The following is a 54,122-nucleotide window of genomic DNA, read 5'->3' on the forward strand; positions in this document are numbered from 1 at the left end:
GGGTGTCCGTCCTCGGTCCGGCGGCTCGGTCGTTTCGACAGTGCTCGGTTCCGGACGCCGGCCGCTGCGGGCGGACACCCCCCACCCCGTCCCCTACACGCCGTCGGCGGCTTGCGGTCCGTCGTGGCGCGGGTGACTGCACCCTCCCAGGGGCGCGGGGAACTGCGCGGGCGCCCTCACTCCCTGTGCGTCCAAAGGTGCGTCCATCGTCCCCACTCAGGGGCGCGGGGAACTGCGCGGCCAACCCCCACCGGGCCGCAGGTGAACGACGGCCGACCCCGCCCGCCCGCCGCAGGCAACCCGTGTCCGGTCTTCGACAGCCGCTTGCACTCGACCATGCCGAGTGCTAATCATTGGCGTTAGCACTCTGAAGGTGAGAGTGACAACGAAGGACCGGGTCGGTGAGGCCCGCAGGCCGGGTGGGGAAGGACCCACGAGGCAGGCGAGCCGTCCGTCGCGGGCGCGGGCGCGGTCCGAAGGAATCACCCCCAGTCCTGGAGGGACCACTTCACATGGCCAAGATCATCGCGTTCGACGAGGAGGCGCGGCGCGGCCTCGAGCGCGGCATGAACCAGCTCGCGGACGCCGTCAAGGTGACGCTCGGCCCCAAGGGCCGCAACGTCGTCCTCGAGAAGAAGTGGGGCGCCCCCACGATCACCAACGATGGTGTCTCCATCGCCAAGGAGATCGAGCTCGAGGACCCGTACGAGAAGATCGGCGCCGAGCTGGTCAAGGAAGTCGCCAAGAAGACGGACGACGTCGCCGGTGACGGTACGACCACCGCGACCGTGCTCGCCCAGGCCCTCGTCAAGGAAGGCCTGCGCAACGTAGCCGCCGGCGCCAACCCGATGGCCCTCAAGCGCGGTATCGAGAAGGCCGTCGAGGCCGTCTCCGCCGCTCTGCTCGAGCAGGCCAAGGATGTCGAGACCAAGGAGCAGATCGCTTCCACGGCCTCCATCTCCGCCGCCGACACCCAGATCGGCGAGCTCATCGCCGAGGCGATGGACAAGGTCGGCAAGGAAGGCGTCATCACCGTCGAGGAGTCCCAGACCTTCGGTCTCGAGCTTGAGCTCACCGAGGGTATGCGCTTCGACAAGGGCTACATCTCGGCGTACTTCGCCACCGACACGGAGCGGATGGAGGCGTCGCTCGACGACCCCTACATCCTGATCGCCAACTCCAAGATCGGCTCCGTCAAGGACCTGCTCCCGCTCCTGGAGAAGGTCATGCAGTCGGGCAAGCCGCTGCTGATCATCGCCGAGGACGTCGAGGGCGAGGCCCTGTCGACCCTGGTCGTCAACAAGATCCGCGGCACCTTCAAGTCCGTCGCCGTCAAGGCCCCGGGCTTCGGCGACCGCCGCAAGGCGATGCTGAACGACATCGCCATCCTCACCGGTGGCGAGGTCATCTCCGAGGAGGTCGGTCTCAAGCTCGAGAACACCTCCATCGACCTCCTTGGCCGCGCCCGCAAGGTCGTCATCACCAAGGACGAGACCACCATCGTCGACGGTGCCGGCTCCTCCGAGCAGGTTCAGGGCCGGGTCAACCAGATCCGCGCCGAGATCGAGAACAGCGACTCGGACTACGACCGCGAGAAGCTCCAGGAGCGCCTGGCGAAGCTCGCCGGTGGCGTCGCCGTCATCAAGGCCGGTGCCGCGACCGAGGTCGAGCTCAAGGAGCGCAAGCACCGCATCGAGGACGCCGTGCGCAACGCCAAGGCGGCCGTCGAGGAGGGCATCGTCGCCGGTGGCGGCGTGGCGCTCATCCAGGCTTCCAGCGTCTTCGAGAAGCTGGACCTGTCCGGTGACGAGGCGACCGGCGCCAACGCCGTGCGGCTCGCCCTGGAGGCCCCGCTCAAGCAGATCGCCGTCAACGGTGGTCTCGAGGGTGGCGTCATCGTCGAGAAGGTCCGCAACCTCCCGATCGGGCACGGCCTGAACGCCGCGACCGGTGAGTACGTCGACATGATCGCCGAGGGCATCATCGACCCGGCGAAGGTCACGCGCTCCGCCCTGCAGAACGCGGCCTCCATCGCCGCGCTCTTCCTCACCACCGAGGCCGTCATCGCCGACAAGCCGGAGAAGTCCGCCGCGCCTGCCGGTGGCGGTATGCCCGGCGGTGACATGGACTTCTGATCCACCCCGGCCGCAAGGCCTGACGGTTGATCAACGTCCTTGACGGGGGCGGCCCTTCCTGGGAACAGGGGGTGGCCGCCCCCGGTCTTTTCCTGCGGTATGCTTGATCCAGAGCCGGTCGACGTGAACTCCCGTCGCCCGACTACGCGTTGGTGGTCCAAGGAAAGACGCCCCGCTTCCTGCGGGGAGATGCAGGTGCAAGGCCTGCCCGGCGCTCGACAAGAAGCCCGTCCCACGATCTGTGGGGCGGGCTTCTGCCATGTCGGTGGCCAGGATCACAGGGCATTGTGCGGCTGGGCGGGATGCGTGCGCTGTACGAGGCGGTTGTCGCGTATGTACTTTGCACATACCGATGGGTATCCCACTCGTCGACCGTCCCAGTCCCCCAGGAGTGCCTCGCGTGACCGCCCCCGCCACATCCCCGGCCGCCTCCCCCGCCGCCTCCCGTGCCGCCGAGATCCTCTCCCGGCCGGTCTCGATCAACGGCCTGACCGTCCCGAACCGCATCGCCATGGCGCCCATGACCCGGATGTTCTCCCCGGGCGGAGTCCCCGGCGACGACGTGGCGTCGTACTACTCCCGCCGCGCGGCCGCCGGAGTCGGCCTGGTCGTCACCGAGGGCACCTACGTCGGCCACGAGTCGGCCGGAAACAGTGACAGCGTCCCCCGGTTCCACGGCGACGAGCAGCTGGCCGGCTGGGCCAAGGTCGCCGAGCAGGTGCACGCGGCGGGCGGCACCATCGTCCCGCAGCTGTGGCACATCGGCATGGTCCGCAACCAGGGCGAGCAGCCCTACGCCGACGCCCCCGCCGTCGGCCCCTCCGGCCTGCGGCTCGGCGCCGAGGAGCCCACCGGCAAGGCGATGACCCAGCGCGACCTGGACGACGTCATCGGCGCGTTCGCCGAGGCCGCGGCCGCCGCCGAGCGCATCGGGTTCGACGGCGTGGAGCTGCACGGCGCCCACGGCTACCTCCTCGACCAGTTCCTGTGGGCGGGCACCAACCGCCGCGGCGACGCGTACGGCGGTGACCCGGTCGCCCGTACGAAGTTCGCGGCGGAGATCGTGGCGGCCGTACGGGAGACGGTGTCGGCCCAGTTCCCGATCATCTTCCGGTACTCGCAGTGGAAGCAGGAGGCCTACCGCGCGCGGCTCGCCGAGACGCCGGAGGAGCTGGAGGCGATCCTCGCGCCGCTCGCCGCGGCCGGTGTGGACGCGTTCCACGCCTCCACGCGTCGTTACTGGGTGCCGGAGTTCGAGGGTTCCGACCTCAACCTCGCGGGCTGGACGAAGAAGCTGACGGGCCGGACCACCATCACCGTCGGCTCGGTCGGCCTCGACGGGGACTTCCTCCGTGGCTTCGCCGGCGAGGGCGCCCCGCTCAAGGGCATCGACGACCTTCTCGACGCCCTGGAGCGCGAGGAGTTCGACATGGTGGCCGTCGGACGCGCCCTGCTCCAGGACCCGCAGTGGGCGGCGAAGGTCCTCGCGGGGCGGGTCGACGAGCTTCAGCCGTACGACGCGTCGGCGCTGAAGTCGCTGAGCTGACCGGCCTGCCGGATGTCCGTCCGGGCGGAGGCGGTGGGGCTGCCCCCGCCTCCCCCCGGACGTGAAAGTGCCCTGGTCGTGGCGATCAACTCCGGCTAGCGTGGCGGAACATGCGGATTCTTCATCTCTCGGACACCCACGTGGAGCGCGTCGACGGGCCGAACAGCAACGGCGTCGACGCCACCGACTCGCTGCGGCTGATGCTCGCCGAGTTGCGGCATGTGCGGGACGTCGACGCGGTCGTCGTCACCGGGGACATCGCCGACGACGGGGCGGCGGAGGCGTATGCGAGGGTGCGGGAGCTCGTCGGTGACTTCGCCCGGCCGCTGCACGCGCCCGTCTTCTACACGACCGGCAACCACGACGAGCGCGAGGCCTTCGGCAAGGTGCTGGGCAGCGGGCACACGGAGCCGCAGACGGTTCTGGAGACCGATGCCTCGGAGCGGGCCGCGGTGAGCACGGTCGGCGGTTACCGCTTCGTCACGCTGGACTCGCTTGTGCCGGGGAAGGTGTACGGGCGCATCAGCGAGGACCAACTCGACTGGCTGCGCGGGGTGTTGAGGACACCGGCCGAGCGCGGCACGGTGCTCGCCTTCCACCACCCGCCCCTCAGTCTCGGCCTGTCCGTGACCCAGCCGGTCTTCGGGCTGCTCAACCCCGGGGAGCTGGCGGCGGCGATCCGGGGGAGTGACGTACGGGTCGTGCTGACCGGGCACTTCCATCTCCAGCTCTTCGGGATACTGGAGTCGGTGCCGGTGTGGGTCACGCCGGGGGTCGTCAACCGCACCGACCTGACGACGCCGTACGGCACCGAGCGGGCGGTGCGCGGGGCATCGGCCTCGCTGGTGGAGCTGGGCGGGCCGACGAGCCCGATGTTCCACACCCTGCACGCGCGGGACCCGCGGGCGCACGAGACCGTGTACGAGCTGGACGAGGAGCAGACCCGGGCCGTGGTGAAGAAGCACGGTCCGCCTCGGTCCGAGTTCTCTGTCTGAGCCGACCAGGAGGAGTTCGACGATGACGTCAGCCGGGAACCTCGACGTACGGACCGCGGCCGGTGCCGTGCGCGGACGCGCCGAGGACGGGCTCGTGGTCTTCCGTGGCATCCCGTTCGCCGAACCGCCGGTGGGCGAGGCGCGGTTCCAGGCACCCCGGCCCGTGCGGAGCTGGGAGGGGACCCGGGAGGCGTACGAGTTCGGGCCGCCGCCCCCGCACGAGTCGGGGATCCAGGGACGCGCCGGTGTGCTGGACGCGCCCATCGGCGACGACTGGCTGACGGTCAACGTCTGGACTCCCGAGACGGATCCCTCGGCCCGCCGACCGGTCATGGTGTGGATCTACGGCGGCGCCTACAAGCTGGGTCACACGGGCAGCCCCGGCTACGACGCCCAGCACCTCGCCCGCGCCGGTGACCTGGTCGTCGTCACCCTCAACTACCGCGTGGGCATCGAGGGGTTCACCCTGCTGGAGGGCGCGCCCGCGAACCGGGGACTGCTGGACCAGGTGGCCGCGCTGGAGTGGGTGCGGGACAACATCACGGCGTTCGGCGGCGACCCCGGGCAGGTCACGGTGTTCGGGGAGTCGGCGGGCGCGGGGTCCGTCGCCTCCCTGCTGGCGATGCCGGGCGCGCGCGGACTGTTCGGGCGGGCCATCGCGCAGAGCGTGCCCGGCACGTACTTCTCCGCCGAACTCGCCCGGGACATCGCGGTGGAGATCGGCAAGGAGGCCGGCCTGGCGCCGACGGCCGCCGCGCTGTCCGCCGTGGACCCGCGTCAACTCCCTGCGGTGGGCGAGCGGTTGAGCCTGCGGATGCGCGAGTACGACGACCGGTGGGGCCAGGTGGCGCCCACCGTCACCCCCTTCTCTCCCGTCGTCGACGGCGAGGTGCTGCCCTGCACGCCCTGGGAGGCGCTGGCGGCGGGCACGGCCCGGGACGTGGAACTGCTCGTCGGACACAACCGGGACGAGTACCGGCTCTTCCTCTTCCTCGCCGACCGGTTCGGCAAGATCACCGAGGAGCAGGCCGCCTCGGCGCTGCGGATGTTCGCGCCGGGCCCTGACGGCGAACGCTCCTACCGCGAGGCCTTCCCGGACGCCACATCGACCGAACTCTACGAACGCGTGCAGACGGACTGGCTGTTCAGCATGCCGTCCCTGCGGCTGGCCGAGGCGCACGTCGCCGGCGGCGGCCGCGCCCACCTCTACGAACTGACCTGGCCCGCACCGGGGTTCCGCGGTGCGCTCGGCGCCTGCCACGGCCTGGACATCCCGCTGCTGTTCGGCACGTACGACGCCGATCTCGGCCAGCTGCTGTTCGCGGGGAGCGGGGTCCCGGAAGAGGCCAAGGAGCTGACCGTGCTCTTCCAGTCGGCGTGGGCGGCGTTCGCGCGGACCGGGGACCCGGGATGGCCCGCGTACGACGCCGAGGACCGCCTGACCCAGGTCCTGGACGCGGAGCCGCAGGTACGGCCGTATCCGGAGGAGGCGTCACGGCGACTGTGGGAGGGGCACGACTTCCTGGCGCTGCCGCTGCTGAAGTAGGCCCCGGTGTCGTGACTGCGACTCAGTGTGTCCAGTAGCCGCCAGAGGGGCGGGAGCCGTCATCGCCGAAGGCAAGTTCGCCTGAGGCGGCCGGACTTCTGCTTTCGCGGGTGGGACGTAACCCGGCGTCCACAGCGTCTTCAGAGTGTGGACGACGAACAGGATCTCGGATGAAGCGCCGGTACGAAGAGGAATTCATGGCGTTCGCCGCTGCGCGATCCGCACCTCTGTTCCGCTCCGCGTGTGTGCTCACCAGCGGTGACATGCACCTCGCGGAGGACCTGGTGCAGGACACGCTGGGCCGGATGTATGCCAACTGGCGCAGGATCGAGCAGGTGGACGACCCAGCGGCCTACACCCACACGGTGCTCGTACGGACCTACCTGTCCTACCGGCGCCGACGCAGCAGCTCGGAGCAGCCCACCGACACCCTGCCGGACTCCGGTGCCGCCACCGAGCACGACACCACGCTGCGGCTCACGTTGCTCGACGCGCTCGGCCGGCTCTCCGCCCGGGACCGGGCCGTGCTGCTCCTGCGCTACTGGGAGGACCGCAGCGTCGAGCAGACCGCAGCGATCCTCCAGGTCCGACCGGGCGCGGTACGCAACCAGAGCATGCGCGCGCTCGCACGGATCCGGGACCTTCTGGGCCACGAGCTGTCCGAGCTCGTCAGCCCCTGACCCCGGTGCCACCGCACCTGCCCCTCCCTCTTCACCGACCCCGAAACGCGGTGACCCGCCATGCCCATCGAAGAAGACTTCACCGAAGCCCTCCGCACCAGCGTCCTGACCTTCGAGCCACCCAGCACCCCGTCACTTGTGCAGGCCGGAATCCGCAACGGCCGACGCAGGCGCCGCCGCCGCGCCACGGCCTTCGGCGTGAGCGGGGCAGTCGCACTCGCGCTGGTCGGGTTCGGCGTGACAACCGTTCCGGGACTGCTGTCCGACGGGCGAACCGCCGACCACCCGCTCTCCAGCCCGGCGGCCTCAGCCCCGAGCGGCTCCGCCACGGCATCCGCCACCCCGAAGCCGACCTTCACCGGCGCACTGCCCGGCGACCGCGCCCTCACCACCCTGACCGCGCTGCTGCCGGACGGCCTGACGCATTCGAGCCCGCCCGGCGGCAGGAAGTCCGGGCAGCTGTGGGTGGACGACGGCCACGGCACCTCGCTGCTCGAGGTGCACGTCTCCCGGCTGACCTCCACCACTGCGATCCGCGACCATGTCTTCGCCGGCGCGACACCTCTGCCCGACGGCAGCCTGGTCCAGTCCCGGCAGGCACCACCCGGCACGGACCCCGGGCACGAGACGGTGAACGTCCTGCGTCCCGACGGGCTCTACGTCACCCTCATGCAGTGGGAGGCACCGAGTCAGAAGCCTCCCTCGACCCGAACCACACCGATCCTGACCCTCGCTCAACTGCGGGCCATCGCAACCAGCTCGCAGTGGCGGTAACGGCGGTATCGGCAGGCGACGCCCTGACTAGAGGTTCCCCAGCGGTTCGATGTCCATCCTCACCGGGGTGCCCCACACGCGCAGGACCTCGTAGTCGGTGAACTCGTGGACGAGGCGGTACGCCATCGCCGCGTGCGGGCCGCGGCGCTGGGCGGTGATGAACAGCTCGGCCTCGTGCCGGTCCCGCCTCGGCGTTCCGCACAGCTGCCACTCCTGGCCCGTCCACTGCTCCGGCAGCCAGCGCTGCTGCGGCTGCGGGCGGTCCTCACGGACGCCGTAACGGGAGGGCGCCGGGGCGGTGGACCGGGACTGGGCTCCGGGGCCGTTGATCTCCGTCCGCCGGGCCGCCCTGCGGCGCGTCTCGCACAGCAGGCACAGGTCGTGGGCGTTCTCGTCGACCGGGCCGTTGGGATGCTCGGCGCAGCGGGTGGTGGGGGCGGCGGCGGTGACACTGTCCTCCAGCAGCTCCACGGCCCGCTTGAGGTCGGCCTTCACCTCGTACAGCTTGGCGTCGGAGGTGTCGCCGGCGAGGGCCTCTCCATGTTCGCCGAGGAGACGGAGGGCGCGGCCTAGGGCGGTGAGCTGGGCGTGGTTCATGGTGTCAGTCCGCGTAGTCCTTGAGTTCTTCGGTGTCGAGGGTGATGTCGACGGGCGAAGGGAGCTGGATGGTGGCACCCCAAGGGTACGAGGGCGACTGCTGGTACCGGCCTTCCTTGGGCTCGTTGTGGACCACGACGGTGTGGTTGTCGCGGTCGATGAGCAGGTAGACGGGGATGTCGGCCTCGGCGTAGCCCACGGGTTTGTCGATGCGGTCGCGCTGGTTGGTGTCGCGGTCGTGGGAGGTGATCTCCAGGGCCAAGAGGATGCCGTTGGCCTGGGACCATTCACCGTGCCCCCTGAAGTGGTCCACGGGCACGAGCGCCGCGTCAGTGCGGGCGCGTCCCTTGCGATAGGCCTCGGCCTTGACGCCGGACTCCGGAGTGAGATCGAGGTCGGGGCGTTGGGCGAGGAACTGGCGCAGCAGCCACATGTAAATGGAGCGGTGGTTGCCGTCCGGCATTGCCTTGACCTCTAGTTTTCCGTGGACGTACTCAAGCCGGACGGTCTCCGGTGCCCGGCGCTCCAGCTCTTCGAAGTCCTCGACGCTGAGCGGATCCCGAGTGCGGAGCCGTCCGTCCACGATTTCGAGGTGCACGTGCGCCGGGGCGGCTGCCGCGAGTTCCTCGAAGTCCTCGATGGGCATCTGCGGGCGTTCGGCGGTGCTGGGTGTCATGGCTTCGCCTCCTCCCTTCCATCGTGCCCCGGGGTGGTGACGTCGGACCGTAGGAGCGGTCATACGGGTGTCCTGTCTTCTCGTTCTCGTTCCAGGGACATCGCAGCCCGGATCCCGTCCGACAGGGTGTGGATCACGGAGGCGGACGGGAGTGTGGTGGGGCGCGAGGGAGTGCGTTCGCCTTGGCAGCCCTTGCACACGCCCCCTGGCAGGGCCTCCGGGCGGCCCGGTACTCGACACTCGGCGCACTCCAGGAGCCGGCGGGGTGGGCGGGGTGGGCGGGGTGCGGGCTCCGGTTCCGGTTCTGGTGGGAGTTTGCTGGTCAGGCGGGCGCGGACGAAGGACGCCGCGTGGTGGACGGGCGAGGGCAGGCCGTCGCTCAGGGCGCGGATCACGGCCTCGTCGGAGGCACCGCGCGCGAACCAGTCCGTCAGCATCGGGGCGAGGGCGTCGCACTCGGCCTCGGAGAGGGAGAGTGCGGGGGCCGTGCGGCCCAGGGCTGCCAGGAGGATGTGGGCGCGCGAGCGGGTGGGGCGGGGGCGGACCGAGGGTTCCTCGGGAACGTCACCCCTCGTGAAGTCGGCCCACCAGTCGTCACCTTGTGCGGTACGCGAGAACCACGACCGAGTGATCCAGCGAGAACTGCCGGACTCGGAGTCCACGCGCTCGCGCCCCCGCCGCAAGTGGCCCGCCTGCTGAAGGCGGTTGAGGGCGGTGCCGAGAGCGCACTGCCCATACGGCAGCTGCTTGGCCAGCGTCTTTACGGAGATGTCGGCGCCCTCGGCGAGGCGGTCGAGGTACGCGGCGATGGCGGCTTCGCGGGGTGGCAGGTGAGCGAAGTCGTGCGCGGTGCGGGGGCGTTGGCCGGGAGCACTGCGTTTGCCGTACCCAGGGTTCGCCATGGGATGCGGGGTCGCGTGCGCGGGCGGGAGGGCAGGACTAAGCTTGGCGGCAGCCATCGGGATCCCCTTGAGATCTCGTAGGTCAAGCCCCCGCAGGGTGTTGGTAGCACCGGGCGGGGGCTGTTCGTTGTGTGCGCACGCTAGACGATCGTGACGCTGCGTGGCAAGCCGGACGCGTTGGGTCAACTCGCAGGGTGGGTGGGTGGGTTGAGGCCCTCCAACCAATCCTTGAAAACAGATCTCGGAGCTCGGGACTTGAGCTTCGGGGACTTCTAGAGGGCCTTCACCGCATCGACGAACGCCGACCATGCCTGCGGTCCGAGCATGAGCTTCGGGCCTCGAGGGTACTAGTCACGGACGGGGACGGCGGTGGGGTGGCGGAGGGCTGCTTCCAGGCAGTCACCGCCCTGGCCGCTCGGTGGCGGCCGGGAGTGGGACTGTCCGGCGCAGTCCCTCGGGGTCGCGCCGCAGGCCGAGGTGCTGCGGGCGAGGGTGCGCAAGGTCAACAGGGAGGGGTGCGTGCCCTGTTGAAATGAGCCCATGAGCCCCGTGCGCCTCCTCACGCCCCGCGTTCTCGCCGCTCTTCAGGCCTTCAACGACGCCCACCCCTGGTCGCACAACGCCCACTTCCATCCGTGGCTGCTACGGCAGTTGCCCGCGCGCTTCGACCGGGCTCTGGACGTGGGATGCGGCTCCGGGGACCTGGCCCGGCTGCTGACGGCCCGCGCGGCACACGTGCACGGCATCGACAGTGACGGGCGGATCATCGGTGAGGCACGGGAGTTGACCGACCCCGGCCTTCCCGTCGTCTTCTCCGTCGCGGACGTGATGTCGTACGGCGAGGGGCCCTATGACGTCATCACCTGCGTCGCCGTGCTCCATCACCTCCCCCTGGCCGGGGCCCTCGCCCGCTTCCGGAGTCAACTGGCGCCCGGGGGAACCCTGGTGGTCGTGGGCGTGGCCCAGGAGGACACCCGTGTGCAGCGGTTGCTCGGTCTGGTCTCCGTTCCGCTCAACGCGGTCACCGGGTGGATCAAGCACCGGGGCCGGAAGGCGCCGCTTCCCGTCGCGATGACCGCCGTGACCCGGCAGCCCGAAGTGCCGTACACGCAGGTGGTCCGGGAGGTCGGCCGGGTGCTGCCCGGTGCCCGGCTGCGGCGTCGCCTCTTCTGGCGCTACACCCTGGTCTGGTCAGCCCCCCGGTGAGGGCCGTGATCACCGTTCGGCTCGCCCGAAATGCGAAAGTTCGTGGCATTTGGTGAAGATGCGTCCATGACCATCCGCATACGCACGTTCGCGCCGCCGACCGCACTCGCGGCCGCGGCGCCGGTGCCCCTGCTGCCCACCGCGGCACAGGCACAGCCCCGGCCGCAGACGGCCGCGCCCGTATTGGCCAGGCTCCCGGCCGGGTACTGCTGCCAGGACCTGACCCTCGCGGGCGACCCCCGCGTCCTGCCCGCGCTCGACCACGCGGGGCTCAGCGTCCCTGCGGACGTCGGCGTCGGCTGCCACCCGCTCGACTTCACACCCGAGCAGCGCTCCGAGGCGGGCCGCTGGGGACTGCTCGGACCGGGCTGCGTGCCCGCCGGCTCCTCGCAGGAGTCGGAACGTCACCGGGCACGTCCCGAGGCGGTGACGGCGGCATGATCCGGATCCGTCCGCTGCGCGCCGCGGGTATCGCCCTGGCGGCCGCCGTACTGAGCACCACACCCCTGACCACGGGCGCGTCCGCGGCCCCGGCCTCGACCACCGTGTCGTCGACGACCACGGTGTCGTCGCACTCCGCGCAAGCGCGACCGGCCGCCGTCTGGCCCACCGCCAAGCGCGTCGAGAAGGTCTCCGCGACCAAGTCGGTCACCGCCAGCAAGAACTTCGACTTCACCCGCTTCGTCGGCACCGGCGCCCTCGGCGGCGGCGGTCAGGGCGAGGGCCAGGACCCGATCCTGGAGCTGGCCGACGGCGTCACCGTCTCCAACGTGATCATCGGGTCCCCGGCCGCCGACGGCATCCACTGCCGCGGCACCTGCACGCTCAAGAACGTGTGGTGGGAGGACGTCGGCGAGGACGCGGCCACCTTCAAGGGCACCCGCGCCAACCAGACGATGACGGTCGACGGAGGCGGCGCCCGCAAGGCCGCGGACAAGGTGTTCCAGCACAACGGACCGGGCACGTTCGTCATCCGCAACTTCGAGGTGTCCGACTTCGGCAAGCTCTACCGCTCCTGCGGCGTCTGCCGGACGCAGTACACCCGCCACGTCGTCGTGGACAACGTCACCGTCAAGGCCCCCGGCGTCGACGTCGTCGGCATCAACGCCACGCCGTACGGGGACACCGCGCGGCTGTCACGGATCACTGTCACCGGCGACTCCGCCCGCAAGATCGTGATCTGCCAGAAGTTCCGTGGCACGACCTCCGGCGAGCCCGCGAAGACCGGGTCGGGACCGGACGGCAGGAACTGCGTCTACAAGTCCACGGACGTCACCTACAGGTAGGGAACCACCACCATGAACCATCGCCGGAACCTCCTGGTGACCGCTCTCGCGGCGGCGCCTCTGCTGCTGGCCGCCCAGACCGCGACGGCCACCCCGGCCCCCGCCCCCGTCACCGCGCCCGCGCCTGCCGTGGCCAAGGACAGCTGCACGGCGTTCAGCACCGTCAGCATTCCGCCGTACTACCTCAACAACAACGTCTGGGGCGGCAAGAACGCCTCCGGCAAGCAGTGCACCTGGCTCAACTCCTACCGCAGCGGCAAGGCCAACTGGGAGACGTCCTTCGACTGGACGGGCGACAAGACCAGTGTGAAGGCCTACGGCAGCATCGTGCTGGGCTGGCACTGGGGCTGGAAGCAGAGCAACACCAAGCTGCCGATCCGTCTGAACAGCGGCCGCAAGGTGAACAGTTCCTGGGCGTTCAACATCACCCAGAACACGCCCACGGTGATGAACGTCGCCTACGACGTGTGGTTCCACACCAAGGCCAACCCGGACTGGCAGGACCAGCCCCACGACGAAATGATGGTCTGGCTCAACCGCCAGAACGGCGCGGGCCCGCTCGGCACGAAGCGTGAGAGGGTCACCGCCGCCGGTTCCACCTGGGACCTCTACGTCGGCAAGATCGTCAACAAGGACAGCAGCGGCAAGGTCGTCAGCAGCTGGAACGTCTACTCGTTCGTCCGCGTCGCCAACACCAACAGCGCGACGACCGACCTGACCGCGCTGGCCAACACCCTGGTGTCGAAGCGGCTGTTGGCGAACACCTCGTATCTGACCAGCGTCGAGGCGGGCACCGAGGTCTTCACCGGCAAGGGCAAGCTGAGCACCAGCTCGTACTCGGTGAGCGTCGGCTAGCGTCCTCGTCACCGGGTCGTGGCCGCGAGCGCGGCCCGCAGATGGCCGTTCGTCTCCTCCAGGAGGCGGGCGGCCATCGGGCCGTCGACATCGGCCAGGATGGTCAGGATCGCGTTCTTCACCTCGCCGCCGGTGGCGGCCAGGGCGCGCTCGATCTCCTCGTCGTCGGCGCCGGTGGCGAGGGCGACGATCCGGCGGGACCGGGCGCGCAGCTTCTCGTTGGAGGCGCGTACGTCGACCATCAGGTTCCCGTAGGTCTTGCCCAGGCGGATCATCGTGATCGTCGACAGCATGTTGAGGACGAGCTTCTGGGCGGTACCGGCCTTGAGCCGGGTCGAGCCGGTGAGCAGCTCGGGGCCCACGACCACCTCGATGCCGTGCTCGGCGGCCGCGGCCAGCGCGCTGCCGGCGTTGCAGGACATGCCGACGGTCAACGCCCCCAGTGCGCGGGCGTGTTCGACCGCTCCCACGGCGTAGGGAGTACGACCGGACGCGGACACCCCGACCACGCTGTCCACGGCGGTCACCGCGAGCCCGTCCAGGTCGGCCCGTGCCAGCTCCGCGGAGTCCTCGGCCCCTTCGACCGAGGTGACCAGGGCCTCGGGGCCGCCCGCGATCACCCCCACGACCTGCGCGGGGTCGGTGTTGAAGGTGGGCGGGCACTCGGAGGCGTCCAGTACCCCGAGCCGCCCGGCGGTACCGGCCCCGGCGTAGATCAGCCGTCCGCCGCGGGCCATGCGTTCGGCGATCGCGTCGACGGCGGCGGCGATCTCGGGCAGCCGCCGCGCCACGGCCGCGGGGACGGTGGCGTCCTCGCCGTTCATCAGCCTGGCGATGTCGAGGGTCGGCAACCGGTCGACATCGGCGAGCTCGGGCCGGAAGGCCTCGGTGGTCAGGGTCTCCAACTGGGCTTGCAGATCACGGGGGTCGGAGGTGGAGGTCATGGTGGAGCGGCTCTTTCTTCGTGACTGACGTCGTGACTGACTTCGTGACTGACGGCTGCCGGGAAACTCGTGTCTACCTGCGGTGCCTGTGCGCCAGCGCCTCGTACGACGCGGCCAGCGCAGGCGCCGCCGTCTCGTACGTCCGCTGCGCCACGCCCACGAACAGGCAGTCCACCACCAGCAGTTGACTGGTCCGGGACGACATCGCCGCAGGCCGCAGTTCGCTCTCCCGGGCCGTGGACGTGGTCAGCACATGATCGGCGTACTGGGCCACGGCACCGCCGGGACGGCCGGTGATCGCCACCGTCGTGGCACCGTGTTCGAAGGCGACCCGCAGGGGCTCGATGACGTCCCCCGTGGACCCCGAGTGCGTGATCGCGATCGCCACGTCCCCCGTGCGCAGTTGCACGGCGTTCGTGACGGCCAGGTGCGGATCGCTGTGCGCCTGCGCTATCCGCCCTATCCGCAGCAGCTTCTGCGTGAGGTCCTGCGCGACGAGACCGGAGGCCCCGACCCCGTACACGTCGATACGCCGGGCCACGGCCGTCGCGGCGACCGCCGCGCCCAGCTGCGCGGTGTCCAGCCCGGCCGCCGTGTCGGCGAGGGTCTGCTGCTCGTCGTACGCGAGTTTCGCCACCACGTCGGCGATCGGGTCGTCCACCGCGATGTCGGTGGTGATCGCGGGCGCCCGCCCGGACTGCTGCTGCGCGGCGAGTCCGGCGAGGGCGAGCCGCAGGTCGCGGTACCCGGGATAGCCCAGCAGCCGGGCCGTCCGTACGACGGTCGCCTCGCTCGTCCCCGTCAGTTCCGCGAGGCCGGTGACGGTGAGCGCGGCACACCCCGCGGGGTCCTTCGCCACGGCCTCCGCGACCCGCTGCATGGACCGGGTCATGGTCGGACCCAGCGTGCGCACCTTCGCGGCGAGGGCGCTGCCGAAAATTTCTTTCACTTCCTGGGGCACGTATGAAAGATATTTTCGGTCGGTGCCGGGGTCAAGACTGCGCACAATGGGTGCATGGACCACTCCGACACCCCCGGCGCCCCCGACCCGTCCGACACTCCGGTCAGCCCTCTGGAACGGGCGTTGCACGCGGCACGCGCCCTCGTGCTCGCCGACCTGGCCGCGGGCGAGGTCGCCGCGGCGGACGTGGTGTCGATGGTCGAGGACTCCGTCGTACAGCGGCGGTGGTGGGTGGAGCAGTGGCCCGAGGGCGCCGGGTACGTGGCGGGACTGGTCGCGCAGGACGTCCAGGACGCGCTTCTGGAGCGGTACGGCCGCTGGCCCCTGTGCCCGGTGTGCGGCTCCGGCGACCCGCACGCCCTGGAGGTGGAACCGGAGCTCGGTCCCGACCCGCACTGGGTGTGCCACAAGGCGGGCGTGAAGGTCGCGGCGGTCGGCTCGCTGGGGACCGCGACGGGCGGGACACCCTCCTCGTGACCGTGTACATAGACCCGCCGACCTGGCCGGGCCACGGCCGCATGTGGTCCCACCTCATCAGCGACGAGTCGTTCGACGAACTGCACGTGTTCGCCGACGGGCTGGGCGTCCCGAGGCGTGCCTTCGAACGCGACCACTACGACATCCCCTCCCACCGCTACGCCGACGTGGTGGCCGCGGGCGCGGTGGAGGTCAGCAGCCGTGAGGTGGTACGGCTGCTGACGGGGGCGGGGCTGCGGCGGCCGAAGGGGCGCCGGTGGTCAGCCGGTCCGGGCGAGGCGGACGTACAGCCGTAGGCCCGGTTCCGAATCCTCGTACGCCTGCTCCTCCTCCACGGACGCCCGGCTGAAACCGGCGCGGGCGATCACGCGCTGGGAGGCCGCGTTGTCGGGCTCGATGGTGGCGCAGAGACTGCGGACGTCGTCGCGGGCCAGGGCCCAGTCGCTCAGGGCGTGCAGGGCCTCGGTGGCGTAGCCGTTGCCCCGGGCGCTCTCGGCGAGGTCGTAGCCGACCTCCGCGCGGCCGTCCTCGTCGGGGACTCCGTGGAAGCCCATGCCGCCGATCGCGCGGCCGTCCTTTCGCCGTACGAGGACGAACAGGCCGAACTCCGGGCGGTGGACGCCGGCTTCGTAGGCCTTGACGGTCATGCCGGCGGCCTCGCGGGTGCCCTCGAAGGGGCCGTCCTCGACCCACTCGAAGTCACCGTCGCCACCCGCGGCCAGGTCGGCGGCGGACGCCGGGTTCACGCCCTGGAGGGTGAGGCGTTCGGTGGGCAGGACGAGGGTGTTGCTCCACTTCCACTCGGTGCGCGGGGCGCGGCCGGGCAGGTCGCCGCGGCCGGTGGCCCACAGGAGGGTGCGCCAGGCGTCGGGACCGGGCTGGACCTCGGGGAAGATCCGGGTCAGCACGTACTCGGGGAGGTGGGCGGGGGGTTCGTACGTCAGGCCCAGGCCCTCCGTGATGTCGTGCGTGTGCAGGACCACCTCGGCGACGCCCATCGCGGCGAAGCCCTCGCGGTTCGCGCTGCGGAAGGGGTACGGGTGGAAGGCGCGGACCTCGCGCGGTGTGGTGCGGAGCGTCGCGGCGAACAGTGTGGCGGCCGTCTCGATCACCTGGAGGGCGCCCTCGGCGTCGGTGCCGTCCTCCAGGTAGGTCTCGAAGGGGACCCACCTGTCCTGGACGCGGCTCACCAACTGGCCCGCGTACGCGAAGAGATCGTTCGCGATGTGCTCGGCCGTCTGGAGGCAGTTCCAGTCCATCCGGCCGGCCGGCCCCTTTGTCCAGTCCCGGTTCACCGCCGTCCGCAGCACCGTCACCGCGTCCGCGACGGCCTCCGTCACCCGTTCCGCGCCCAAGTCCCCGCCCTTGTCTGTCATGCGGGCAGGCTAAAGCGCCGGGCGCCTCAGAGCGACAGCATTTCCAGCTCCGAGGCGAGGTTGTAGCGGGCCGTCGCCTCCCACTCCCGCTCCCCGTGCGGCGTCCTGAACAGCCGTGGCAGTTCGAGCAGTTGGCGCAGGATCGCGGACCGTCCCTCGCGGAAGGCGTCGGTCGGGACGAAGCCGTACTCCTCGCGCACGGAGGCCGTGTAGGCGGCGTAGGCGGCGGGCGGGGCGGCGAGGATCGCGAGGTCGGCGTCGCACAGGACCTGGCCGTCGCGGTCGTCGGCGGCGGGGGTGTGGGTGGTGGTGAGGCGGACCAGGCGGGCCACCTCGGCCGTCCTGTCGTCCGGGACCCCGGCTTCGGACAGGGCGCGTTCGGCGAGGCGGGCCGAGCGCTCCTCGTTCTCGGAGCGGTCCGGGAGGTAGACGGCGTCGTGGAACCACGCGGCGAGGCGCACCACGTCCGGATCGCCGGCGTACGCCTCCAGCACGTCGACGTGGTCCAGGACCGCCGTGAGGTGGGTGAGTGTGTGGTACCGCCGCTGCGGTTCCTGCCAGCGGGCGAGCAGGTTGTCGGCGTACGGCGCCGGGTCGGGGCCGTCGGACCCGGGCCGGGCGTTGTCCAGGGCGCGGGCGAAACGGACGCGGAGGTCGTCGAGGTCGGCCATGGCCTCATTGTCCCGCGCGTTGCCTCTCGGCGTACTCTTGAATTGGACTAGACCTGTATGGGCCTCTATAGGCCTGTAGCCGCCCGAGACCGTCGACGAATGGGGTCCCATGAGCAAGCGTGCAGTCCTGGAGGTGATCGCCCTCGGCGTCGAGGACGCGGCCGCCGCCCAGGCCGGAGGCGCGGACCGGCTGGAACTGGTCACCGACATGGCGGCGGACGGCCTGACGCCGACGGTTGCCACGGTCACCGCGATCCGGGCCGCCGTGGACATCCCGGTGCGGGTGATGCTGCGGTTGTCGGACGGGTTCGGGGCGGGGGACGTGTCTCGGGTGGTCCGGGCGGCACGGGAGCTGCGGGGCGCAGGGGCGGAGGAGTTCGTGCTCGGCTTCCTGGACGCCTCCGGTGAGGTGGATCTGGCGGCCGTGGAACGGGTCGTCGAGGTGCTGGACGGGTGCCGCTGGACCTTCCACCGCGCCATCGACCACGCGGCGGACCGGGACGCACTGCGCAAGCAGATCGACGGCCTGCCGGGACTGGACACATATCTGACGGCCGGGTCCGCCACCGGAGTGGAGGAAGGGCTGCCCACGCTGCTCGCCGAGGCGGCGCGGCGCGGGGAACCCGGGTACGAGCAGCGGCTGTTGGTGGGCGGGGGGCTGCGGCTGGAGCACGTGCCGCAGCTCCTGGCCGCCGGGGTCGACGGCTTCCACATCGGCGGTGCGGCCCGGCCGCAGGGCTGGGGACAGCCGGTCTCGGCGGCGGCGGTCGCACGGTGGAGGACGGCCCTGGACGGCGGCTGAGCGATCCGCTGGATGTGCTGCGCCGGGTCCGTGGCTGCTGCGGCCGTGCGGCGCGGCCGCAGCCGCAGCCGCAGCCGTGACGTCGGGTGCGCTGCATCGACACGGCTGCTGAGCGGCTGCGCGGGTATCGGGCCCTCCCTGGTGGACGCCGGACGCGGTCCTCGTGGAGCAGGCGGTTCGGGGGCGGCGGCCGGTTGCGTCGCGCGGAAGCGGTGGGTGGCGGCCGCAGCCGTGACGTCGGGTGCCCTGCGTCGATACGGCTGCTGAGCGGCTGCGCGGGTGCCGGGCCTCCACGGGGCGGCGGCCGGTCGTCGTCGCGCGGCCGCGGCCTGTTCAGCCGTTCAGGGGGCGCAGGCACAGAGGCTTGTCGTGGTCCTTGCTGTACATCGGGCCGACGGAGTGATCCCCGGCCGCGCACGATCTCATCCAGAGGTGGACGCGGTACTGCGCGGCCGACGAGTCACAGGGCTCGGGCTTGAGGTCCTCGTAGGGCCAGTTCGCCTCGTTGCGGGCACACGAGCCGACCGTCAGGGTCGGGTATTCGTCGTTCGGGTAGTGGGAAAGACCACTGCTCTCGGTGCTCTCACCGCTCGCACTGTTCCCACCGCTGTCCCCGCTCGGTCCGAACACCGCACCGACGATCAAGAGCACCGTGAACGCGAACACCATCAGGCCCACCAGGCCCATCGGGATCAGCGCCAGGATGCCGGCCGGTCGCTTGAACACCGGCTTGCCAGGGTCGAGCGGCGGCCGGAACCCCGCCGTGACCGGCTCGGGGATGCGCCGGATGCCGGACAGTGCGCTGAGGTTGGACAGCAGGACGAAGGGGGTGATGACCAGCGACAGCGGCCCCCACCAGCCCAGCACCATGGTGTCCGCCTGCATGTCCCGGAAGCTGGCCAGCGAACACGTACGGCAGAACAGCCCCTCGCGTTTCAGGAACCGCATCACCACCAGCATTCCCTGATGGCCCCGGACCGTCATCGGCGCCGCGGGCGTCGCCCCGCACATCTGGCAGGCGGCCACCGGCGGATACGGTCCGGGGGCGGCCATCTGCTGATACGGCGGCCCCGGGACCTGCGCCTGCTGGTACGGGTACGGGTACGGCCCGGGAGCCTGCTGGTACGGTCCCGGCCCCGGTGCCTGCTGGTACGGGTTCGCCCCCGAAGTCGGCTGGTAGGCGGGGTGCGAGGGCGGCGGCGTGCTCAACGGGGGCCTCTCCGGGGGGACTTGACGGAACGGATCAGCACCCTACCCGGCGAGCTGCGCGGGCAACGCCGCCGCATGCGTCACGACCAGCCCCGACACCGCCCGGGTCAGTGCCACGTACAGCCGCCGCAGCCCCGTCCGTTCGTCCGGTTCGCCGTCCACCACGGCCTGCGGCTCGTCCAGTACGACGTAGTCGTACTCGAGACCCTTGGCGAGCGAGGCCGGCACCAGGGTCAGCCGGGTCTCGGCCGTGGTCTCCTCACCGGGGGCCAGGAAGCCGATCCCCGCCGCCGTCAGCGCCGCCGCCAGCTCCGGGACGCGGGCGTCCGCGGCGATGAGACCGGTCGAACCCTCATTGCGCAGCAACTCCTCGCACGCGGCGACCACTTCACCCACGCCGCCGATCTCGCGGAGGTCGAACAGCCCGGGGTTCTCACGGACCGACGCGACCGGTGTCAGGCCCGGTGCGATGTGCGGCAGGAGGCGGGAGGCGTACGTGATGACGTCCGTCGGCACGCGGAAACCCGCCGTCAGCTCCTCGATCACGCCGTCGGACTTGCCGAGATGGGACAGCGCCTCGCCCCAACTCCGGGTCGCCCACGGCGTGGTGCCCTGCGCGAGGTCGCCGAGGACGGTCGCTGAACCGGTCGAGCAGCGGCGGCCGACCGCGCGGTACTGCATGGGGGAGAGGTCCTGCGCCTCGTCGAGGACCACATGACCCAGGGAGTGCGTGCGCTCCACGATGTCCGTCGTCTCGTCGATCAACACCGCGTCCGCGGCGGACCACTTGGCCGCCTTCACGCTCCTCACCGGCTTCGCCCAGCGGATCGTCGCCTGCTCGTCCTCGTCCAGGATCCCGTCCGCGTGCTCGGCGAGGAAGTCCGCGTCCGTCAGCAGACGCAGGACGAGTTTCGCCGGGTCGACGGGCGGCCAGATCTGCTTGACGGCCGCCTTCACCGCCGTGTTGCGGGCCACCGCGTCCTGCACCCGGTCGTCCGGAGCCTCCCCGGACCGCTCCATCTGCACCAGCACGGTGTGCGCGATGCGCTGCGGGAGGGCCTCGCGGGCGGCGCCGTACCGGATGTCCCGGTCGAGCAACTCCCGGACGATGCCCTCGATCTCGTACGCCGGGACCCGCCACCTGCGCGACCCGCGCACGACCATCACCGGTTCGGTGGGCATGGTCACATGCGAGTACACGGCCCGCTTGAGCACCTCCGCCATCCTCGCGTCGCCCTTGAGGACGGCCGCGGCCGCGTCGTCGGTGCCGCGTACCTCGACGTGTGCCACCAGGTCGTCCACGGTCGCCTGCTTCACCGCCAACTCGCCCAGCGCGGGCAGCACTTGCTCGATGTAGTGCAGGAAGGACCGGTTCGGTCCGATGACGAGGGTGCCGGTGCGGGCGAGCCGCTCGCGGTGGGCGTAGAGGAGATACGCGACCCGGTGCAGGCCGACAGCGGTCTTCCCGGTGCCGGGACCGCCCTGCACACAGACCGTGCCACCGAGCCCGGACCGTACGATCTCGTCCTGCTCGGGCTGGATGGTCGCCACGATGTCGCGCATCGGGCCGACGCGCGGGCGCTCGATCTCCTGCTGGAGCAGCTTGCTGGTGGCCGCGGCCTCCTCGGGGTCGGACAGGTGCTCGTCCTCGTACGCCGTGATCTCGCCGCGCGTGTAGCCGAAGCGGCGGCGCAGCGCGATGTCCTGCGGGTCTTTCTTGGACGCCCGGTAGAACGGCTGCGAGACCGGCGCGCGCCAGTCGATCACCATCGGGTCGCCGTCGTGGTCGTGGACGTGCCGGCGACCGATGTAGAAGCGTTCGCCGTCCGCGCCCTCGGCCCGGTCGACGCCGGGGGAGTGCAGGTAGTCGAGGCGGCCGAAGAACAGCGGGGTGTCGCTCAGGTCGGCCAGGGCCTTGATCCGCTCGCCGATCTGGCGGGCCAGCACCTCGGCGTTGACCCAGTTCGCGGTGACGTCCTTGATGTTCAGCGACTCGGCGTCCTCCCGCATGGCACGCAGGGCGGCACGGGAACCGGCGAGGTGGGAGCGTTCGCGGGCGAGGGGGTCGTCGGCTACGGGCGCGGGCGTGGACGGCCTGGACAAGGGGGTGCCTCCGAAGGTGCTGCGGGGTGGGCGGCTGCCGGGTGGACGGCAGCGCTGTACCGGCCGGTTTCCGTCCGGTCGGCGGCACTCCGGGAGGGAGGCGGGCAAGAGCGGAGATCTTAGAGGAGACACCCGGCCGCCCGCCAACCGTTTTTCCGTCCCCTAGGGGATCGACCCTCCGTTCGCTGGGGGAGGCTCCACCCACGGGTTGTACTCAGGTAGCACACGGAAGCGGGACCTGGGACCGATGCCCTCTTTATGCCTGGTCAGCCACTATGGATGCATGAGCGCAGCGACCTTCACCCCAGCCCCCGGTCGCCCGTCCGGGGCGACCCCCCTCTCCGGCGTCCACGGCACCCACCGCCTGGGCACCGCCCTCCGAGCGATCCGCGTCTTCGCCGGCGCCGCCTTCGACGTCGTCATACTCGGTGAGTACGGCGAGGAGGCGGGCGTCCGCCGCCGCCGCTGATCAGGCCCCGTCCGCCAGCAGCTCGTCCGCGTCCACGATCCGGTAGGCGTACCCCTGCTCCGCCAGGAACCGCTGGCGGTGCGCGGCGAAGTCCTGGTCGATCGTGTCCCTCGCCACCACCGAGTAGAAGTGCGCCTGGTGCCCGTCGGCCTTGGGCCGCAGCACCCGCCCCAGCCGCTGCGCCTCCTCCTGCCGTGACCCGAAGGTCCCCGAGACCTGGATGGCGACGGTCGCCTCCGGCAGGTCGATGGAGAAGTTCGCGACCTTGGACACCACCAGCACGCTGATCTCACCCTCCCGGAAGGCGCCGAACAGCTTCTCGCGCTGGGCGTTGGACGTCTCGCCCTTGATGACAGGAGCGCCCAGATGCTCGCCGAGTTCGTCGAGCTGGTCGATGTACTGACCGATCACGAGGATCTGCTGTCCGGCGAAGCGCCGCACGATCGCCTCGGTGACCTTCCGCTTCGTCGCGGTCGTGGCACAGAAGCGGTACTTCTCCTCCTGCTCCGCGGTGGCGTAGGCGAGCCGCTCGGAGTCCGTCAGGTTCACCCGGACCTCGACACAGTCGGCGGGCGCGATGTACCCCTGCGCCTCGATCTCCTTCCACGGCGCGTCGAACCGCTTGGGTCCGATGAGCGAGAAGACGTCCGACTCCCGCCCGTCCTCACGCACGAGGGTCGCGGTCAGTCCCAGCCGCCGTCGCGCCTGGAGATCGGCGGTGAACTTGAAGACGGGCGCGGGCAGCAGGTGCACCTCGTCGTAGAGGATCAGCCCCCAGTCCCGGGAGTCGAAGAGCTCCAGGTGCGGGTAGACGCCCTTCCGCCTGGTCGTCAGCACCTGGTAGGTGGCGATGGTGACGGGCCGGATCTCCTTCCTGGTCCCGCTGTACTCGCCGATCTCCTCCTCGGTGAGACTCGTCCGCTTGATGAGCTCGTGCTTCCACTGGCGGGCCGAGACGGTGTTGGTGACGAGGATGAGGGTGGTCGACTTGGCCTGCGCCATGGCCCCGGCGCCGACGAGGGTCTTGCCGGCACCACAGGGCAGCACGACGACCCCGCTTCCGCCGTGCCAGAAGTTCTCCACGGCCTGCTTCTGGTAGGGCCTGAGCGCCCACCCGTCCTCGTCCAGCTCGATCGGGTGCGCCTCACCGTCGACGTATCCCGCGAGGTCCTCGGCGGGCCAGCCCAGCTTCAGCAGCGTCTGCTTGATCTGCCCGCGCTCGGAGGGGTGCACGGCCACGGTGTCCGGGTCGAGCCGCGCCCCGACCAGCGGTGCGATCCGCTTCGAGCGCAGGATCTCCTCCAGCACCGGGCGGTCGGTGGTGGTGAGGACGAGTCCGTGCGCGGGGTGCTTGCTCAGCGTCAGCCGCCCGTACCGGTCCATCGTCTCGGCGATGTCGACGAGCAGGGCGTGCGGCACCGGATACCGGCTGTACTTCACCAGCGCGTCCACCACCTGCTCGGCGTCGTGCCCGGCGGCCCGCGCGTTCCACAGCCCCAGCGGTGTCACCCGGTAGGTGTGGATGTGCTCCGGCGCCCGCTCCAGCTCGGCGAACGGAGCGATGACCCGACGGCACTCGTCGGCCTGCTCGTGATCGACCTCGAGGAGCAGGGTCTTGTCGGACTGGACGATGAGAGGACCGTTCACCTACGTACACATCCCTTCGGCACGGCCAAACGTCCAGTGTGCCCCATCAGGCGTGCCCGTTCCCCCCTCAGTCCTCCGCCAGCTCCGCCACCCCCGTCACCCGGTGCAGCGGGTACGTCCTGACCTCGTCCGCGGTGTGGTCGTACGCCGTCACGAAGCCGCCCTCGACGCGGAGGGGTGCGATGACGCGCTGGCTGGCGGCGCCCTCGGCGTTGACGTAGCCGATCCACACGGCCTCGCCGGTGAGGACGGCGGCCTGCATGGTGGCGAGGGTCTCGGCGGAATCGGTGCGGGGGAGTTCGCCGGTGGCCGGCGCGGGCCGGTCGGTCTGTCTGCGGGGGGCCGTGGAGGCCAGGTCGCCCGCGCGGATGGCCCGGATCGCGGCCGAGAGGAGGGTCGCGTCGGGGATCGGGGGACCGTCGGGGACGGGTTCGGGGGCCGCGCGCGGCGGGGTGCGGTGGGCGAGGGCGCGGGTGATGAGGACGTCGCCCTCCGCGGACTCGGCGGCCGGGGCGAAGCCCATCGCGCGCAGGCCGTCCAGGAGTGACGCCGGGTCGGCCTGCGCGGCCAGCACCGTCGGGGCCAGGCGGCGCAGACGCAGGCCCGCGGCGCGCTTGTCGGCGAGGATCTCGTTGAGCAGGGCGTCGTCGTCGCAGCGGACGTACGCCGAAGCGGCGCCGACGCGCAGGTGGCCGTGCTTTCGGGCCACGTCGTCGATCAGATACGTCAGCGGCTGCGGGATCGGGGTCCGTGAGTGCGCGGCGAGGAAGGCGTGCAGGTCGGAGGCCGACTGCCCGGCGTCCAGGGCCCGCCGCACCGACCCGGGCGTGAACCGGTACACCGTCGCCCCGCCCTTGGACTCCACGTCCGCGAGCACGCCGAGCACATCGGCGAGCGGTCGTTGCAGCGGGCCGGGGGCGACCGCTGTCAGGTCGGCCTGGAGCAGCACGTGATCGAGGGGTTCAGGCAGCAGCGGCGCGAGCAGCCTGGCGGCAGCGGCGGACGCGGTGGCCTGTTCTGCGGGGGAGAGCGGTTCCGGAACGGCGGCGGGGCGATGGTGATGGTGCACGGGGAGCTTGTCCCCGGGGCCCGGGCCGGCCGGCACCGCGTCCGGTGTCTTCGGCGCGCTCGCTCCCAGCAGTGCGCGCCCGTGCGCCGACAACGCCCCCCGCCCCGTCACCCCCAGCAGTTCCGCCTCCTTCAGCGTCCACTCGGCGAGCCGGGACCGCAGGTCGTCCTCACGCTGCGGGCCCCGCAGCGGACGCTCCCAGCGCAGCCGGGCGAGCACCGACGCGGGCGCCGGTGCCGTCCCCTGCGGCAGTCCCGCCAGCAGCGTCAGCACCCGGTGCCGTACCTCGGGCGCCGCACTGCGGTCGAGCCCCGGGCCGAGCGTGGACAGCGTGCGGTCCTTGGCGTCCCGGCCGCCGACAAGACCCGACGTCCGGGTCGCCGTCAGCCAGGCCTCCGCCAGCCGTGTCCAGCGCTGTGCCGAGGGCTGTTCCAGCCACTCGTCGTGGGCCGGGGTCGCCGCGTACCGTTCGTCGGCCTCGCCGTCGGAGGCCAACAGGCCCGCCGCATAGGCCAGTTCGACCCAGAACGCGGCCACCGGTTCCGCCAGGTCCAGGGCGACGGCCGTGCGCTTGAGGTCGCGGACGCTGAGGCCGCCCGCCCGCAGCACCGCGGGTCCGCCCTCGTCCCAGTCCTTCAGCAGCTCCTCGACGGTCGCCAGCGCGGTGTACGCCTGCCCGGCCGCCGTCGCGTCCACAACCTGTGGGCGGTGGGTCGCGGCGGCCTCCACGGCCGGCGGCACCGGCGCCACCTCGCGGTGCGCCCGGCCGCCGCGCAGGTGCAGGGCCACCTCCCGGGGCAGTACGACCGTCCCGGGCGCCGTCGGCACCAGCAGCCCCAGGTCCAGCAGGCGCCGCAGATGCGCCGCCGGGTCGGCGGTGACCTGGCCGTACGGCGGCCCCCAGACCAGCCGGGACAGCACCTGCCGGGACTCCTCCGCGAGCCCGGCGAGCAGCGCCGACATCCGCTTCCGGTCGGTGAACAGGGCCGCCAGTGACGCCACCGCCGACACCGCGTCGTGGGTCGAGCCGAGCCCCGCCGCCGTGACGATCTCCTGGATGCGGCCCGGTGACATCCCCGCCGTCGCCTCCTGCACGCTCGGACCGAGCCCCGTCGGCGACGGATGCTGCGGCGAGGGCGCGAGCAGCTCACGGGCCGTGCGGACCAGCCGCAGCCGGTCGTCGTCGCCCCACACCAGGGCCTGCTCCCGCAGGGCCGCCAGCGCGTGCGGCAACGCCGCCGAGACCGCCGGGGAGCCCTCGTCGCCGGTCAGCAGCGCCAGCAGTTCCGCGTACGGCGCCGGATCCGCCGCCACGGCCAGCGCCTCCGCGGTCTGCAGCGTGAAACGGTCCAGCCGCTCCAGCGCCCGCACCACCGACGCCCGCGTCCCGGCCCGGGTCGCGAGCTGCGTCAGGTCCGTGGGCACGGGGGTGATCAGGTCGGGGCGGGCACGCAGAAGCGCGGCCAGGGAGACGTCGTCCCTGGCCCGGAGCGCTTCCGCGAGGGAGCGCGGCGGTACGGCCGGGTTGCTCATCCGGCCAACGGTAGCGGGTGCGGGGCCGGGGCAGGGGTGACGTACCCGCGCCCGTCGGCGCAGCCCACGCCGTCCCCGGGGGCTGCCGGGGCGCCGCGGACCGGGATGCGGGCCGAACCGGCGGCCGGGCCCGTCCGCCCGACACCTGCCTGCGCTAACGTCGTCCCACGGGGTATCCAACGCACCCGCCCCGGAGGGGACTTCGTGGGTATCGAGAGCGACCAGGTCGTCTACGAGTATCTGAGCCGCGTCGGTGACGTCGCTCACCAGCGGCAGCTGCCGTCGTCCACCCGTATGAGACTCGTCTCGGAGTTGCGGGGCGAGATCGACAAACGGCGCGCCAAGGTCACCGTGGACTCGCCCGCCGCCGTCCGCCGGATCATCGCCCGGCTGGGCAGCCCCGACGAGGTGGTCGCCGCCGCCGGAGGCACCGCGGGCGGTGCTCCGCAGGCGCCGGTCGTCTCCATGCCCGTACAGCGGGACCGGGAGACGGAGGAGACCGGGCGGCCGAAGGGTCTGCGCAAGGCCGTCCCCCGGCCGCGCTCCGACTCCCCGCCGCAGACTGCCCCGGCCGCCGACCGCGACCGGTCCCAGGGCCCTCACCAGGCCGGTCTGGACGAGCTCGGCGACAGCGCCTCGCAGCCCGACTGGTGGCGGGTGGACAGCAGCCCCTTCGGTGTCGGCGACAGTGTGCCGGGCTTCGTGGGCGGCGTGGAGATCCCGGAACTGCTGAAGCCCCCGCCGCCGAAGGAGAAGCCGGCGGAGAAGACGGCACCGATCGTCGAGCAGGCGGTGGAGGTTCCGGCGTCGAGCACGCGTAGGGCCTGGTGGAAGCGCAAGCCGGTCGCGAAGGCCGCGGAACCGGTCGTCGTGGCCGCCCCGGTCCGCCGTCGCCCCTTCTCCCGCGCCAAAGGCCCGGTCGGAGGCGGCTGGAGCAACCCCCTCCTCCTGCTCGCCGCCGCCCTCCTCGTCGCCGGTGCCGTGCTCGGCAACCTGATCGTGCTCGTCGTGGGCTGGCTGATCGCCTGGGCCTCGCGCCGCCTGAGCGACGCGGAGACGAAGTGGGCGGTCGTGTTCCTGCCCGGCCTCTCCCTCACCGCCGGTCTCCTGTGGCTGTGGGGCAGGAACGAGGGCCGCTGGGGCGAGCCCATCGCCGAGGGCCACATGAACGACGCGGTCGCCGAGACCTGGCCGTGGGTGGTGCGCGGCGCGGCCGTGGCCTCGGCACTGTTCCTCGTGTGGCGCTCGCAGCGGCGCCGGTAGGCCACGGAGAACCCGGCCCCGGGTGTCGGACCACTGCGCCGGCGCTGCCTGAGGCGGCTGCGGGCGCGACTCGAATCCCGGGGCGGTATGAGCGACATGGACGACGGCCTCGGCGACGACGGCGCCCTCGACTTCGGTGAGGTGGCGCTGCCGGTCGAGGAGTTCGCCCTCGGTCTGCTGGAGGAGGAGCTGCGGCAGGGCGGGCGATCCCGGACCCCGTACCGCCCGCCCTGCGGCACGTCCCCGGCGGCCCGCAAAACCCGGTGTCGGCCCGCCAGGCCTGCCGGGCACAATGGCCCATATGGCCTCTACAAGCATCCCCGCGCAGCCCCCCGCGGCCGCCCCGACCGTCGGCTTCGACCTCGACATGACGCTCATCGACTCCCGGCCCGGCATCCGCGCCTGCTGGGTGGAGCTGTCCGAGCGGACGGGCACGTACGTCGACGCCGACCTGGTGGTCTCCCGGCTCGGCCCGCCGCTGGCGGAGGAGATGGCGCACTGGTACCCGGCGGACGAGATCGCGGCCATGTCGGACCTCTACCGCGAGCTCTACCCGGTGTACGCCATCACCGGGACCCTCGCGATGCCCGGCGCCCGCGAGGCCATCGAGGCCGTACAGGCGGCGGGCGGGCGAGCGATCGTCGTCACGGCCAAGTGGGAGCCCAACGCCAAGCTGCACATGGAGCACCTGGGCATGGAGCCCGACGCGGTGATCGGCGACCTGTGGGCCGAGCAGAAGGCGCTCGCGCTGCGCGAGCACGGCGCGAGTGTCTACGTCGGCGACCACACCGGCGACGTGCGCGGGGCGCGGGTCGCCGAGGCGTTCTCGGTCGCCGTGTCCACGGGCCCGTGCAGCGCCGAGGAACTCAGCGAGGCCGGGGCGGACGTCGTGCTGGGCGATCTCACCGAGTTCCCCGGATGGTTTTCGGACTACCGTCCGGGTTACCTTCCGGCCCGCGCCTGACGCCTTCCCGCCGCGACGGATTGCAGCACTCCCGCACCGGCCACGACGAAGCCGACGGCCATCAGCATGCTCAATCCGAACATGTATGTCGGAAATGGCGTCGTTCCGAGCAGAAACGGGGCCACGGTGACGAGTGTGGCCACCGCGCCGACGAAGAAGACGATGGCTCCGGTACGGATCAGTCGGTCACCGGGAGCGGCGGAATTCGATTGGGTTTTGTCACGCACCGGACCAGGGTAGTTCCCTGCCCGAAGGAACAACCGGGCGACGTCTTGTCACCGGCCCGTTCACCATTAGCCTTGGAACCGGCGGGTCCCGACGACCCGCCCCAGTGCTATCAAGAGCCGTTTCAGATGCAGTTTTCCGACGAGTACGAGGACGAGGACAGACGTGCCTACCGGCAAAGTCAAGTGGTTCAACAGTGAGAAGGGCTTCGGCTTTCTCTCCCGCGACGACGGCGGTGACGTCTTCGTCCATTCCTCGGTCCTCCCCGCCGGAGTCGAGACGCTGAAGCCCGGCCAGAAGGTGGAGTTCGGAGTGGTCGCCGGTCAGCGCGGTGACCAGGCTCTTTCGGTGACCCTCCTGGAACCCGCGCCCTCGGTCGCGGCGGCCCAGCGCAAGAAGCCGGACGAACTGGCGTCCATTGTCCAGGATTTGACGACTCTTCTCGAGAACATCACGCCGATGCTGGAGCGCGGCCGCTACCCCGACAAGGTCGCCGGCGGGAAGATCGCCGGTCTGCTGCGGGCCGTCGCCGACCAGCTCGACGTCTAGTGAGCGACATACGGACCGAGGCGCCGTCGCCCCAACTCCTGGAGCACATCCGACGGCAGCGGCGCCACACCCTTGAACTGCTGACCGTGTGCGCGGTGGGCCTCGTCCCGTGGACGGTCCTGCTGGCCTTCACGCTGCCCAGCGGCTACACGGTCCGCCAGTGGCGCACCACCTGGGTCGGCTTCGACGTCCTGCTCCTGCTCGCGATGGCCGCCACGGCCGTACTCGGCTGGCGCCGCCACCGGGCGGTGGTCGTGGCGGCCGTCGCGACGGGAGCGCTGCTGGTGTGCGACGCGTGGTTCGACGTGGCCCTGGCCCTGGGCACCCCGGACGTGTGGTGGTCGGCGGCACTGGCGGTGTGTGTGGAACTCCCGTTGGCGGGCTTCCTGATCCACCGGGTGCTGGGAATGTTGAAACTGGCTCAATGGCCGAACGCCCCAAAGGGGTTCACGGAACTGCGCGGCGGGCCGCAATGACGCGTCAGGCGAATGCCAGGGCGTCGGGTCGCAATGCCGGCACGAGACCTTCCGCGGCCGCCCGGGTCAACAGCCCCCGAATCGCCGCATATCCGTCCTCTCCGAGGTCCGCGGTGAACTCGTTGACGTACAGACCGATGTGCTGATCGGCGACAGCGGGGTCCATCTCCTGCGCATGCGCCATCACATACGGCCGGGAAACCTCGGGCTCGTCCCAGGCGGCCCGCACCGAGGTGCGGATGGAGTCGGCGAGCGATGACAACCTCTCCGCTCCCAGTGACCGTTTGGCGATGATCGCGCCCAGCGGAATCGGCAGTCCCGTCGTCGACTCCCAGTGCTCGCCCATGTCCGCGAGCTTGTGGAGCCCGTAGTTCTGGTACGTGAACCGGGCCTCGTGGATGACGAGCCCCGCGTCGACCTTCCCGTCCCGCACCGCGGGCATGATCTCGTGGAACGGCATCACGACGATCTCCCCGACCCCGCCCTCAAGGACGTCCGCCGCCCAGAGCCGGAACAGCAGATACGCCGTCGACCTCTCGGAGGGCACGGCGACCCTGCTACCGGTCAGGTCCGCCCCGGCGTCCCGGGTGAGCACCAGTGGCCCGCAGCCCCGCCCCAGCGCGCCCCCGCAGGGCAGCAGCGCGTACTCGTCCAGGACGTACGGCAGCACGGCGTACGACACCTTCAGCACGTCGAACTCGCCGCGCTCCGCCATCCCGTTGGTGATGTCGATGTCGGCGAAGGTCACGTCCAGCGCGGGCGCCCCCGGGACGCGGCCGTGCGCGAGGGCGTCGAAGACGAACGTGTCGTTGGGGCAGGGCGAGTACGCGATCTGCAAGGGCCGGTGCTGCGCGGGCTCAGTCGTCATGCTGTTTCCAACTCTCCAGTACGGGTGCCAGCTTCCCGAATCCCGCCGTCAGTGCCGCGAGAGCGTCGCCGATGCGCCAGGCGGCCCGGTCGCGCGGGCCGACCGGGTTGGAGACGGCGCGGATCTCCAGCACGGGCACCCCGTGCGCCCCGGCCGCCTCGGCGACCCCGAAGCCCTCCATGGCCTCGGCGAGGGCGGTGGGGTGGCGTTCGCGCAGCGCGGCGGCACGGGCGGCCGTACCGGTCACGGTGGAGACGGTGAGCACGGCTCCGGCCGGCGCCCCGGTCGCGGTCACGGCGTCCCGTACGAGTGCCGCGGGCGGTCGGTGGGTGACGGTCCCGAACCCCAGCTCGGTCACCGGCACGAACCCGTCGGCGGTCTCGGCCCCGAGGTCGGCCGCGGTGATCTCGTCGGCGACGACGAGCGACCCGACCGGCGCGTGCGGCAGGAACCCGCCGGCGATCCCGGCGGAGACGACGAGGCCGTAGGGAGCGCCTTCCGTGGCGGCCCTGGTGAGCGCGGTGGCGGTGGAGGCGGCGGCGAGGGCGGGCCCCACACCGGCGGCGAGGACGTCGACCGTGAGGTGCGTGTCCGTGAACGCGCGGGCCACCGCGTCCCGTTCGACCGGGACGGCGGTGGCCACGAGGATGCGCATCACTGACGGCTGCGGATCAGTAGTCCGAGTTCTCCAGCTTGAAGTTCCACACGCCCTTGTGCGCCTTGCTCTGGCCCGAGGTCGTCTTGTCCTGCTCGACGATGCTGATGTACAGCGTCTTCTGCGGGGCCTGGCCCTGCTGCTGGGCGAAGAGGTCGACGCCCTCGAAGGCGTAGTACGACTTCTTGTACACGTACGTCATCTGCTGGCCGTTGATCCACAGGGCCCAGCCGGTGTCCGCGATCTTCTGGTCGACGCCGACGCGCAGGGTCTCGCTCTGCTTGACCTTGATCGTCTTGACGTCGCCCTTCTCGAGGGCGCACTTGGCGGCCTTCGCCTGGCCGATGTCGTTGCCGTCGTCGTAGCAGGTGGCCTCGGAGCTCACCGAGGCCGAACCGGCCGTGACGGTGACGCGCGGCGTCGGCTTGTCGCAGGCCGACAGGACGAGCAGTCCGGCGGAGACGAGGCCGGCGGCGGCGACGGCGCGGTGGCGTCGCACAGCGCGGTGAACAGGGGCGGCTTCGCCGCGGGGCAGCGTGGTCATGGCGGAAGGTTATCGGGCGGGTACAGCGGTTCCCCTACGCGGGGTCCGGCGTGCCCCGTTCGTTACGCCACACGCGGCGCGCGCCGCCCCTCACGCCACCCGCGCCTTGGGTGAGCCGCCGTGCCGGGACGAGCTGAGCAGCCCCTTTGCGGTGGCCAGCCAGCCCACGGCGACGACGACGGAGGCCACGGAGAGGCCGAGGTAGCCGTTGAGCGGCATGACGATGCCGACGGCGCCGCCGAACACCCAGGACACCTGGAGCAGGGTCTCGGAGCGGGCGAAGGCGGAGGTGCGGACCAGTTCGGGCACGTCCCGCTGGATCAGCGCGTCCAGGGACAGCTTGGACAGGGCCTGTGCGAAGCCGGCGACGGCCGCGAGACAGGCCACCAGGAACGCCCCGAAGAAGATCGCGGCCGTGATCGCCGCGCCCAGCACGAACGCCACCACCGTCAGGATGATGATCTCCGGCCCCTTCGATCTGAGCCAGGCTCCGACCGCCGTTCCGAGCGCGTTGCCGACGCCCGCCGAGACCGCCACCAGGCCCAGGGACACCGCCGCGCTCTCCCCGGTCAGGGGGTGCTCGCGCAGCAGGAAGGCGAGGAAGAAGGTGAGGAAGCCGGAGAGCCAGCGCAGGGCGGCGTTCGCGCCGAGAGCGTGGGTGACGGCGGTGCCGACCGTGCGCAGTCCGGGCCGCTTGACCTCTTTTCGGTGCGGGCCGTGCAGGTGTTCCTCGTCGGCGGCGAGCAGCGCCCTGTCCTCGCCCTTGGCCGAGTCGACCTTCGGCGGCAGGGAGAAGGACAGGAACGTACCCGCGATGAAGATCACGAAGGCGCCGTAGAGCGGCCAGCTCGGTCCGATGGCCTGCAGCCCCGCGCCGACGGGCGCCGCGATCCCGGTCGCGAGGAGCCCGCCCAGGGTGACCCGGGAGTTGGCTTTCACGAGGGAGAAGCGGGGCGGGAGCAGACGTGGCACGACCGCGCTTCTGACGACGCCGTACCCCTTGGAGGCGACCAGCACGCCCAGGGCCGCCGGATACAGCTCCAGGCTGCCGGTGGCGACCGCCCCGGAGATGATCAGGGCGAGCATCGCCCGGGCGAGCATGGCGCCGGCCATGGCGGCGCGGCGGCCGTGCGGGAGGCGGTCCAGGAGCGGGCCGATCACCGGTGCGAGGACCGTGAAGGGGGCCATGGTGATCGCGAGGTAGAGGGCGACGCGCCCTCGGGCCTCGTCGGTGGGGACGGAGAAGAACACCGTGGACGCGAGGGCCACGGTGATCATCACGTCACCCGCGCCGTTGACCGCGTGCAGTTCGATCAGTTTGCCGAGGCCGGACTCGCCCGCCCCGTGCGCGTGGGTCGCCTTGCGGATCCCGCGGGCCGTCCCGGTGAACGGGAAGTGCAGGGCACGCCCGACAGCACGGACGGGCCCTGTCATCCGGCCCGAACCGCCACCGATCCCGGTGGCTCCCTGGGGTGTCCTTGAGGCTGCCACCCCGCAATAGTGCCCCGAGAAAGCTGTGAGTAGTGCGGTTACCGCGCGTATGAACGCATATGAAGTGCCGCCGGAGGCAACGAACCATCACGTCGGTGTAGGCCGAGCGGCGGCGAACAGGTAGCGTGCGTAGCGCGCCGTGGCGAACGTTCTCGGCCGCGCGCCTCTCAAACATCCCGCAGAATGGATGGGAGCAGGTGCGCCCGAGCGCGATCGGGCGCGGACGTCGACGCGGCCCTTCGGTCCGCTCCGTCCGCATCCGCCGCCTTCAGGCCGGCGCACCCGAGTGACGGCGTAGGAGAGAAGCGATACCTGTGAGCGCAGCGACAACGCGAAGCCGCACCCCCGACCGCCTGTGTGCCGAGGCCGTCGACCTCGCCCGTACCGCAGCCGAGGAGGCCGCCGCGCCCGGTGTGGTGGGTGAGCACGCGGGCCTGGTCTCCGAGGGCGATCGTGTCGTCACCCACTACTTCGAGTGCAAGGAACTCGGGTACCGGGGCTGGCGCTGGGCGGTGACCGTCGCCCGGGCCTCCCGGGCGAAGGCGGTCACCCTGGACGAGGTCGTGCTGCTGCCGGGCTCGGACGCGCTGCTGGCCCCCGAGTGGGTGCCGTGGAGCGAACGCCTGCGCCCGGGCGACATGGGCCCCGGCGATCTGCTCCCCACCGACGCCGAGGACCTCCGTCTGGAGCCCGGCTACTCCGGCGAGGACGAGCCGCTGCCGAGCGCGCCCGTCTCCGAGGAGATGGCCGAGCTGGCCGAGGCGGAGGACGCGGACCTCACCGCGGGCAGCCCGTCGCACCTCCCGGTGGTCCCGTCCCGGGGTTCGATCGCCGCGGTCGCCGAGGAGCTGGGCATGCGCCGGGCCCGGGTCCTGTCCCGCTACGGCCTTCATGTCGCCGCCGACCGCTGGGAGGACTCCTTCGGTGCGACGACCCCGATGGCCCAGGCGGCCCCCGCGCCCTGCGTCAGCTGCGGCTTCCTGGTCCCGCTGGGCGGCTCGCTGGGCCAGGCCTTCGGTCTGTGCGCCAACGAGTTCGCCCCCGCGGACGGCCGGGTGGTCTCCCTGTCCTACGGCTGCGGCGGCCACTCGGAGGCGGCGGTCATGCCGAAGCCCCCGCAGCCGGCCGAGCCGGTGATCGACGAGACCAGAGTGGACCCGTTCCCGCTGCGCCCCGCCCGGGACTCCGGCTCGGTGCCGGAGACCGCGGACGAGGAGTCGGCGGAACTGGGCCACTCGTAGGACGGGCCCCGCTCAGGGGCGCTGCAGCACTCGGTCCACCACGCCCTGGGCGGTCACGTGCTGATACTGGTCGTACGGCTTCCCTCCGGCCGTGACCCGCTCACGCAGCCCGAGGTACCGGTACGACTTCGCGTCGAAGAGCAGCACCCGTCCCCCCGATGTCCATGGGCCACCGGCCGGGCCCCCCACGTATCGCACACCGATGGCTGCGCGCCCGTCGACGTCCGTCCGGCCCGGCAGCACCTCGACTCCGGGGACGGCGGCGAGCGCCTCGAACGCCGCGGAACGCAGTCCCTTGGGCAGGAGGGGAGCGCGGAGCAGGCCGGAGAGGAAGACCTGGACCATCGGCCACTCGTCGGCCTTCGTCGGCCTGCCGTACTCCGGATCCCCGCCCATGTCGCGCAGGGTGATCGTCAGTTTGCCCGGCTGGAGGGGCAGTTGCTCCAGCTGCGACCACCTGCGCGGCGGCCAGGTGCCCTCGCCGGGCCGGTCCGCCCGGACCCACTGGGTGTGGCCCAGCTCGCTGACGTAGGACTTCTTGGACCCGTCGACCGAGCTCCAGCTCTCGTCGACGTACGTCTTGCCCGGACCGCCCGAGACCGGCGTCCGCTCGATGACCTCCTTGGTGTAGATGAACTGGTCGTCGCGCGGGGCGACGGGCTTCTCGGTCCGCAGGGCCTCGGCCGCCGCCCCTCGCAGCACGGTGGTCGCGCTCACCGTGCGGGTGCGGGGTGTGTTCTCCCCGGTGTTCTGGGCGACCACCACGGTTGCGGTGACGGCCGCCGCGGCGACTCCGGCCACGGCGACCCGCAGCAGCGGGCGGCGGCCCACGACGGCGGGTGCGGCGGCAGGGGCCTGCATCGCCTGGTACAGGCGGAAGCGGGCGCGGGCACGGGCGGTGTCCGAGAGAGGGGGCGCGTCCGCGTCCCACTCCCTCAGGAGCTCGATCTCATTCATTGCCGGATTCCTCTCGAAGAGCGGTCGGATCGGATCCGCCCAATGCCTCACGAAGTTTTCTGCGAGCCCTGTGCAGCCGCGACCGGACCGTCCCCACCGGCACGCCGAGGGCGGCCGCGACCTCCTCGTAGCCGAGGTCGGCCCAGGCGACCAGCAGCAGCACGTCCCGGTGCCGGGCGGGCAACCGGGCCAGGGCGCCCGCGAGTTCGCTGCGTACGGCCTCCGCGCTGACCCGTGCCGCCACCCGGTCCGCGACCGTCTCCTCGCCCTGGGCGCCGGGGGCGGTCGCGGGCAGCCGCGCGAACGCCTTCAGCCGCCGGGCCTCGGCACGCCGGTGGCGGCCGATGAGGTTGGTCGCGATGCCGAACAGCCACGGGCGGGCGTCGGCCGAGTCCGTGTTGTACCGGAAGCGCTGCTGGAACGCGGTGGTGAAGGTCTCCGCCATCACGTCCTCGGCCGCCTCCGCGCCGAGCCGGCGCGCCGCGTAACGGTGCACCGAGTCGGCATGACGGTCGAAGAGCACGGCGAACGCCTCGGGCTCGTCCCACGACCGTTCGATCACCGAGGCGTCCCTGTCCTGCCCCGTTCTGACGCCCGGTTTGACGGTCATCGGGTTCCTTTCGTCGCTGTGACGCTCTGAAGCTCGGGCTTTCACCTGTACTTCGCCGCTCGCGGGAATCCGGTTCCCCACGGTGACCGGGCGCGGGGCCGCAGGGGCGGAGTCTGCCTCTCCGGTCCTCGCGGTACCTTCGTCGTCACGCCGATGAGGAGAGTCAACGTGAGCAAGTTCGTGCGGCCCGCCGCCGAGGGTGCCGACCCGTTCGGGACCGCCCGGCTCAGGCGAGGTGTGCTGGACGCCTGGGCCACCAGTCCGGCCCGTTTCCGCGAGGACGCCAACGCCGAGGAGGACCTCGTTCTCGGCGGTTACCGGGACCGGCTGGTCGTCGAGCTCGCACAGAACGCCGCCGACGCGGCAGCCAGAGCGGGGGTGCCGGGCCGGCTCAGGCTCACCCTCCGCGAGGGCGTCCTCTTCGCCGCCAACACTGGCGCCCCGCTGGACGCGACCGGTGTCGAGTCCCTCTCCACCCTCCGCGCCTCCGCCAAGCGCGAGCCCCGGGCCGGCGCGGCGGACGAGGCCGGCGCGGTGAGTGCGGTCGGCCGCTTCGGCGTCGGCTTCGCCGCCGTGCTCGCCGTCACCGACGAGCCCGCCGTCGTCGGCCGGCACGGCGGGGTCCGCTGGTCCCTCGCCGAGGCCCGCGACCACGCCGCCGAGACCGCCCGGCACAGCCCCGGGCTCGGCGACGAGGTCCGCCGCCGCGACGGCCATGTCCCGCTCCTGCGGCTCCCGTTCGCCGCCGAGGGCACCGCCCCGGACCCGTACGACACCGTCGTCATCCTCCCCCTGCGCGACCCGGCCGCCACCGACCTCGCCGAGCGTCTCCTGAACGCCGTCGACGACGCCCTCCTCCTGGCCCTTCCCGGGCTGGAGGAGGTCGTCATCGAGACGGACACGACCCGCACGATCAGCCGCCGCACCGACGGCCTCTTCACCGTCGTGGACGACTCGCGCGACGGTACGACCCGGTGGCGTACCGCGTCCGCGCACGGGCCGCTCACCCCGGAGCTGCTCGCCGACCGGCCCGTCGAGGAGCGGCTGCGGCCGCACTGGTCCCTCACCTGGGCGGTGCCCGCCGACGCCGACGGCACCCCGGCGCACCCCCGCACCAGCCCCGTCGTGCACGCCCCGACCCCCAGCGACGAAGCCCTCGGCGTGCCCGCGCTGCTCATCGCGTCGTTCCCGCTGGACACCACCCGCCGGCACGCGGCGCCAGGCCCGCTCACCGACTTCCTCGTGCAGCGCGCGGCGGACGCCTACGCCGAACTCCTCGCCGGCTGGCGGCCGGTGGGCGAGGGCATCATCGCGCTCGTGCCCGGTCCGCTGGGCAAGGGGGAGCTGGACGGTGCCCTGCGGCAGGCGATTCTCGAGCGCCTCCCGCGCACCTCCTTCCTCCCGCCCGCACTCGAGCCCGACGGCGACGCGGAACTGCCCGAGTCGCTACGGCCCCGCGAGGCCGAGGTCGTCGAGGGTGCGGGCGCCGACACCGTGCGGGTGCTCGCCGAGGTGCTGCCGACCCTCCTGCCCGCCGGTCTCGAACGGCGTGTGGAGCTGCGGACGTTGGGCGTCGCCCGGGTCCCGCTGACCGACGCCGTGGACCGGCTCGCGGGCCTGGAGAAGGAACCGGAGTGGTGGCAGCGGCTCTACGACAGCCTCGCGGGAGTCGACCCCGACCGGCTCTCCGGACTGCCGGTCCCGCTCGCCGACGGTCGGACGACCATCGGGCCCCGGCAGGTGCTGCTGCCCACGTCGGACGGGTCCCTGACCGACCCGGAGGTCCTCGCCCGGCTCGGCCTCAAGGTCGCCCACCCGGACGCCGTCCACCCGCTCCTGGAGAAGCTGGGCGCGCTGCCCGCGACTCCGCGCGCGGTGCTCACCACGCCCCAGGTCCGGGCCGCCGTGGCCGCCTCCCTGGACGACGACGGGGCACTGGACTGGGAGCAGGACACCCCGGACGCCGAGGAGCTGGCCGACACCGTCCTCGCACTCGTCCGGGACGCGGGCCTGGAGCCCGGCGAGGAGCCGTGGCTGGGCGCGCTCGCCCTGCCCGACGAGGAGGGCGAGCTGGTCCCCGCGGGCGAACTCGTGCTCCCGGGCAGCCCGTTCGCGCAGGTGATGCGGGAGGACGAACTCGCTCTCGTGGACGCCGAACTGGCCGGGAAGTGGGGTGAACAGCCCCTGGCGGCCTGCGGTGTGCTCGCGAACTTCGCCCTGGTCCGCGCCGCCGACGTCGTCCTCGACCCGGACGAACTGGAGCCGCGCGAGGGCGACTTCGCCCAACCGGACGACGCGGGGCTGCTGGACGCCGTGGACGTGTGGTGCGAGGACATCCTCGACCGGTTCCCGGACACACCGGTACCGCCGGTCGCCACCGAACTGGTCGCCGTACGCGATCTCGACCTGGTCGACGACGACAAGTGGCCCCAGGCCCTGGCCATGCTCGCCCGGCCGCCGCTGCGTGACGCGATCACCCAGCAGGTCCGCATCCTGCTGCCCGACGGCACCCACGAGGTCGTACGGCCCTACACCGCCTGGTGGCTGCGCGGAAACCCGGTGCTCGACGGCCGCCGCCCCGCCGGTCTGCTGGCGGCCGGGGGAGACCCCCTCCTGCGCGGCCTGTACGACGAGGCGGACGCGACCGGGTTCGACGACGAGCAGGTGCTGCGGGCGCTGGGCGTACGGACGTCGGTGGCGGCGCTCCTGGAGGAGCCGGGCGGCGCGGCGGAGCTCCTCGACCGCCTCGCCGACCCCGACCGCCCGGTGACCGGCGCACAACTGCACGCCCTCTACGGCGCGTTGGCTGACCTGGACCCCGAACAGGTCACCCTCCCCGACGAGTTGCGAGCCGTGACGGACGGCCGGGTCGAGGTCGTGGACGCGGCCGACGCGGTGGTCGTCGACTCACCCGACCTGCTCCCCTTCACGCAGGGCGTCCCGCTTCTCCCCGTACGCCCGTCGCGGGCGGGGGAGTTGGCCGAGCTCTTCCAGGTCCGACGCCTCAGCGAGTCCGTCACGGGGTCCGTCGACTCCGAGGGCACCGAGCACGACGTACCGGAGCCGGTACGGGTACTGCTGGGCGCCCGGACCCCGTCGACGTACGTCGAGCACGAGGAACTCGTCGTCGACGGCGTGGAGATCGACTGGCGTCTGACGAACGACGGCATCGTGCACGCCTCCACCCTGGAAGGCGTGGCCGCGGGTCTCACCTGGGCGGCCGGTCAGTGGCGCCGCCGCTTCGAGGTGGCGGCCCTCCTGGAGGACCCGACCCGCACGGCGGAACTGGCCCGGGACCGCTGGTTCGACTGAGCGAAAGGGGGCCGTCCCGACGGACGGCCCCTGCTGGTTCTGTCAGTCCGCGCCGGGGTCGAGGAAGTACGCGTACTTCTCCAGATCGAGCGTGATACCGGTCAACTGCCGGACCCGCTCGGCATGCTCCTCCGTCAGAGGCACATCACCGACGAGGTCGGCCGGTGCGATCCCCACGAGGTCTGCGAGGACATCCACGCCGACCGAGGTGACATCGACGGACGAGTCGAGGAACTCGTCGTCCTTCGGGAAACGGGAGATGGCGAGTCTCATGGGGTCATCTTCCGAGAGAGGTCCTGCTCCGGCTCCAGGAAGTAGTCGTAGGTCTCCGGTTTCAGCGTGATGCCGGTGAACTGCCGGACGCGCTCGGCGTGTTCCTGCGTCAGCGGATACACGTCGGTCAGCTGCTCCGGTGTCGTCCCCAGGAGTTCCGCCCAGGCTTCCCCGCCGACCGCGGTGACGTCGGTGGACGAGTCCGGACTGTCGTCGCCCTTCGGATAGCGGACGAGGATGTAGAAGATGCTCACACGAAACTCTTACCAGTCGTGCAACCTTTCGCCCCACTCGGCTATCTGATCAGTGAGAGTCACACAGACTCACTCATCTCACGTGGGGAACACATGCGTATACGAGCCACCGTGGCCGCCGTCACCGGTGCCCTGGCCCTTTCTGCCCTTGCCGTGCCGGCCGTGCAGGCCGCTGACGGAGGCATCGGCAGGCCCACCGCCGCGGAGCGCTTCGGGGTCTCCCGGTCGGCGATGAGCACGTCTGCCGCCGCCGAGGAGCTGCCGGTCGTCTCCAAGGTGACCGTCAACGGTGCCAAGGACATCGTCCTGGGCACGACGGCCGCCAAGAAGTTCACCGTCTCCGTGACGGCCAGCCACTCCGCCGGCATCCAGGACGCCTACATCGACCTGTGGCACGGTAAGGACGTCGACAACATCGACGGCTGGTTCCCGCCGAACGAGGAGACCGCCTCCTGCACCGCGGTCAACGCCACCACCTCGACCTGCAAGCTCACCGTCACGGTCGTCCCGGGCAGTGACCTCTACATGAACTCGCTGGCCGGCACCTGGCACGTGGCGGCCGCCGTGTTCGCCGCCGACGAGACCGGCAGCACCTACTGGAACGACTTCTACGGCACCCACCGCGTCCAGCGCCTGTCGAAGCTCACCGTCAACGCCGCCCCCGAGCCGGTGAAGAAGGGCAAGACCATCACGGTCACCGGCAAGCTGACGCGCGCCAACTGGGAGACCCGCAAGTACGCGGGTTACTCGACCCAGCCGGTGAAGCTGCAGTTCCGCAAGAAGAACTCCAGCACCTACACCACCGTGAAGACCGTCAAGACCAACACCAAGGGCGACCTGAAGACCACGCTCAAGGCCACGGTCGACGGGTACTTCCGCTGGAGCTACGCGGGCACCTCCACCACCCCGGCGGTCAACGCCGCGGGTGACTTCGTCGACGTCAAGTAGGGCGTCCAGCAGGACGTCCAGCAGGACCTCAGAAGGTCGACGGGAAGTAAAGCGTTGCGCATGTGCGGTCAAAATCACGCCTCACGCGTACAACCAGTCCCATGAGTCACGAGTCTTCTCGACGAGTCATCAGACTCCGAGAACTTCTCTCCTCATGGGGAACGCACATGCGCATACGCGCCCTCGTCCTTGCCGCCTCCGGCGCCGTGGCCCTCTCCGCCCTCGCCGTGCCGTCCGCCCAGGCCGCCACGGCCGGGCCCGCGGTCACCTTCTCGCAGCTCAAGGTCAACGCCGGCAAGAACATCGTGGTCGGCCCGACGACGACCGTCACGGTCTCGGCGACCTACACCGTGACCAAGCCCGCGAGCCTGAACGCGAACTCGTTCCAGACCGGCCCCGTTCTCTACCGCGGCGCCACCCTCGGCCTGAACTCCGACGACATGCTCGGCGGTGACGGCCCCGGCACCTGCACGGCGTCCTCCTCGACGGTCCTGAAGTGCTCGGCGAAGATCCAGTTCCGTCCGAAGGGCTCCGACGAGGACGGCGACCTGCTCAGCAGCGAGGCGGGCAGCTGGAAGCTGGGCGCGCTCGCGGTCAACGAGGACAACGGCCTGACCTGGCAGGGCAACCTCGGCACCACCAAGCTCCAGCGCAAGGCCACCCTCACCACCGACGCCTCCCCGGAGCCGGTGACGAAGGGCAAGACGATCACCGTCACGGGCAAGCTGGCCCGCGCCAACTGGGACACCAACAAGAACGCGGGTTACTCGACCCAGCCGGTGAAGCTCCAGTTCAAGAAGAAGGGTGCGACCACCTACACCACCCTGAAGACCATCAAGACCAGCACCACCGGTGCCCTGAAGACCACGGTCAAGGCCACCGCGGACGGCTACTTCCGCTACGTCTTCGCGGGCACGACCACGACGTCGCCGGTCAACTCGACGGCCGACTTCGTCGACGTCAAGTAGAACGCGCCCCGTCAGGGGCGTGGGGCGGAGTCGATTTGGGGCTCCGCCCCGCGGGCGCGCCAAGCCACGACGGCGCCGCGGACAACCCACAACGGACGCATCCCGGCTGAAGCCCGGCGCTAGGCGGGAACGCGGCGGTCCACCCACTTCCACAGAAGTTCCAGGGTGGCCGCCGCCACCACCGAGATGCCCACCGCGATCCACGGCATCGTCGCCCCGACCAGCTTCAGTGCGAAGAAGTCCTGCAGCCACGGCACCGCGAGGACCACCACGAAGCTGAGGCCCATCGCCGCGACCAGGGCGATCCGCCACCAGGTGTACGGGCGGGCGATGATCGCCAGGACCCACATCGAGATCAGGAACAGGGTCAGGGTCGCCGCGCTCGTCTCCGCGTCCAACGCGCCCGCTCCGGTGTAGTGGTGACGGGCGATCAGATACGTCACGAAGGTCGCGACCGCCGCCACCACCCCGCCCGGGATCGAGTACCGCATCACCCGCCGCACGAAGTGCGGTTTCGCGCGTTCCTTGTTGGGCGCGAGAGCCAGGAAGAAGGCCGGGACACCGATCGTGAGCGTCGACAACAGGGTCAAGTGCCGGGGCAGGAACGGGTATTCGACCTGCCAGCACACCACGAGGACGGCCAGCAGTACCGAGTACACGGTCTTCACCAGGAACAGCGTGGCGACCCGGGTGATGTTCCCGATCACCCGCCGCCCCTCCGCGACCACCGACGGCAGGGTCGCGAAGCTGTTGTCCAGCAGCACGATCTGCGCGACCGCCCGGGTGGCCTCCGAGCCGGAGCCCATGGACACCCCGATGTCGGCGTCCTTGAGGGCGAGCACGTCGTTCACCCCGTCGCCGGTCATCGCGACCGTGTGCCCCTGCGACTGGAGCGCCCCCACCATGTCCCGCTTCTGCTGCGGGGTGACCCGCCCGAACACCGTGCCCTCGTCGAGGGACTTGGCCATCTCCTCCTGATCGGCGGGGAGTTGGCGTGCGTCGACGGTCGTGCCCGTCAGTCCGAGCTTGGCGGCCACCGCCCCGACCGACACCGCGTTGTCCCCGGAGACGACCTTGGCCCGGACGTCCTGCTCGGCGAAGTACCGCAGAGTGTCGGCCGCGTCGGGCCGCAGCCGCTGTTCCAGTACGACCAGGGCGGTCGGCCGCGCTCCCCGGGCCACCTCGGGATCGTCGAGGTCCCGGACGGCCCGGGCCAGCAACAGCACCCTGAGGCCCTGCTCGTTGAGCCGCCCGGTCTCGGCGAGAGCCGGATCGTCCCCGGCGAGCAGCACGTCCGGCGCCCCCAGCAGCCACGTACCGACCTCGCCGTCGCCCTCGCTGAAGGAGGCGCCGCTGTACTTGCGGGCGGAGGAGAAGGGCAGCGACTCGGTGCAGCGCCACTCCTCGACGTCCGGGTAGACGTCGATGATCGCCTTCAGTGAGGCGTTCGGCCGAGGGTCGGACTCGCCGAGGGCGCCCAGCACCTTGCGCACGTACGACGCGTCGGCCCCCTGGAGCGGCCTGACCTCGGTGACGTTCATGCCGCCCTCGGTGAGGGTGCCGGTCTTGTCGAGGCAGACCGTGTCGACGCGGGCGAGGCCCTCGATGGCCGGGAGTTCCTGGACGAGGACCTGTTTCCGGCCAAGCCGGATGACACCTATGGCGAAGGCGACGGAGGTCAGCAGCACCAGCCCCTCGGGGACCATCGGCACGATCCCGCCGACCGTGCGCGCGATGGAGTCCTTGAGGTCGTTGTCCTTCACGAACAGCTGGCTGACGACCAGGCCGATCGCGGTCGGGACCATCATCCACGTCACGTACTTGAGGATCGTGGAGATGCCGGAGCGCAGCTCGGAGTGGACCAGGGTGAACCGGGAGGCCTCCTCGGCGAGTTGGACGGCGTAGGCCTCGCGGCCCACTCTGGTCGCCTGGAAGGCGCCGCCGCCGGCGACCACGAAACTCCCGGACATCACATGGTCGCCGGGCCGCTTGACCACCGGGTCGGCCTCACCGGTCAGCAGTGACTCGTCGATCTCCAGGCCGTCGGCCTCGACGACCACACCGTCGACCACGGCCTTGTCGCCGGGCCCGATCTCGAGGAGGTCGTCGAGGACGATCTCCGAGGTGCCGACCTCGGTCGCGGCCCCGTCCCGCCGTACGGTCGGCCTGGCCTCACCGATCACCGCGAGCGAGTCGAGGGTCTTCTTCGCCCGCCACTCCTGGATGATGCCGATCCCGGTGTTGGCGAGGATGACGTACCCGAACAGGCTGTCCTGGAACGGCGCGACGAACAGCATGATCAGCCAGAGCACGCCGATGATCGCGTTGAACCGGGTGAAGACGTTCGCCCGGACGATCTCCGCCATGGACCGGCTGCTGCGCACCGGCACGTCGTTGACCTGGCCCCGCGCCAGCCGATCGGCGACCTCGGCCGCGGTGAGCCCGGTCACCGGCCTCGCGATGACCGTGGGGTGCACAGGGTCGAGTTCGGTGCCCGCGTCGGTGTGCGTCATGCATTCGACGGTACGTGCGGTTTTGCGGCTTCACCCGCCGAGTGGGCGGAAGTTCCGACCTGGGGAGGAGACGGGCGCGGGCGTGTGATGCCGTGGTACTAGGGGGTGCTCGTCACTCGGCATCAGGGTCGGCCGGCGTCTCCTCCGCGGCCCTCCTGATCGCCGCGTCCCGCTTCCGCACGAACCAGGTGCCGTACAGCCCCAGCACGCCCCCGGCCAGGCAGGTCCACACCCACCAGGTGCGGTCGTGGTCCGCGAACCAGCCGTAGAAGGGGAGCTGCACGAGGAAGAGGACGAACCACAGGATCGTGCCACCGGTGATCGTCGCGACGACCGGGCCCTCCAGGGGCTCAGGCGCCTCGTGCTTGATGGGTCCCGAAAAGAACGCGGCCATGGGGACAGCTTACGAGGCGATCACATCTACGCGCGGAGATCGCCATGGTCCGACACATACGTTCATACTGAAACGGTCTACGCCTGTCCACTTCTGCTCGTAGGAACATCCATGCCGACCGCCCTCGACCGCTACTTCAAGATCTCCGAGCGGGGCAGCACCCTGCCGCGCGAGATCCGGGGCGGCTTCGCCACGTTCTTCGCGATGGCCTACATCATCGTGCTGAACCCGATCATCCTCGGCAGCGCCAAGGACATGTACGGCCATCACCTGGACAACGGCCAGCTGGTCACCGCGACCGCCGTGACGGCCGCCTTCACCACGCTCCTCATGGGCGTCGTCGGCAACGTCCCGATCGCGCTGGCCGCGGGGCTCGGCGTGAACTCCGTCGTCGCGCTCCAGCTCGCGCCCCGGATGGCCTGGCCGGACGCGATGGGCATGGTGGTCCTCGCGGGCCTGATCGTGATGCTGCTGGTCGCCACCGGTCTGCGCGAGCGCGTCATGAACGCGGTGCCCTTCGGTCTGCGCAAGGCGATCTCCATCGGTATCGGCCTGTTCATCATGCTGATCGGGCTCGTGGACGCGGGATTCGTCTCCCGCATCCCGGACGTCGCCCAGACCACCGTCCCGCTCCAGCTCGGCGGCGACGGTCACCTCACCGGATGGCCGGTCCTGGTCTTCATCCTCGGCGCCCTGCTCACCCTCGCGCTGATCGTCCGCAAGGTCTCCGGCGCGATCTTGATCTCGATCGTCACGATGACGGTGCTGGCGGTCGTCATCAACGCGGTCGCCACGGTCCCCTCCTGGGGCCTGACGACCCCCAAGTGGCCCGGCAACCCGGTCGCTACCCCCGACTTCGGCCTGATCGGCAAGGTCAGTCTCTTCGGCGGCTTCGACAAGGTCGGTGTGCTGACCGGCATCCTCTTCGTCTTCACGGTCCTGCTGTCGTGCTTCTTCGACGCGATGGGCACGATCATGGGCGTCTCCGACGAGGCCAGGCTCACCGACGCCCAGGGTCAGATGCCCGGCATCAACAAGGTGCTCTTCGTCGACGGCCTCGCGGTCGCCGCCGGCGGCGCGAGCTCGTCGTCGGCGACGACGGCCTTCGTGGAGTCGACCGCCGGCGTCGGCGAGGGCGCCCGCACCGGCTTCGCGAACGTCGTCACCGGCGGCCTCTTCGCGATCGCGCTGTTCCTCACGCCGGTCGCCACGATGGTCCCGTCCCAGGCGGCGACCCCGGCCCTGCTCGCGGTGGGCTTCCTGATCCTGGCCGGTTCGGTCAAGGAGATCGACTGGGCCGACCACACGATCGCGATCCCGGCCTTCATCACCATGGTGATGATGCCGTTCACCTACTCGATCACCAACGGCATCGGCATGGGCTTCATCACCTTCGTGATCCTGCGCCTGGCGGCCGGCCGGGGCCGGGAGGTTCCGGCGCCGATGTACGTCGTCGCGGCGGTGTTCGGCTTCTACTACCTGATGCCCGCGCTGGGTCTCACGTGAGCCGCGCTCACGTGACCCCGTAGAACTTCTCCGTCTCGTCGACGGCGGTCTGGAACCGCTCGTCGAAGTCGTCCCGAACGAGCGTCCGGATCACATAGTCCTGGACGCTCATCCCCCTTTTCGCCGCATGGTCCCGGAGCCGGTCGAGCAGCTCCCCGTCTATCCGCAGGCTGAGCACGCTGGTCCCCATGAACACGAGGGTCGCCGCCGACGGGGAGCGCCGTTCACTTTCCGCTGTCGACTCACTCGTACGGGTGAAGATCGGGTTTCAGTGGCCGGAGTCACGGGAATCCTCGCACACGCCAGCTTGTTTAGCGAGAGTAATGAGTTACGCTAAAGAGATGCCGGACCTAACCCATGGCGACGACGCTGCCGCCGTGAACTCCCTGCGATCAGCCGTGATGCGACTGTCCCGTCGGCTCAAGCACCAGCGGGTCGACGAGTCACTGAGCCCCACCGAGATGTCGGTACTGGGCACCCTTTCCCTCTGTGGCAAGGCCACCCCGGGCGAACTCGCCCGCAAGGAGCACGTCCAGCCGCCGTCGATGACCCGCATCGTGGCGCTGCTGGAGGCCAAGGGACTGGTCCGGCTGGAGCCGCACCCCGAGGACCGCCGCCAGAAGGTCGTCACGAAGACCGAGCAGGCCGAGGCCATGCTCGCGGAGAGCCGCGCCAAGCGGAACGCCTTCCTGGCCACCCTGGTCGACAACCTCGACGAGGACGAGTGGGCGAAACTGCGCGCCGCCGCCCCCGTGCTGGAGAAGCTCGCACACCTGTAAGCCGCAACGAGGAGGCGAACCCTGTTGAGTTCGGGACCCGGAGCAGACTCCGCCCCCGCACCGACCCCTACTACCCCGGACCCTCCCAAGTCCTCCATGTTCAGCTCGCTGAAGGTCAGGAACTACCGCCTGTTCTTCGTCGGCCAGGTCGTCTCCAACATCGGCACCTGGATGCAGCGCATCGCCCAGGACTGGCTGGTGCTCAGCATCACCGGCTCCGCCACCGCCGTCGGCGTCACCACGGCCCTGCAGTTCCTGCCGATGCTGCTCTTCGGGCTCTACGGCGGTGTCCTCGTCGACCGGCTCCCCAAGCGCCGCGCGCTGCTGTTCACGCAGTCCGCGATGGGCGCCACCGGCCTCGCGCTCGCCGCCCTCACCCTGACCGGCCACGTCCAGGTCTGGCACGTCTACCTCGCCGCCTTCGCCGCCGGTCTCGCGACCGTCGTCGACAACCCGGCCCGCCAGACCTTCGTCTCCGAGATGGTCGGCCCCGACCAGCTGCAGAACGCGGTCAGCCTGAACTCCGCGAACTTCCAGTCGGCCCGCCTGATCGGCCCCGCGGTCGCGGGCGTCATGATCACCGGCGTCGGCACCGGCTGGGCGTTCCTCTTCAACGGCCTGTCCTTCGTCGCCCCGCTCGTCGGCCTGATGATGATGCGAAGCCGTGAACTGCACGTCGTCGAGCGCGCCCCGCGCGGCAAGGGACAGCTGCGGGAAGGCCTGCACTACGTGGCCGGGCGGCCCGATCTGATCTGGACCATCGTCCTGGTCGGCTTCGTGTCCACCTTCGGCTTCAACTTCCCCGTCTTCCTCTCCGCCTTCGCCGACGACGTCTTCCACTCGGGCGCGGGCTCCTACAGCCTCTTCAACACCCTGATGGCCGTCGGCTCCCTGGCCGGAGCCCTGCTCGCGGCACGCCGCGGCACCGCCCGGATGCGGGTGCTCGTCGCGGGCGCGGTGGCCTTCGGGGCGCTGGAGGTCGTGGCCGCGACCGCCCCCTCGCTGTGGCTGTTCGCCCTGCTCATGGTCCCGATCGGCATGTTCGGCATGACGGTCAACGTCACCGCCAACAGCAGCGTCCAGCTGAGCACCGACCCGGCCATGCGGGGCCGCGTGATGGCCCTGTACATGATGGTGTTCATGGGCGGGGCGCCCGTCGGCGCGCCGATCGCCGGCTGGGTCACCGACGCGTACGGCGTCCGTGCGGGCCTCGCGTCGGGCGGCGCGATCTCCGCGGCGGCGGCCGTGACGATCGGCCTGGTCCTGGCCCGGGTCGGCAACCTGCGGCTGTCGATGGGCTGGAACCACGGCCACCCGCACGTCCGCTTCGAACCACGCGAGACCCAGGAGCAGCTGGCCGCGGCCGCGTAAGCCCTACGGCAGTACGCGCATGGCCAGCACCTGGCCCGGCCAGTCGTTGTTCACCCCGGCGGTGTAACTCTCCGTCGGGGTGAAGCCGTTGGCCTCGTAGTAGGCGACCAGTTTGCCGTCGTCGCCCGCGTAGCAGTCCACCCGCAGCAGGCCCACGCCCGCGCGCCGGGTCTCCTCGGCGGCGTGCGCGAGCAGGGCGCTGCCCGCGCCGAGGCCCTTGAAGCGGCGGTCGGAGGCGAGCCAGTGGATGTACCGCTCGGGCTCACCGGGCGGCGCGAGAGCGGCCAGATACGCGCCGGGCGAGTCGGTGATCGTGAGGGTCGCGGCCGGTACGCCGTCGGCCTCGGCGATGAACACGCTGCCCTCGTCGATGTACCGGGCGACGGACTCCACCGTCTTCGGGCTCCCGGACAGCGGCTCGGTGCCCCACTGGCGGGGGCGCCCCTGCGCGACCAGCCACTCGACACAGCTGTCGAGCATGCCGAGGATCACGGGTATGTCGCCGGGACTGCCGTCCCTGATGCTGATCTTCATGCCCCCATGGTGACAGGCTGACCCGCATGAGACTCTTCGCCGCGGTGCTGCCTCCGCAGGATGTGTCCGACGAACTCGCGCTGAGGGTGGCCGAGTTGAGGCGGCTCCCCGGAGCGTCCGAGCTCCGCTGGACCGGCGTCCCGGGGTGGCACTTCACGCTCGCGTTCTACGGCGAGGTCGACGACGACGTCGTACCGGAACTGTCGGAGCGGCTGGAGCGGGCGGCTCGGCGGACGCCCTCGTTCCCGCTGGCCGTGCGCGGGGGTGGGGAGTTCGGGCACGGGCGGGCGTTGTGGGCGGGGGCCTCCGGTGAGCTGCCCGCGCTGCGGCTGCTGGCGGAGCGGGCGGAGGCGGCGGGGCGGAAGGCCGGGGTGGAGATGGGGGAGCACCGGCGGTACAAGGCTCACCTGACGGTGGCGCGCAGCCGGGAGGCTGTGGATGTGGGGCCGTACCTGGAGGTGCTCGACGGGTTCACCAGCCGGACCTGGTCGGTGGAGGAGCTGGCGCTGGTCCGGAGCAACCTGCCGGTGTCCGGGGTGCCGGGGGAGCAGCCGCGTTATGAGGTGGTCGGCCGCTGGGCGCTCGGCGGGGCCGGTTAGGCTCGGTGTGTGGACCCGAAGACGCGGAACCGGATCATGGCCGGTGTGCTTGTGATGATGTTCGTCGTTGTGGCGTTGGCCGCGGCGCTCGGTAGGTAGGGCCGGGTTCGGGGAACTGCGGCCGGTTGTCGGCTGCTGCGCCGTCGTGGCTGGTCGTGCCCGCGGGGCGGAGCCCCGAATCGACTCCGCCCCGCGCCCCTATGGGGCGCTCCCGCTTACGGAGTCACCAGGCGAAGGCCTCCGGGGACGGCCCTGTGCCCGGGAAGATCTCGTCCAGTCCTGCCAGGACCTCCTCGTTCAGCTCCAGCTCGACAGCCCTGAGCGCCGACTCCAGCTGTTCCGCCGTGCGCGGGCCGACGATGGGGCCGGTCACGCCGGGGCGGGTCAGCAGCCAGGCCAGGGCCGCCTCGCCGGGCTCCAGGCCGTGCTTCTCCAGCAGATCCTCGTACGACTGGATCTGGGCGCGCTTGGCCGGGTCGGCGAGGGTGTCGGCGGCGCGGCCGGAGGCGCGGCGACCGCCCTTGGCCTCCTTCTTGATGACCCCGCCGAGGAGACCGCCGTGCAGCGGTGACCAGGGGATCACGCCGAGGCCGTACTCCTGGGCGGCCGGGATGACCTCCATCTCGGCGCGCCGCTCGGCGAGGTTGTACAGGCACTGCTCGCTGACGAGGCCGATGGTGCCGCCCCGCCGCGCGGCGATCTCGTTGGCCTGGGCGATCTTGTAGCCGGGGAAGTTGGAGGACCCGGCGTACAGGATCTTGCCCTGCTGAATGAGGGTGTCGATGGCCTGCCAGATCTCCTCGAAGGGGGTGGCGCGGTCGACGTGGTGGAACTGGTAGATGTCGATGTAGTCGGTCTGGAGCCGCTTGAGCGACGCGTCGACGGCCCGCCGGATGTTGACCGCGGAGAGCTTGTCGTGGTTGGGCCAGGCCTCGCCGTCCGCGGCCATGTTGCCGTAGACCTTGGTGGCGAGGACGGTCCGGTCGCGGTTCGCCGTGCTCTTCGCGAACCAGTTGCCGATGATCTCCTCGGTGCGGCCCTTGCTCTCGCCCCAGCCATAGACGTTGGCGGTGTCGAAGTAGTTGATTCCCGCGGCGAGAGCCGAGTCCATGATCGCGTGCGAGTCGGCTTCGTCGGTCTGCGGGCCGAAGTTCATGGTGCCGAGGACGAGTCGGCTGACCTTGAGTCCGGTGCGTCCGAGCTGCGTGTACTTCATGACCACCCAGCCAACGTCGTGGAGTGCGCTCTAGGCAAGCGACCTTGACGCTAACTAAAGGTTAGTGCTTTCCTGTGGCAAGCGTGAGCTTGAAGTTTCAATATCGCACTCAGGAGACCCCGTGCCCCCCACCACGCCCGTCCGCAGGACCCTCGTCGCCCTCGCCGCCTCCGCCGCACTCCTCGGTGCCGCCGTACCGGCTGTCGCGGCGCCGCACACCGCTCCCGCCGCGCAGGCCGGCTACGGCGACTCCGCCCGCCTCGCCTACCAGAAGGCCGTCGCCGTCCGGGTGCTCAAGGGGGTGTTCGAGCAGGGCGACACCAAGGTCGTGGACCGTTTCGTACGGCCCGACTACATCCAGCACAACCCGCTCGCGCCCGACGGCGCCGAGACGCTGAAGAACCTCGCCACGACCGTGCACCAGCAGCTCCCGGACGCCCAGTACCGCGTCCAGCGGGTGATCTCCGAGGGCGATCTCGTACTGGTGCACTCCAACGTGGTGATGGTGCCGGGGACCAAGGGGTCCGCCGTCTTCGACATCTTCCGCTTCCAGGGCGGGAAGATCGCCGAGCACTGGGACGTCGGGCAGAACGTGCCGGACACCACCGCCAACGGCAACGACATGTTCTCCACGGTGAGTTGGCCGCGGGCCTCGTGGCCCGCCCCCGGTTTCCTCACCGCGTACAACAAGAAGCTGGTGGTCACCGCCTTCGACCAGCTGATCGTGAAGAAGGACCTGTCCGCCCTCGACCGGTACTGGGGACCCGAGTACGAGCAGCACAACCCGAACATCGCCAACGGGGTGGCGGGGGCGAAGGCCGGGCTCGGGGCGTACTTCAAGGCGGTGCCGCAGCTGAGGGTGGAGCCGAAGCGGGTCATCGCCGAGGGCGACCTCGTGGCCGTCCACAGCAACTACATCCCGGCGCCGGGGGAACGCGGGCAGGCGATCGTGGACCTCTTCCGGGTGGTGGGCGGGAAGATCGTGGAGCACTGGGACGTGATCCAGGACGTGCCGGCCACGTCGGCCAACGACAACACGATGTTCTGACGGTTCCTGCGGCCTGCCCCCCACTGGAATCGGGGGGCAGCCGTAGGGATTTGGGCCGGTCAAGTCCCTAGCGTTTCCTGTCATGGAACGGATTCGGAGTACGCGCCGGGGTGTACTGGCGCTCGGTGCGGGGACCGCCGTCTCGTCGTGGGCGGGGGCGGCGGCCCCGGCGCGGGCGGACGTGGGACACGGGGAGTTCGACGAGCTGGGGATCACCGAGCTGCGTCGGCTGATGGAGGGCGGACGCCTCGACGCGCAGCGGCTGACGCGGTACTACCTGGAGCGGATCGAGCGGATCGATCCGCTGCTGCACGCGGTGATCGAGGTCAATCCGGACGCGATGCGGGAGGCCCGCCGACTGGACCGGGAGCGGGCGCAGGGGCGGCGGGGGCCCCTGCACGGCATGCCGGTGCTGTTGAAGGACCTGGTGGAGACCGGGGATCGCATGCACACCACGGCCGGGTCACTGGCCCTGGAAGGCGTACAGCCCTCGAGGGACGCCACGGTCGCCGCACGGCTGCGAGCCGCCGGGGCGGTGATCCTCGGCAAGACCAACCTCAGCGAGTGGGCGGGCGGACTGTCGCTCACCCACCATGCCGGGTGGAGCGCGCGCGGCGGCCAGACCCGCAACCCGTACAAGCTCGACCGCTCGCCGAACGAGTCCAGCTCCGGCACGGGCGTCGCCGTCGCGGCCAACCTGTGCGTCGCCGGCATCGGCACCGAGACCAACGGCTCGATCATCGACCCGTCCTCGGCGAACTGCGTCGTCGGCGTCAAACCGACCGTCGGACTGGTCGGCCGGGGCGGTGTGATCCCCGGGGTGCCCAGCCAGGACAGCGTCGGCCCGATGGCACGCACGGTCCGGGACGCGGCGATCATGCTCGGCACACTGGTCGGCGTCGACGCGAGGGACCCGGCGACGCCCGCGAGCCGGGGACACTTCCACCGCGACTACACCCGTTTCCTGGACGCGGACGGCCTGCGCGGTGCGCGTATCGGCGTTCCGCGGACCGTGTACTTCGGGTACGACCACCACGCCGACGAGATCGCGGAACGGGCGATCGGTGTGCTCCGCGCGGCCGGAGCGGTGATCGTCGACCCGGCCGACATCCCCACCGCCGAGCAACTGGAGGACCTGCCCGGCTCGATGGTCGTCCAGGCCTACGAGTTCAAGCGTGCCCTGAACACGTACCTGGCCGGAGCCGGCGGCGAACACCCGCGCGACCTCGCCGAGTTGATCGCCTTCAACCGCGCGCACGCCGACCGTGAACTGCGGTACGTACGGCAGGACGGCCTGGAGGCGGTCGAGAAGCTGGACTTCTCGGAACGGGAGTACCGGGACGCGCTGGCGATCAACCACCGGCTCTCCCGAGCGGAGGGCATCGACGCGGTGGTGCGCAGGCACCGCCTCGACGCCCTCGTGATGCCCACGACCGGCCCTCCCGCCAAGATCGACCTGATCCGGGGGGACATGTACGGCGGCGGCGCCTCCACACCCGCGGCCCTCGCTGGGTACCCCGCGGTGAGCGTCCCGGCGGGGTTCGCGTTCGGACTGCCGGTGGGGCTCACGTTCATGGGAACGGCGTGGAGCGAGCCGGTACTGCTGCGGCTCGCGTACGCGTACGAGCGGGCGAGCGGGGTTCGGCGGGTGCCGACGTATCGGGGGGCGGATGTGGGGTTCTGACCTTTGGTCAGCATGCGAAGTGGGGGATGGCACGGCCTTGTTCTCGCCCCGGCTGCTCCAGGAAAGCGGGTTCAGCGAAATTCTTGCGAGGAACCCCAGGCGTTTACGCCTGGGAGGAATCGCATCGTGTGGTGGCGACGCGGAGCGTCGCGGTGTCCGGGAGTTCGGGCGCGGAGCGCCCGTGGCGCTGTCCGGCGGAGCCGGGCAATACCGAACGTACGCTCGGTGTGTCGCTGAATGGTGGGGCGGGTGTGCGGAAGCCGTCTGTGTGTGCGGGTGGCTGTGTAGGTTCGGGTGTCATGAAGCTGGTGGTGCAGGTCAAGCTGTTGCCGACGCCCGTACAGGCGGCGGCACTTGAGGCGACCCTGCACGCCTGCAACGAGGCCGCGTCCTGGGCGTCCGGGGTCGCCTTCGCCAGGGA

55 protein-coding genes (1 of these 55 running past the window's edge) are annotated in these 54,122 nt (G+C 71.2%); 29 read left to right on the forward strand and 26 right to left on the reverse strand.

What is annotated here, in order from left to right:
* Positions 1–512 precede the first annotated feature (512 nt).
* The 6 genes from groL to ACFYRX_RS30205 all read left to right on the forward strand — a co-directional run bounded on the left by groL (position 513) and on the right by ACFYRX_RS30205 (position 7,676).
* Entirely contained in the window at positions 513–2,135 is a 1,623-nt protein-coding gene (gene groL, locus ACFYRX_RS30180; protein WP_389106300.1) for a chaperonin GroEL, read from the forward strand.
* Between the two features lie 400 nt (positions 2,136–2,535).
* Positions 2,536–3,681, forward strand: coding sequence for an NADH:flavin oxidoreductase (locus ACFYRX_RS30185; RefSeq protein WP_389106303.1), 1,146 nt, complete (start codon positions 2,536–2,538; stop codon positions 3,679–3,681).
* A gap of 110 nt (positions 3,682–3,791) precedes the next feature.
* The gene (locus ACFYRX_RS30190) at positions 3,792–4,676 is read left to right on the forward strand and encodes a metallophosphoesterase family protein (protein WP_389106305.1); all 885 of its coding nucleotides are present in this window, start codon (positions 3,792–3,794) and stop codon (positions 4,674–4,676) included.
* A gap of 22 nt (positions 4,677–4,698) precedes the next feature.
* Entirely contained in the window at positions 4,699–6,222 is a 1,524-nt protein-coding gene (locus ACFYRX_RS30195) for a carboxylesterase/lipase family protein (RefSeq protein WP_389106308.1), read from the forward strand.
* Between the two features lie 170 nt (positions 6,223–6,392).
* The gene (locus ACFYRX_RS30200) at positions 6,393–6,902 is read left to right on the forward strand and encodes a SigE family RNA polymerase sigma factor (protein WP_389106311.1); all 510 of its coding nucleotides are present in this window, start codon (positions 6,393–6,395) and stop codon (positions 6,900–6,902) included.
* Positions 6,903–6,962: 60 nt separating this feature from the next.
* A complete protein-coding gene (locus ACFYRX_RS30205) occupies positions 6,963–7,676 on the forward strand; it encodes a hypothetical protein (protein ID WP_389106314.1) in 714 nt (237 codons plus the stop codon).
* A gap of 27 nt (positions 7,677–7,703) precedes the next feature.
* On the opposite strand, the gene ACFYRX_RS30210 is transcribed toward ACFYRX_RS30205, so the two are convergent.
* From ACFYRX_RS30210 to ACFYRX_RS30225, 4 genes are all read right to left on the reverse strand, one after another.
* A complete protein-coding gene (locus ACFYRX_RS30210; protein WP_389106316.1) occupies positions 7,704–8,273 on the reverse strand; it encodes a hypothetical protein in 570 nt (189 codons plus the stop codon).
* Between the two features lie 4 nt (positions 8,274–8,277).
* Entirely contained in the window at positions 8,278–8,949 is a 672-nt protein-coding gene (locus ACFYRX_RS30215; RefSeq protein ID WP_389106319.1) for a Uma2 family endonuclease, read from the reverse strand.
* Between the two features lie 59 nt (positions 8,950–9,008).
* Positions 9,009–9,851, reverse strand: a complete 843-nt coding sequence (locus tag ACFYRX_RS30220; protein WP_389106321.1) for a hypothetical protein — start codon at positions 9,849–9,851, stop codon at positions 9,009–9,011.
* Between the two features lie 347 nt (positions 9,852–10,198).
* Positions 10,199–10,393, reverse strand: a complete 195-nt coding sequence (locus ACFYRX_RS30225) for a hypothetical protein (protein ID WP_389106324.1) — start codon at positions 10,391–10,393, stop codon at positions 10,199–10,201.
* Between ACFYRX_RS30225 and ACFYRX_RS30230 the strand changes: the two genes are divergently transcribed.
* From ACFYRX_RS30230 to ACFYRX_RS30245, 4 genes are all read left to right on the forward strand, one after another.
* Positions 10,392–11,057 (forward strand): class I SAM-dependent methyltransferase, encoded by a 666-nt coding sequence (locus tag ACFYRX_RS30230; RefSeq protein ID WP_389106327.1) that lies wholly within the window; start codon positions 10,392–10,394, stop codon positions 11,055–11,057. The genes ACFYRX_RS30225 and ACFYRX_RS30230 overlap by 2 nt on opposite strands.
* Positions 11,058–11,123: 66 nt before the next feature.
* Positions 11,124–11,498: a hypothetical protein gene (locus tag ACFYRX_RS30235; protein WP_389106330.1), complete on the forward strand. Its 375-nt coding sequence runs from the start codon at positions 11,124–11,126 to the stop codon at positions 11,496–11,498.
* Positions 11,495–12,343 carry a pectate lyase gene (locus ACFYRX_RS30240; protein ID WP_389106332.1) on the forward strand — a complete coding sequence of 283 codons (849 nt, stop codon included), beginning with the start codon at positions 11,495–11,497 and terminating at the stop codon, positions 12,341–12,343. The genes ACFYRX_RS30235 and ACFYRX_RS30240 overlap by 4 nt, the downstream gene beginning before the upstream one ends.
* Before the next feature lie 12 nt (positions 12,344–12,355).
* Positions 12,356–13,198 (forward strand): endo-1,4-beta-glucanase, encoded by an 843-nt coding sequence (locus ACFYRX_RS30245; protein WP_389106335.1) that lies wholly within the window; start codon positions 12,356–12,358, stop codon positions 13,196–13,198.
* An 8-nt stretch (positions 13,199–13,206) separates the two neighbouring features.
* Here the strand turns inward: ACFYRX_RS30245 and murQ are convergent, their stop codons facing one another.
* Both murQ and ACFYRX_RS30255 read right to left on the reverse strand, forming a co-directional pair.
* A complete protein-coding gene (gene murQ, locus ACFYRX_RS30250) occupies positions 13,207–14,142 on the reverse strand; it encodes an N-acetylmuramic acid 6-phosphate etherase (protein ID WP_389106337.1) in 936 nt (311 codons plus the stop codon).
* 73 nt (positions 14,143–14,215) lie between these two features.
* A complete protein-coding gene (locus ACFYRX_RS30255; protein ID WP_389106340.1) occupies positions 14,216–15,103 on the reverse strand; it encodes a MurR/RpiR family transcriptional regulator in 888 nt (295 codons plus the stop codon).
* A gap of 54 nt (positions 15,104–15,157) precedes the next feature.
* On the opposite strand from ACFYRX_RS30255, the gene ACFYRX_RS30260 reads away from it, so the two are divergent.
* Together ACFYRX_RS30260 and ACFYRX_RS30265 are read left to right on the forward strand one after the other, a co-directional pair.
* The gene (locus ACFYRX_RS30260) at positions 15,158–15,580 is read left to right on the forward strand and encodes a hypothetical protein (protein WP_389106343.1); all 423 of its coding nucleotides are present in this window, start codon (positions 15,158–15,160) and stop codon (positions 15,578–15,580) included.
* Positions 15,577–15,876, forward strand: a complete 300-nt coding sequence (locus ACFYRX_RS30265) for a DUF4031 domain-containing protein (RefSeq protein ID WP_389106346.1) — start codon at positions 15,577–15,579, stop codon at positions 15,874–15,876. The genes ACFYRX_RS30260 and ACFYRX_RS30265 overlap by 4 nt, the downstream gene beginning before the upstream one ends.
* Here the strand turns inward: ACFYRX_RS30265 and ACFYRX_RS30270 are convergent.
* Both ACFYRX_RS30270 and ACFYRX_RS30275 read right to left on the reverse strand, forming a co-directional pair.
* The gene (locus ACFYRX_RS30270) at positions 15,841–16,956 is read right to left on the reverse strand and encodes a GNAT family N-acetyltransferase (protein WP_389106348.1); all 1,116 of its coding nucleotides are present in this window, start codon (positions 16,954–16,956) and stop codon (positions 15,841–15,843) included. The two genes, ACFYRX_RS30265 and ACFYRX_RS30270, sit on opposite strands and share 36 nt — an antisense overlap.
* Before the next feature lie 26 nt (positions 16,957–16,982).
* On the reverse strand, positions 16,983–17,627 hold the full coding sequence (locus tag ACFYRX_RS30275; RefSeq protein ID WP_389106351.1) for a hypothetical protein: 645 nt from the start codon (positions 17,625–17,627) through the stop codon (positions 16,983–16,985).
* 109 nt (positions 17,628–17,736) lie between these two features.
* On the opposite strand from ACFYRX_RS30275, the gene ACFYRX_RS30280 reads away from it, so the two are divergent.
* Positions 17,737–18,429 carry a copper homeostasis protein CutC gene (locus ACFYRX_RS30280; protein WP_389106354.1) on the forward strand — a complete coding sequence of 231 codons (693 nt, stop codon included), beginning with the start codon at positions 17,737–17,739 and terminating at the stop codon, positions 18,427–18,429.
* Positions 18,430–18,762: 333 nt separating this feature from the next.
* On the opposite strand, the gene ACFYRX_RS30285 is transcribed toward ACFYRX_RS30280, so the two are convergent.
* Both ACFYRX_RS30285 and ACFYRX_RS30290 read right to left on the reverse strand, forming a co-directional pair.
* A complete protein-coding gene (locus ACFYRX_RS30285; protein WP_389106357.1) occupies positions 18,763–19,638 on the reverse strand; it encodes a hypothetical protein in 876 nt (291 codons plus the stop codon).
* A gap of 42 nt (positions 19,639–19,680) precedes the next feature.
* On the reverse strand, positions 19,681–21,741 hold the full coding sequence (locus ACFYRX_RS30290; RefSeq protein WP_389106360.1) for a HelD family protein: 2,061 nt from the start codon (positions 21,739–21,741) through the stop codon (positions 19,681–19,683).
* A gap of 283 nt (positions 21,742–22,024) precedes the next feature.
* Here ACFYRX_RS30290 and ACFYRX_RS30295 point away from each other — a divergent pair, with 283 nt between their 5' ends.
* The gene (locus ACFYRX_RS30295; RefSeq protein WP_389106363.1) at positions 22,025–22,210 is read left to right on the forward strand and encodes a hypothetical protein; all 186 of its coding nucleotides are present in this window, start codon (positions 22,025–22,027) and stop codon (positions 22,208–22,210) included.
* Here ACFYRX_RS30295 and ACFYRX_RS30300 read toward each other — a convergent pair whose 3' ends face one another.
* Together ACFYRX_RS30300 and ACFYRX_RS30305 are read right to left on the reverse strand one after the other, a co-directional pair.
* Positions 22,211–23,857, reverse strand: a complete 1,647-nt coding sequence (locus tag ACFYRX_RS30300; protein WP_389106366.1) for a DNA repair helicase XPB — start codon at positions 23,855–23,857, stop codon at positions 22,211–22,213.
* 67 nt (positions 23,858–23,924) lie between these two features.
* On the reverse strand, positions 23,925–26,459 hold the full coding sequence (locus ACFYRX_RS30305) for a helicase-associated domain-containing protein (protein ID WP_389106368.1): 2,535 nt from the start codon (positions 26,457–26,459) through the stop codon (positions 23,925–23,927).
* A gap of 204 nt (positions 26,460–26,663) precedes the next feature.
* On the opposite strand from ACFYRX_RS30305, the gene ACFYRX_RS30310 reads away from it, so the two are divergent.
* On the forward strand, positions 26,664–27,722 hold the full coding sequence (locus tag ACFYRX_RS30310) for a hypothetical protein (protein WP_389106371.1): 1,059 nt from the start codon (positions 26,664–26,666) through the stop codon (positions 27,720–27,722).
* Positions 27,723–28,023: 301 nt separating this feature from the next.
* On the forward strand, positions 28,024–28,686 hold the full coding sequence (locus tag ACFYRX_RS30315) for an HAD family hydrolase (protein WP_389106374.1): 663 nt from the start codon (positions 28,024–28,026) through the stop codon (positions 28,684–28,686).
* On the opposite strand, the gene ACFYRX_RS30320 is transcribed toward ACFYRX_RS30315, so the two are convergent.
* A complete protein-coding gene (locus ACFYRX_RS30320) occupies positions 28,665–28,913 on the reverse strand; it encodes a hypothetical protein (RefSeq protein ID WP_389106376.1) in 249 nt (82 codons plus the stop codon). The genes ACFYRX_RS30315 and ACFYRX_RS30320 overlap by 22 nt on opposite strands.
* 163 nt (positions 28,914–29,076) lie before the next feature.
* On the opposite strand from ACFYRX_RS30320, the gene ACFYRX_RS30325 reads away from it, so the two are divergent.
* Positions 29,077–29,460 (forward strand): cold-shock protein, encoded by a 384-nt coding sequence (locus ACFYRX_RS30325; protein WP_389106379.1) that lies wholly within the window; start codon positions 29,077–29,079, stop codon positions 29,458–29,460.
* Positions 29,460–29,936, forward strand: coding sequence for a hypothetical protein (locus ACFYRX_RS30330; protein WP_389106381.1), 477 nt, complete (start codon positions 29,460–29,462; stop codon positions 29,934–29,936). The genes ACFYRX_RS30325 and ACFYRX_RS30330 overlap by 1 nt, the downstream gene beginning before the upstream one ends.
* Before the next feature lie 4 nt (positions 29,937–29,940).
* Here the strand turns inward: ACFYRX_RS30330 and ACFYRX_RS30335 are convergent, their stop codons facing one another.
* The 4 genes from ACFYRX_RS30335 to ACFYRX_RS30350 form a co-directional block, all read right to left on the reverse strand.
* Positions 29,941–30,804, reverse strand: coding sequence for a 1,4-dihydroxy-6-naphthoate synthase (locus ACFYRX_RS30335; RefSeq protein ID WP_389106384.1), 864 nt, complete (start codon positions 30,802–30,804; stop codon positions 29,941–29,943).
* Positions 30,794–31,459, reverse strand: a complete 666-nt coding sequence (locus ACFYRX_RS30340; protein WP_389106387.1) for a futalosine hydrolase — start codon at positions 31,457–31,459, stop codon at positions 30,794–30,796. The genes ACFYRX_RS30335 and ACFYRX_RS30340 overlap by 11 nt, the downstream gene beginning before the upstream one ends.
* A 16-nt stretch (positions 31,460–31,475) precedes the next feature.
* Positions 31,476–32,003: a hypothetical protein gene (locus tag ACFYRX_RS30345; protein ID WP_389106390.1), complete on the reverse strand. Its 528-nt coding sequence runs from the start codon at positions 32,001–32,003 to the stop codon at positions 31,476–31,478.
* Between the two features lie 90 nt (positions 32,004–32,093).
* On the reverse strand, positions 32,094–33,437 hold the full coding sequence (locus ACFYRX_RS30350; RefSeq protein WP_389106919.1) for an MFS transporter: 1,344 nt from the start codon (positions 33,435–33,437) through the stop codon (positions 32,094–32,096).
* A 371-nt stretch (positions 33,438–33,808) separates the two neighbouring features.
* Here ACFYRX_RS30350 and ACFYRX_RS30355 point away from each other — a divergent pair, with 371 nt between their 5' ends.
* Entirely contained in the window at positions 33,809–34,735 is a 927-nt protein-coding gene (locus tag ACFYRX_RS30355; RefSeq protein ID WP_389106393.1) for a DUF3027 domain-containing protein, read from the forward strand.
* Positions 34,736–34,747: 12 nt separating this feature from the next.
* Here the strand turns inward: ACFYRX_RS30355 and ACFYRX_RS30360 are convergent, their stop codons facing one another.
* Positions 34,748–35,692, reverse strand: a complete 945-nt coding sequence (locus ACFYRX_RS30360; RefSeq protein WP_389106395.1) for a CU044_5270 family protein — start codon at positions 35,690–35,692, stop codon at positions 34,748–34,750.
* Positions 35,685–36,302, reverse strand: coding sequence for an RNA polymerase sigma factor (locus ACFYRX_RS30365; protein WP_389106398.1), 618 nt, complete (start codon positions 36,300–36,302; stop codon positions 35,685–35,687). Before ACFYRX_RS30365 ends, ACFYRX_RS30360 begins: the two co-directional genes overlap by 8 nt.
* Before the next feature lie 168 nt (positions 36,303–36,470).
* Between ACFYRX_RS30365 and ACFYRX_RS30370 the strand changes: the two genes are divergently transcribed.
* Complete coding sequence (locus ACFYRX_RS30370) at positions 36,471–39,614, forward strand: sacsin N-terminal ATP-binding-like domain-containing protein (protein ID WP_389106401.1); 3,144 nt, start codon at positions 36,471–36,473, stop codon at positions 39,612–39,614.
* Between the two features lie 42 nt (positions 39,615–39,656).
* Here the strand turns inward: ACFYRX_RS30370 and ACFYRX_RS30375 are convergent, their stop codons facing one another.
* Both ACFYRX_RS30375 and ACFYRX_RS30380 read right to left on the reverse strand, forming a co-directional pair.
* Positions 39,657–39,887, reverse strand: a complete 231-nt coding sequence (locus ACFYRX_RS30375; protein WP_389106404.1) for a hypothetical protein — start codon at positions 39,885–39,887, stop codon at positions 39,657–39,659.
* Positions 39,884–40,141: a hypothetical protein gene (locus ACFYRX_RS30380; RefSeq protein WP_389106407.1), complete on the reverse strand. Its 258-nt coding sequence runs from the start codon at positions 40,139–40,141 to the stop codon at positions 39,884–39,886. The genes ACFYRX_RS30375 and ACFYRX_RS30380 overlap by 4 nt, the downstream gene beginning before the upstream one ends.
* A gap of 93 nt (positions 40,142–40,234) precedes the next feature.
* Here ACFYRX_RS30380 and ACFYRX_RS30385 point away from each other — a divergent pair, with 93 nt between their 5' ends.
* Both ACFYRX_RS30385 and ACFYRX_RS30390 read left to right on the forward strand, forming a co-directional pair.
* Entirely contained in the window at positions 40,235–41,089 is an 855-nt protein-coding gene (locus ACFYRX_RS30385) for a DUF5707 domain-containing protein (protein WP_389106409.1), read from the forward strand.
* A gap of 167 nt (positions 41,090–41,256) precedes the next feature.
* Entirely contained in the window at positions 41,257–42,057 is an 801-nt protein-coding gene (locus ACFYRX_RS30390; protein WP_389106411.1) for a hypothetical protein, read from the forward strand.
* 119 nt (positions 42,058–42,176) lie between these two features.
* Here ACFYRX_RS30390 and ACFYRX_RS30395 read toward each other — a convergent pair whose 3' ends face one another.
* The gene (locus ACFYRX_RS30395) at positions 42,177–44,570 is read right to left on the reverse strand and encodes a cation-translocating P-type ATPase (protein WP_389106414.1); all 2,394 of its coding nucleotides are present in this window, start codon (positions 44,568–44,570) and stop codon (positions 42,177–42,179) included.
* Positions 44,571–44,682: 112 nt separating this feature from the next.
* Positions 44,683–44,964 carry a DUF2530 domain-containing protein gene (locus ACFYRX_RS30400; RefSeq protein WP_389106417.1) on the reverse strand — a complete coding sequence of 94 codons (282 nt, stop codon included), beginning with the start codon at positions 44,962–44,964 and terminating at the stop codon, positions 44,683–44,685.
* Between the two features lie 111 nt (positions 44,965–45,075).
* Here ACFYRX_RS30400 and ACFYRX_RS30405 point away from each other — a divergent pair, with 111 nt between their 5' ends.
* Positions 45,076–46,470: an NCS2 family permease gene (locus ACFYRX_RS30405; protein ID WP_389106419.1), complete on the forward strand. Its 1,395-nt coding sequence runs from the start codon at positions 45,076–45,078 to the stop codon at positions 46,468–46,470.
* A gap of 7 nt (positions 46,471–46,477) precedes the next feature.
* Here ACFYRX_RS30405 and ACFYRX_RS30410 read toward each other — a convergent pair whose 3' ends face one another.
* Positions 46,478–46,666, reverse strand: a complete 189-nt coding sequence (locus tag ACFYRX_RS30410) for a ribbon-helix-helix protein, CopG family (protein WP_389106422.1) — start codon at positions 46,664–46,666, stop codon at positions 46,478–46,480.
* A gap of 145 nt (positions 46,667–46,811) precedes the next feature.
* Between ACFYRX_RS30410 and ACFYRX_RS30415 the strand changes: the two genes are divergently transcribed.
* Together ACFYRX_RS30415 and ACFYRX_RS30420 are read left to right on the forward strand one after the other, a co-directional pair.
* Complete coding sequence (locus tag ACFYRX_RS30415; protein WP_356023003.1) at positions 46,812–47,249, forward strand: MarR family transcriptional regulator; 438 nt, start codon at positions 46,812–46,814, stop codon at positions 47,247–47,249.
* A gap of 96 nt (positions 47,250–47,345) precedes the next feature.
* Complete coding sequence (locus tag ACFYRX_RS30420; RefSeq protein WP_389106424.1) at positions 47,346–48,620, forward strand: MFS transporter; 1,275 nt, start codon at positions 47,346–47,348, stop codon at positions 48,618–48,620.
* Between the two features lie 3 nt (positions 48,621–48,623).
* Here ACFYRX_RS30420 and ACFYRX_RS30425 read toward each other — a convergent pair whose 3' ends face one another.
* Positions 48,624–49,154: a GNAT family N-acetyltransferase gene (locus tag ACFYRX_RS30425; RefSeq protein WP_389106426.1), complete on the reverse strand. Its 531-nt coding sequence runs from the start codon at positions 49,152–49,154 to the stop codon at positions 48,624–48,626.
* 26 nt (positions 49,155–49,180) lie between these two features.
* Between ACFYRX_RS30425 and thpR the strand changes: the two genes are divergently transcribed.
* Positions 49,181–49,753 carry an RNA 2',3'-cyclic phosphodiesterase gene (thpR, locus tag ACFYRX_RS30430; protein WP_389106429.1) on the forward strand — a complete coding sequence of 191 codons (573 nt, stop codon included), beginning with the start codon at positions 49,181–49,183 and terminating at the stop codon, positions 49,751–49,753.
* Between the two features lie 223 nt (positions 49,754–49,976).
* Here thpR and ACFYRX_RS30435 read toward each other — a convergent pair whose 3' ends face one another.
* Positions 49,977–50,969 carry an aldo/keto reductase gene (locus tag ACFYRX_RS30435; protein ID WP_389106432.1) on the reverse strand — a complete coding sequence of 331 codons (993 nt, stop codon included), beginning with the start codon at positions 50,967–50,969 and terminating at the stop codon, positions 49,977–49,979.
* A 121-nt stretch (positions 50,970–51,090) separates the two neighbouring features.
* Here ACFYRX_RS30435 and ACFYRX_RS30440 point away from each other — a divergent pair, with 121 nt between their 5' ends.
* The 3 genes from ACFYRX_RS30440 to ACFYRX_RS30450 form a co-directional block, all read left to right on the forward strand.
* Positions 51,091–52,017, forward strand: coding sequence for a nuclear transport factor 2 family protein (locus ACFYRX_RS30440; protein WP_389106435.1), 927 nt, complete (start codon positions 51,091–51,093; stop codon positions 52,015–52,017).
* An 82-nt stretch (positions 52,018–52,099) separates the two neighbouring features.
* On the forward strand, positions 52,100–53,701 hold the full coding sequence (locus ACFYRX_RS30445) for an amidase (RefSeq protein ID WP_389106437.1): 1,602 nt from the start codon (positions 52,100–52,102) through the stop codon (positions 53,699–53,701).
* A gap of 299 nt (positions 53,702–54,000) precedes the next feature.
* Positions 54,001–54,122, forward strand: the 5' end (the start) of a protein-coding gene (locus ACFYRX_RS30450; protein ID WP_389106440.1) for an RNA-guided endonuclease InsQ/TnpB family protein. It continues 1,132 nt past the right edge of the window; only the first 122 of its 1,254 coding nucleotides appear in the window; its start codon is at positions 54,001–54,003; the stop codon falls past the right edge of the window.

Source organism: Streptomyces sp. NPDC005374 (assembly GCF_042872225.1).
Lineage (GTDB): Bacteria > Actinomycetota > Actinomycetes > Streptomycetales > Streptomycetaceae > Streptomyces.

What these genes read in the sequence shown, in the direction of transcription:
- ACFYRX_RS30210 (WP_389106316.1), bottom strand. Translation starts at nt 8,273, where the DNA reads ATGAACCACGCCCAGCTCACCGCCCTAGGCCGCGCCCTCCGTCTCCTC.
- ACFYRX_RS30390 (WP_389106411.1), top strand. Translation starts at nt 41,257, where the DNA reads ATGCGCATACGCGCCCTCGTCCTTGCCGCCTCCGGCGCCGTGGCCCTC.
- ACFYRX_RS30345 (WP_389106390.1), bottom strand. Translation starts at nt 32,003, where the DNA reads ATGACCACGCTGCCCCGCGGCGAAGCCGCCCCTGTTCACCGCGCTGTG.
- ACFYRX_RS30405 (WP_389106419.1), top strand. Translation starts at nt 45,076, where the DNA reads ATGCCGACCGCCCTCGACCGCTACTTCAAGATCTCCGAGCGGGGCAGC.
- thpR (WP_389106429.1), top strand. Translation starts at nt 49,181, where the DNA reads ATGAGACTCTTCGCCGCGGTGCTGCCTCCGCAGGATGTGTCCGACGAA.
- ACFYRX_RS30365 (WP_389106398.1), bottom strand. Translation starts at nt 36,302, where the DNA reads ATGACCGTCAAACCGGGCGTCAGAACGGGGCAGGACAGGGACGCCTCG.
- ACFYRX_RS30340 (WP_389106387.1), bottom strand. Translation starts at nt 31,459, where the DNA reads ATGCGCATCCTCGTGGCCACCGCCGTCCCGGTCGAACGGGACGCGGTG.
- ACFYRX_RS30275 (WP_389106351.1), bottom strand. Translation starts at nt 17,627, where the DNA reads ATGGCCGACCTCGACGACCTCCGCGTCCGTTTCGCCCGCGCCCTGGAC.
- ACFYRX_RS30415 (WP_356023003.1), top strand. Translation starts at nt 46,812, where the DNA reads ATGCCGGACCTAACCCATGGCGACGACGCTGCCGCCGTGAACTCCCTG.
- ACFYRX_RS30235 (WP_389106330.1), top strand. Translation starts at nt 11,124, where the DNA reads ATGACCATCCGCATACGCACGTTCGCGCCGCCGACCGCACTCGCGGCC.
- ACFYRX_RS30295 (WP_389106363.1), top strand. Translation starts at nt 22,025, where the DNA reads ATGAGCGCAGCGACCTTCACCCCAGCCCCCGGTCGCCCGTCCGGGGCG.
- ACFYRX_RS30215 (WP_389106319.1), bottom strand. Translation starts at nt 8,949, where the DNA reads ATGACACCCAGCACCGCCGAACGCCCGCAGATGCCCATCGAGGACTTC.
- ACFYRX_RS30435 (WP_389106432.1), bottom strand. Translation starts at nt 50,969, where the DNA reads ATGAAGTACACGCAGCTCGGACGCACCGGACTCAAGGTCAGCCGACTC.
- ACFYRX_RS30385 (WP_389106409.1), top strand. Translation starts at nt 40,235, where the DNA reads ATGCGTATACGAGCCACCGTGGCCGCCGTCACCGGTGCCCTGGCCCTT.
- ACFYRX_RS30305 (WP_389106368.1), bottom strand. Translation starts at nt 26,459, where the DNA reads ATGAGCAACCCGGCCGTACCGCCGCGCTCCCTCGCGGAAGCGCTCCGG.
- ACFYRX_RS30445 (WP_389106437.1), top strand. Translation starts at nt 52,100, where the DNA reads ATGGAACGGATTCGGAGTACGCGCCGGGGTGTACTGGCGCTCGGTGCG.
- ACFYRX_RS30240 (WP_389106332.1), top strand. Translation starts at nt 11,495, where the DNA reads ATGATCCGGATCCGTCCGCTGCGCGCCGCGGGTATCGCCCTGGCGGCC.
- ACFYRX_RS30230 (WP_389106327.1), top strand. Translation starts at nt 10,392, where the DNA reads ATGAGCCCCGTGCGCCTCCTCACGCCCCGCGTTCTCGCCGCTCTTCAG.
- ACFYRX_RS30260 (WP_389106343.1), top strand. Translation starts at nt 15,158, where the DNA reads ATGGACCACTCCGACACCCCCGGCGCCCCCGACCCGTCCGACACTCCG.
- ACFYRX_RS30350 (WP_389106919.1), bottom strand. Translation starts at nt 33,437, where the DNA reads ATGACAGGGCCCGTCCGTGCTGTCGGGCGTGCCCTGCACTTCCCGTTC.
- murQ (WP_389106337.1), bottom strand. Translation starts at nt 14,142, where the DNA reads ATGACCTCCACCTCCGACCCCCGTGATCTGCAAGCCCAGTTGGAGACC.
- ACFYRX_RS30205 (WP_389106314.1), top strand. Translation starts at nt 6,963, where the DNA reads ATGCCCATCGAAGAAGACTTCACCGAAGCCCTCCGCACCAGCGTCCTG.
- ACFYRX_RS30315 (WP_389106374.1), top strand. Translation starts at nt 28,024, where the DNA reads ATGGCCTCTACAAGCATCCCCGCGCAGCCCCCCGCGGCCGCCCCGACC.
- ACFYRX_RS30245 (WP_389106335.1), top strand. Translation starts at nt 12,356, where the DNA reads ATGAACCATCGCCGGAACCTCCTGGTGACCGCTCTCGCGGCGGCGCCT.
- ACFYRX_RS30375 (WP_389106404.1), bottom strand. Translation starts at nt 39,887, where the DNA reads ATGAGACTCGCCATCTCCCGTTTCCCGAAGGACGACGAGTTCCTCGAC.
- ACFYRX_RS30190 (WP_389106305.1), top strand. Translation starts at nt 3,792, where the DNA reads ATGCGGATTCTTCATCTCTCGGACACCCACGTGGAGCGCGTCGACGGG.
- ACFYRX_RS30420 (WP_389106424.1), top strand. Translation starts at nt 47,346, where the DNA reads ATGTTCAGCTCGCTGAAGGTCAGGAACTACCGCCTGTTCTTCGTCGGC.
- ACFYRX_RS30335 (WP_389106384.1), bottom strand. Translation starts at nt 30,804, where the DNA reads ATGACGACTGAGCCCGCGCAGCACCGGCCCTTGCAGATCGCGTACTCG.
- ACFYRX_RS30225 (WP_389106324.1), bottom strand. Translation starts at nt 10,393, where the DNA reads ATGGGCTCATTTCAACAGGGCACGCACCCCTCCCTGTTGACCTTGCGC.
- ACFYRX_RS30195 (WP_389106308.1), top strand. Translation starts at nt 4,699, where the DNA reads ATGACGTCAGCCGGGAACCTCGACGTACGGACCGCGGCCGGTGCCGTG.
- ACFYRX_RS30270 (WP_389106348.1), bottom strand. Translation starts at nt 16,956, where the DNA reads ATGACAGACAAGGGCGGGGACTTGGGCGCGGAACGGGTGACGGAGGCC.
- ACFYRX_RS30200 (WP_389106311.1), top strand. Translation starts at nt 6,393, where the DNA reads ATGAAGCGCCGGTACGAAGAGGAATTCATGGCGTTCGCCGCTGCGCGA.
- ACFYRX_RS30395 (WP_389106414.1), bottom strand. Translation starts at nt 44,570, where the DNA reads ATGACGCACACCGACGCGGGCACCGAACTCGACCCTGTGCACCCCACG.
- ACFYRX_RS30400 (WP_389106417.1), bottom strand. Translation starts at nt 44,964, where the DNA reads ATGGCCGCGTTCTTTTCGGGACCCATCAAGCACGAGGCGCCTGAGCCC.
- ACFYRX_RS30220 (WP_389106321.1), bottom strand. Translation starts at nt 9,851, where the DNA reads ATGGCGAACCCTGGGTACGGCAAACGCAGTGCTCCCGGCCAACGCCCC.
- ACFYRX_RS30425 (WP_389106426.1), bottom strand. Translation starts at nt 49,154, where the DNA reads ATGAAGATCAGCATCAGGGACGGCAGTCCCGGCGACATACCCGTGATC.
- groL (WP_389106300.1), top strand. Translation starts at nt 513, where the DNA reads ATGGCCAAGATCATCGCGTTCGACGAGGAGGCGCGGCGCGGCCTCGAG.
- ACFYRX_RS30280 (WP_389106354.1), top strand. Translation starts at nt 17,737, where the DNA reads ATGAGCAAGCGTGCAGTCCTGGAGGTGATCGCCCTCGGCGTCGAGGAC.
- ACFYRX_RS30360 (WP_389106395.1), bottom strand. Translation starts at nt 35,692, where the DNA reads ATGAATGAGATCGAGCTCCTGAGGGAGTGGGACGCGGACGCGCCCCCT.